We start from the raw sequence: 57,671 nt of genomic DNA on the forward strand, positions 1-57,671 counted from the left end.
CAGCGGGTACGTTTAGGGTCGCTGGAACCGGAGCTGCTCAGCGAGGAAGATATCCAGCGTATGGCTGCCCAGCCCAAGGTTTGCCCTCAGTTCCATCTTTCCCTGCAAAGCGGCTGTGATGAAACCCTCAAGCGAATGAACCGTCATTATACCACACGGGAATATGAATCTATTGTACGAAGCCTGCGCAAAAATTTTAAAAACTGCGCGATCACTACGGATATTATGGTTGGGTTTCCCAAGGAAACCGAAGAGGAATTCCAACAGTCCATGGCCTTCGCCAGCAAGATCGCTTTTCCCAAGGTCCATGTATTCGCCTATTCCCCCCGGGAGGGCACCCGGGCGGCGGCAATGCCCGGACAGATATCCAAGGGAGAAAAAGAGGAGCGCAGTGCCCGGATGATTGCCCTGACGCAGGAAGTACGAAAGAATTTTTTACAGTCCCAGGTGGGACAAACTGTCTCCGTGCTGTTTGAAAGGGAGCTGGCTCCCCATGTTTTTGAGGGATATTCGGAAAATTATACCCCTGTTCATCTTTCTTCCCCAGAAGATCTTCACGGCAAAATTTTGCCGGTAAAGATTATATCCGCCCAATCGGATTGGTGTACAGGTCAGTTGATGTGAAAATAAAAGAAAGAGGTAATGAGCGTGAGCGTGTATCGAATTTATGTGGAGAAAAAGCCCCCTTATGCGGTAGAGGCAGCTGGGGTGCTCAGCGATCTGAGAACTGCTTTAATGTTGGAGTGCGTCACCGGCGTGCGGGTGATCAATCGGTATGATGTGGAAAATATCGCCCGGGAGGATTTTGACAACGCCCGGGGGACGATTTTTTCTGAACCACAGGTGGATCTCACCTACGATGAGCTGCCTTCTATTCCCCATGGCCAGCGGATTTTCGCTGTAGAATACCTGCCGGGACAGTTTGACCAGCGGGCGGACAGCTGCGCCCAATGTATTTCTCTTTCTACTGCCAAAGACCAGCCTACTGTGCGTACAGCGAAAATTTTTATTTTGGATGGACAAATCAGCGATGAAACTCTGGAGCAGATTAAACATTATCTCATCAACCCGGTGGAAAGCCGGGAGGCTTCGCTGGAGATGCTCTCTACCCTGCAGACCAATTATACCATTCCCACCACTGTAGAAATCTTGGAAGGGTTTATCCAGTTGGACGATGCCGCTTTGGAAAAATTTGTGTCCGACTATGGCCTTGCCATGGATAAAGACGATATTAAATTCTGTCAAAATTATTTTAAAAAGGAAGAAAAGCGGGATCCTACCATTACAGAAATTCGAATGATTGATACCTATTGGTCGGATCATTGCCGCCATACCACCTTTCTGACCAACATAAAAAATGTAGAGATTGAACCGCCTTACATAAAAGAAAGTTTTCATCATTATCTTTCCCTGCGGGAAAAGCTGTATGCGGGCAAGGACAAGCCCATGACCCTGATGGACCTGGCGGTAATTGGTGCGAAGGCCCTGAAAGCGGAAGGATATTTGCACGATCTGGACGAATCCGAAGAGATCAACGCCTGCTCGGTGAAAATCCCAGTGGATGTCGACGGCCGGGAAGAGCAGTGGCTTTTGATGTTTAAAAATGAAACCCACAATCATCCTACGGAAATTGAACCGTTCGGTGGAGCAGCCACCTGTCTGGGAGGCGCTATCCGCGATCCTCTATCCGGAAGAAGCTATGTCTACCAAGCCATGCGGGTCACTGGCGCGGCAGACCCTACCCTTCCCATCGAGCAAACCATAAAAGGCAAGCTTCCTCAGCGCAAAATCGTCACTACCGCCGCCAACGGCTATTCCTCGTACGGAAACCAAATCGGGCTGGCTACGGGACATGTTGCGGAGGTGTACCATCCTGGTTATGTGGCCAAACGCTTGGAGATTGGCGCGGTATTGGGGGCGGCTCCGGCAGAAAATGTTGTTCGGGAATGCCCGGATCCCGGGGATATTGTTATCCTTCTTGGGGGGCGTACCGGCCGGGATGGCTGCGGCGGCGCCACCGGTTCCTCCAAATCCCATACCCTGCAGAGTTTGGAAAGCTGCGGGGCGGAAGTGCAGAAGGGGAACGCCCCGGTAGAGCGCAAACTGCAAAGACTGTTCCGTAATCCCCAGGTCACCCGGCTGATCCGCCGCTGCAACGACTTCGGCGCGGGGGGGGTATCAGTAGCAATCGGTGAGCTGGCGGACGGCTTGCGGATCAATCTGGACGCGGTTCCCAAAAAATACGACGGACTGGACGGTACGGAACTTGCCATTAGTGAATCCCAGGAGAGGATGGCGGTGGTCGTTTCCCAAAAAAATGCGGAAAAGTTTATCAACTTTGCCCACGAGGAAAATCTGGAAGCTACGGTTGTTGCCCAGGTAACCCAGCAGCCCCGTCTGGTGATGGAATGGAATGGAAAGGAAATTGTCAACCTGTCCCGTACTTTCTTAAATTCCAACGGCGCCGCCAAATATACGGATATCAAAATCACTTCCCCTTCTCCGGCCGTGTCCTGCACGGTGGAGACTTCTTCTGGAGAGCAGCAAAAAATCTGGGAAGAAATGCTCAGCAATTTAAATGTTTGTTCCCAAAAGGGATTGGTAGAGCGTTTTGACGCTACTATCGGAGCAGGAAGCGTATTCATGCCTTACGGAGGAAAAACCCAGCTTTCCCCAGCTCAGGCTATGGCGGCAAAGATCCCGGTTCTGGGAGGCGAAACCACCACCTGTTCCCTGATGGGCTGGGGATTTAACCCGGATGTCTCCCAGCACAGCCCTTACCATGGCGCTATGCTGGCGGTGGTGGAATCCGTAGCAAAAATTGTGGCGGCCGGCGGCAGTTACAAAAAGTGTTGGCTTACCTTCCAGGAATATTTTAAACGCACCAAAAACGACCCGGCCCGCTGGGGTCAGCCTATGGCGGCGCTTTTGGGAGCGCTGGAAGCCCAGCTGCAGCTGAAAATCGCCTCTATCGGCGGGAAAGATTCCATGTCCGGCAGCTTTGAGGACATCGATGTGCCTCCTACTCTGGTATCCTTTGCGGTATCTGTCGCCAAGACGGACAAGGTGGTCTCCACCGAGTTTAAAAAAGCCGGCAGCAAAGTGTATCTTCTGGTCCCGGAATATGACGAAAATTATCTTCCTCGCTTTGACAGCGTTAAGAAAGTCTTTGACGAGATGGAGCGGCTGATTGCTTCCGGCAAGGTAACTGCCTGCTGGACCTTCGGCTACCATCAGATATACGAGGCTGTGGCCAAGATGTGCTTCGGCAACCGGTTAGGGTTTGTGTTTGACGATCTGCCGGCGGCTTTCGGCGTCTCCGGAGAAAAAATGTACGGCGGGTTCCTGTTTGAAACTGAGGAAGAAGTGAAAACTGCCGCCGCTTTGATCGGTCATACGATCCCGGAATATGTAGTAAAATTGGCGGGAGAAACTGTCGATTTAGATGCCGTTCAGTATAAATGGGAAGAAAAATTACAAAAAGTATTCCCATATCTGCTGGAGCCGGAGAAAAAAGAGGTTCCGGTATATTCCTATGAAGCAAAAGAGCGGGTATCGCCTGCCGTAAAATTTTCTAAGCCCCGGGTGCTTATTCCCGTATTCCCCGGGACAAACTGTGAATATGACACCGCCCGGGCGTTTACCCGGGCCGGCGCTGAGGCAAAGGTATTTGTCGTGCGCAATCTGTCTGCTTCGGACATTGCCCAGTCGGTGGATGCCTTTGCCGAACAAATCAAAAAATCTCAGATGATCGCTCTGCCGGGGGGCTTCTCCGGCGGGGACGAGCCGGATGGCTCCGGCAAATTTATCACCGCTTTCCTGCGCAATCCTAAGATTAAAGACGCGGTGCATGAACTGCTGAAAAACCGTGATGGACTGATGTGCGGTATCTGCAATGGTTTCCAGGCGCTGATTAAACTGGGGCTGGTGCCTTATGGCGAGATCCGGGATATGGATGAAACCTGCGCTACTTTGACTTATAATACCATCGGCCGTCACCAGTCCTGTCTGGTACGCACCCGGATTTCTTCCAACCAGTCTCCCTGGCTGATGAATATGCAGGTAGGGGATATCCATACTGTGCCCATTTCCCACGGAGAAGGCCGGTTTGTGGCTCCACAAGCTTTAATTCGCCAGTTGGCAGCCAACGGACAGATCGCTACTCAATATGTAGACTTAGAAGGGACGCCTTCCCTGGATATCCGTTATAATCCCAACAATTCTTTTGATGCAATCGAAGGCATCACCTCTCCGGACGGGCGGGTTTTCGGCAAGATGGCTCACTGCGAGCGCTACGGCGAAGATATCTATCGGAATGTGCAAGGGGCGAAGATCCAAGATATTTTCAAAGGCGCCGTAGATTATTTTACTAAGTAACAAAGCTGGCGGTTGGCATGGCAGAAAAGAAAAAAGGCGCGCCTATAATTCTAATCATCTTCATCGCACTTATTTTTATAGGCGCTTTTAGCTGGCTGGTCTGGCGGTATTATCCTGATATCGCCGGCCTGACCGAGCCGGAGAATATGGCGGCGTTTAAAGAAAAACTTCATTCTTTTGGAGTTTGGGGGATCTTTTTCTTGCTGGGAATACAAATTCTTCAGGTTATTTCCGGTATCATTCCCGCTTTGCCTATTCAGGTGGCGGCAGGCGTCATTTACGGTCCGGTGGGGGGAACCTTCTTATGTATCACCGGTATTTTTATAGGCAGCGCTCTGGTATTTCTAACCGTGAAGAAATTCGGGCAGCCGGTGGTGGACCGAATGTTTCCCAAGGAAAAACAGGAGAAGCTCAGCTTTTTGCATCACGCGGACCGGCTGAATATCATCGTGTTCCTCCTTTATCTGCTCCCGGCTATGCCCAAGGACGTGCTTACCTATCTGGCCGCCCTCACCCCGCTGAATTTGCAGCGGTTTTTGGGGATCACCATCATCGCCCGCATCCCGGTGCTGCTGGGCACCTGTTTTGCGGCCAGCGCAGTGATGCAGGGCAATTATCTAAGCGCGGCCGGGGTGTCTTGTATTTCCGGCGCACTGGGAATAGTGTGTATGGTAAACAGCAAGAAAATTTTAGAAAAACTCAAATCTTTGCGGAAAAAGAAATAAAAAAGACCGTCCGGAGAACCCGGACGGTCTTTTTTATGTATTATTTTAAATTAGCCTTTAAGGGTACAATCTGCTGATAAAGCGCGCGGTACAGGGGCGGTATCACCTTATCCTGATGGTATCTTCCGAAGAACCACTGTTTATATCGTACGCTCCCTGCCACCTCATCCAAGAAAGCGTTGAGATGATTGGTGTGGAAGCTTTCCATATCAAGAAAGCCGCAGATCGTAGCGGAAGCTTCGTGGGTGATAATATAATCCACCACATTCCCCTGTTTATTTAAATTTCCTCGGGCATAGGCCATCTCCTCCTGGGAGGGAAGCTCCTGGGCCCACCAAGTGATTCCCTGCGTGCGGTCATCCACATCCGCAGTTTCCCCGCCGCCGAATACAAATATCGTATCGGATTCGATGGTATAAATCTCTCCCCGCAGCAGCTGCATACATTTGCCGTCCACCTGCCGGGCCTTTCCGCCACAGAAATCTACAACCGGCCGTTGCGCCAGCAAATCCAGATTGTCATGGGTTCCTTCACAAAAAAGCACCTGGTATTTACGCTTTCCCAGCCAGCGTAATATCTTCTGTTCCTTTTTACTGCCGTCCCAAACAAACCCAAAGTCTCCGCACACAATCAATACATCGTTTTTCTTCAGCTTTTTAATCTCTTTGGATTTGAAACGTCCTATATCGCCATGAGTATCTCCGGTAACATAAATCATATTTTTCCCTCTGCAACGTTTTATTTCAGCTGTTTGTCGCCAGTTGGATGGCTCTTTCCAGATCAGCGATCAAATCCTTCGGATCCTCTAGCCCAATGGACAGCCGGACAGTTTCCGGGGTGATTCCCGAGGCGGCCAGCTGTTGGTCTGAAAGCTGGCTGTGAGTGGTAGAGGCCGGATGACTGATCAGAGAGCGCACATCCCCTACATTGGTTACGTGCAGGATCAGCTGCAGGGAATCGATCAGTTTTGCCCCGGTTTCCCTGCCTCCATGCAATCCGAAAGTAAACACGCTGCCCGCTCCTTTGGGACAATATTTTTTTACCCGATCATAGTATTTGCTGGATGGCAGTCCGGGATAATGGACAAACTTAACTTTAGGATTGCTTTCCAGATATTGGGCCACTTCCAATGCGTTATCGCAATGCTTTTGAATACGCAGGGACAGGGTTTCAATCCCCTGCAGAATCATAAACGCATTAAACGGGGAACAGCAGGCTCCCAAATCTCTGAGCATCATGGTACGCAGACGGGTGATGAACCCAGCGTTTCCACAGTCCCTGCCAAAGACTACCCCATGGTAGCTTACGTCCGGCTCGTTATAAAGAGGATACCTTGGATTCCCCAAAAAATTGAAGTTGCCGCTGTCGGTGACAATCCCACACATGGAAGTCCCATGGCCTCCCAAAAATTTCGTAGCGGAATGAATCACTAAATCTGCGCCGTATTCAATGGGTTTGATCAGATACGGGGTGGTAAAGGTGGAATCCGCAATCATTACAATCCCATGTTTATGAGCGATCTGAGCGATCTTTTCAATATCCGCCACATTGGCGTTGGGGTTCCCGATTACCTCTACAAAAAATGCCTTGGTTTTGTCGGTAACCGCCGCTTCCCAAGCATCCAAATCGTCCGGGTCTACAAATTTCACCTTGATTCCAATCCGCTCTAGGGTCACGCCCATCATATTGATCGCTCCGCCGTAAATGCAGATCGAGGAGACAATTTCATCCCCAGCCTGGGCCAGATTTAAAAAGGTATTAAACATCACTGCGTGTCCGGAAGCCATAGCCAGCGCGCCTATTCCTCCGTCCAGCGCGGCCACCCTGCGTTCCAGCGCGTCGACGGTAGGATTGGAAAGACGGGTATAAATATTCCCCGGCTCTTCCAGGCTGAACAGTTTTCTTGCGTGTTCCGCGCTGTTAAAAGTGTAAGCGGTGGTCTGATAGATCGGCAGATCCACAGAATTGGTCACCGGATCCGGTTGAGTACCCGCATGTACCTGCAGCGTATCAAATCCAAATCCTTTATCGACAAAATCCAACATAAATTTCCCTCCGATGATATAAAAAAACATTTGATTTTTGTGAACTTTTTTGTATGGCTCTTTTCTTTTTCGCAGATATTTGGTATACTATACCTAGATTATTTTTAAATTTTTCTAGATGTATTTTGTATATCATAGCACAAATTTTTTTCTACTGCAATGAAAGTTTTTGCTTTTATTCTATTGTCCAAATCCTGCCGCCGGACAATAGTTCGCTTCCCGTATCGGCAACGGAGAATGGCTCGGTTTATATGAAACGACTACTATCTGCGTTTTTAACGTTGATTATATTGTGCTCTTTTGTTTCTCTGCCGGTGTCGGCGATTAATCACGCTCCGCCGCCTTTTGCGGATACTTTGAACTCCAAAGCTATCTATATGGTCAATACTGATTCTGGAGAAGTGGTGTATGAAAAAGATTCCCAAGGCAAGATGTACCCCGCTTCCCTGACCAAGATTATGACCTGTATCCTGGCCTTGGAAATGGTGGATGATCTGGACAACGAAACCACCTCTTTAAAGACATATATCCAGGAGTACCTCTATAACCTGCGGGTCAACGGCGGGGTGGATGTGCAGACCGGCGGTATCTATCTTAATGAAACCTTATGTATTCGGGACCTGCTGTACGCTATGATGCTTCAGTCCGCCAATGAAGCGGCCATGATGGTAGCGGATTATATTGGCGACGGTTCTATTGAATACTTTTGTGAGCTGATGAACGCCAAGGCGAAGGAGATCGGCGCGAAAAACACCAATTTTTCCAACCCTTCCGGGCTGTACGACAGCAACAACTATTCCACCGCCTATGATATGGCTAAGATTGCAGAATACGCTATGCAGAATCCGGAATTTGTAGAAATCGTCACCACCCAGGTCTATACCTCCCAGCCAACAAACAAGCAGGAAAACGGAATCCAGTGGGTTTCTACCAACCGGATGCAGAACCCAGGGAATACGGAGTATTATTACGACGGGCTGCAGGGGATAAAAACTGGTACTCTGGAAGAATCCGGAAGCAACTTTATTTCTACCGCTACCCGGGACGGCTACACCTATCTGCTGGTGGTGATGGGCGCTCCCTTGGAGGATGATACCGGCGCCACTTATGCGAAAAATCTGGCCTTTGTGGATACTAAGTATCTATATGACTGGGCATTTGAAAATTTCCGGGTAAAGACGTTGATGGACGTAGGGGATCCTATCGCGGAGGTCCCGGTAAGGCTGAACTGGGACAAGGATCATGTGCAGCTTCTGGCGTCGGAAAAATACCAGGCCCTGGTGCATAACGAAGTTACCAGCGACAGCGTTCAAACCATTCCTGAGCTTCCAGACCATGTAGACGCTCCCATTGAAAAGGGGGAGGAAATTGGCTATGTGAAGCTGATGCTGGAAGGACAGGAGATCGGGCGGGTGGCTTTGGTCGCCGGAGAAAACATAGAGCAAAGCAAGGCTCTGTATTATATGGATAAGGTAAAATCTTTCTTTAATACCTTCTTATTTAAATTCGTATTTGTGTTTGTTCTGGTAATTATTGTCCTGTATATCGCCTTGATGGTGGTTCGAAACCACAACAAACGCAGATATCAGTCCCGGCGGCGTAAACCACCTACAAAATTATAATTATAAAAAGAGGAAGGTTCCATGGCTTGCCATGGAACCTTTTTGGTGCTTGGGGCACTTTATCAAATTGGAGTAATACGCAGATATTTAATCTTCCCGTTCTCATCTTCCTGTTCTAAGGTAGCGGTAACCGGGATCACTGTGCGGCCATAGTGGATAAAATACTCAACCGTATCTTTTCCCTTATATTCTACATTTCTGATTTTAAACGGGCCGCCGTTAAACCCAAATTTATGATGGAACATCATCTCAATCGCCATACGGCCTTCCAGATGCATAGTATCCATCTTGGCCTTTCCAAGGGAAGAATCGTGGAGTACGCCGTATTCGTCGAACAGTTCCGCCAATCCCACGTTGTCCCCGATTTCCATACAATGAATATATTTTTCCAACAGAGTCATTTTCTTTTCCTCCTTCCAGTTTAAAATCTCTCCGAGCGAAGCAGGGCGTCAATGCCCCCATCAATATATAAGACAACCCCGTTAATTCCGCTGGCCTGAGGGGAGGATAAAAATACAATTCCGTTGGCGATCTCCTGGGCGTCTAAAAATTCATTTCTCCCATACCTTGTCGGGATGGGAATCAAGAGGGCGGCTTCTTTTTGCTTTTCGGTCATATTCTGGGTCATAGGGGTAGAAGTATTCCCAGGGGCTACCACGTTAATACGCAGGCCGTCCGCCGCCCAGGAAGGGGAAATTCTTCTGACCCACCGGGCAAGGGCATGTTTGGAGGCCCGATAGCAGGCCGGCGCATACTCCTGGGGGATATCCTTGGCAACCTCCGTCGCTTTTGCCTCATCCATTACATCTGTCAGCATATCCACCAAATCCATCGGCAAATCTTCTTGGGTAATCGAGTTGGAGGAGGTTGCCACACAGCATCCGCCCTTTTTACGAAGCAATGCACGCACGCCTTCCGCCATCTCCACTCCGGCAAAAAAGTTCAAAGAAAAAATCAGGGATGGCGGCACTGTAGGCCCTACTCCAGCGTTGCAAAGGATACCGTCAATCCCTTCCGGATACCTATGGTATATCTGCGCAAGCGCCTGCAGCCTTCCCTCTTTTTGGGACAGATCGGCACAGAAGTCTCCTCCCCGGTAGTCAATATTAAACACTTCGTGCCCTTGGTTGAGTAGCGTGAGCCTGGTGGCGGCCCCAATGCCTGTCGTTCCTCCGGTTATTACGTAAACTCCCATGTCTTTCCTCCCGTTTTGTAATTTTAAAAATTAAATCTTGCAAATATTAAATTTCGGCCGATTTGTCGATACTCTATCACAGAAAATTTATTTTGTCAAATAATCTATTTTTTAACAATTAATTTGTGCATATTGATTATTTTTTGACAAATTTACGTAAATAGGCATAGCTTCTAGCGTTTAAGTCCTTTTTCACTCCAGAAATTTTTCTTGTACATTTTATCGATTTAATGATTTTATTCACAAAAATAAATGAATTTTAAAAAATCAAATCCTTCATTTTTACATTAAACCTCCCGATTTTGCAGCCGGAGTACGAAACCTTTCGTCAAATCCAACAAAAAAAGCCTTTCCCAAAAGGGAAAGGCTTTTTAAGGTAAAATCTTATTTCAGTTCTACGCTGGCGCCAGCATCTTCCAATTTCTTTTTGATGTCTTCCGCATCCGCTTTGGAGACGCCTTCTTTAATCGGTTTCGGAGCATTGTCAACCAGATCTTTCGCTTCTTTCAGGCCCAGACCAGTGATTTCTTTCACCAGTTTGATTACGCCCATTTTGGAAGCGCCAGCGCTGGTCAAAACAACGTCAAATTCAGATTTTTCTTCCGCGGCAGGAGCAGCAGCACCCGCAGCAGCAGCAACCATTACAGGAGCAGCGGCAGAAACACCGAATTCCTCCTCGATCGCTTTTACAAGCTCATTGAGTTCAAGCACAGTCAGAGCTTTGATATCTTCTACAAATTTTAAGATTTTCTCAGAAGCCATTATAAATTACCTCCTATGTTTTAATTCAATATGGGGCTGTTATTCTTCAGCCGCAGGTGCAGCCTCTTCAGCCGCGGGAGCAGCCTCTTCGGCTGCAGGTGCAGCTTCCTCAGCCGCGGGAGCGGTTTCCTCACCAGAACCTTCTTTTTCAGCAATTGCGTTAAGAGCAATAGCAAGGCCTTTGACATTGCCCAAAAGTACGCTGAGCAGCTGTGCGAGCAGTTGATCTCTGCTTGGCAGTTTCCCCAGCTCGGTCACTTTGGCAGCATCGATAACGCCGCCGTCAACAAACCCTGCTTTTACAACAAATTTTCCTTTGGATGCATCCGCATACTTGGTAAGAACTTTTGCCGCTGCAACCGGATCTTCCGCGCTGACCGCCAGAGCAGTCGTCCCTTCCAAGGAAGGAATCAGCTCATCATATCCCAGTTCTTTCGCAGCGAACCGGAGCATAGTATTTTTTACAACCGCGTACTCTACGCCCGCTTCTCTCAGTTCTTTTCTCAGCTTGGTATCATCCGCAACGCTAATGCCCTTGTAGTCAACCAGAACACCAGCAACAGCGCCTCTGAGCTTTTCAGTCAGTTCTCGCACCGCCTGTTTTTTCTGCAATAAAATCTTTTCGCTTGGCAACAAATTCACCTCCCGATTTTAAACAAATATACTAAAAAAGCCCTTCCTGCTTCTACCGCAGAAAGAGCATACAAAACCGCTGGAAACCTTCCAGCCATCTTCTATGGAGTCTTTCCTCGGCAGGCAGGGTAACCCTTTTACGTCTAATAAGACACCTGCTGTCTTAGGATGACAGCTTTATTATAATACCATAACCTCTAAGCCTTGTCAATGGCAAAATGGCGGTTTTCCCTCCGCCAGACAGGCGGAGGGAAAATTATTTCCATTACATAAATTTGCTTGGATTAATCTTAATTCCAGGTCCCATGGTGGTTGCAACAACACAAGACTTTACGTACTGGCCTTTTGCCGCAGCAGGTTTCGCTTTTACAATAGCGCTCATCAGGGTTTCAAAATTCTGCTGGAGCTTCTCTGCGCCAAAGGATACTTTTCCAATGGGGCAGTGAATGATATTGGTTTTATCCAGACGATATTCAATCTTACCGGCCTTCGCCTCGGTAACCGCTTTGGCCACGTCAGGAGTAACCGTACCGGCTTTGGGGTTTGGCATCAAGCCACGGGGTCCCAAAATTTTACCCAAACGACCAACAACGCCCATCATGTCAGGGGAAGCGATTACAACGTCAAAATCCATAAAGTTTTCTTTCTGGATTTTCTCCATCAAATCTTCCGCGCCTACATAATCCGCGCCGGCATCCTGGGCAGCCTGTACATTATCGCCTTTCGCAAATACAGCTACGCGAACTTTTTTACCGGTTCCGTTGGGAAGTACCACCGCGCCGCGCACCTGCTGGTCCGCATGACGGGAGTCAACGCCCAAACGGACATGAACCTCTACCGTCTCGTCAAATTTTGCTTTGCCGGTTTTGGTGCAAAGCTCCATTGCTTCTGTTGTATCATACAGCTTCAAAGCTTCCAGGAGCTTTGCGCTGTCAGAATATTTTTTACCGTGTTTCATCTAATCTTCTCCTCCTTAGAGTGGTAATTAACGGATTTTTCCTCCCACCCGGGGAGCATCAGTCTACAACCTCTACGCCCATGCTTCTGCAGGTACCGGCAATCATGCTGATCGCGGTATCAATGTTAGCGGCGTTGAGGTCAGGCATTTTCTGCTCCGCAATTTTTTGAAGCTGTTCTCTGGTGATCTTTCCAACTTTGGTTTTGTTGGGCACACCAGAACCGCTCTGCAGTCCGATCGCTTTTTTGATCAGTACCGCGGCTGGTGGAGTCTTTGTGATAAAGCTGAAGGAACGGTCTGCATAAACTGTAATAACAACAGGGATAATCAGCCCCGCGTCATTTTTTGTACGCTCGTTGAAGTCCTTCGTAAACGCCATAATATTAACACCGTGCTGACCTAAGGCAGGTCCAACCGGTGGTGCAGGTGTTGCTTTGCCTGCAGGGATTTGCAGCTTAATATAGCCTACAACCTTTTGAGCCATGTTTAAAGCACCTCCAAAATTAGTGGTAAATTTCGAAACAGCAGAGCTGTTTCTCCCACAAGCTGGCCGGTCTGCCAGCTCATATATGCCGGAATCTCACCGGCGCCTCAAAAAAAGATTAATCCAAAGGTTCTATCTGGTCAAGCTCAAGCTCTACCGGGACATCCTTACCCATCATGGATACGGTAACGCGGACCACACTGTTTTGCAGGTCGATCTCGTCCACCACGCCGATGAAGCCTTCCAGATATCCGTCGTTGACCTTGACAGAATCGCCCACGGCGAAGTTAACTTCAATATTTTTGGTCTCCACGCCCAAGCGCTGCACTTCCTCTTCGGTCAGCGGCACCGGCTTGGAACCAGGCCCAACAAAACCAGTGACCCCGCGGATATTGCGCACAACATACCAGGAGTCGTCGGTCATAATCATCTTCACAAGCACATAGCCCGGGAAAATTTTACGTTCAACCTCGCATTTTTTGTTGTCCTTTATCTCCGTAACCGTTTGAGTGGGTACCTTTACCTCACCGAACAAATCGTGGAGTTTTCGGTTTTCAACCGCTTTTTCAATGTTTGTGGCAACTTTATTCTCATAACCGGAATAAGTGTGAACCACATACCATTTCATAGAGTCTGGCATGAATTATTCCTCCCACTCAAAAAGATAAGCCCATCGTGTTTTCATTTAAATAAGGTTAAATGAAGTTCACAAACAACCTTACCAAGGTGGAAGCAACAATGTCAAGACAGCCCACAACCACAGCGGCGATTACCATAACGACCAAAACGATAATGGTGTTGTTGATAATCTGGCTCCTGGTGGGCCAGACAATTTTCTTGGTCTCGCCCTTTATGTCGCGAAAGAAGCGTTTGACCCTTGCGATGAAACCGGGTTTCTTCTGAACCGCATCTGCCATTATTCGTACCCGCCTTTCACCTTACTTTGTTTCTTTGTGAAGAGTGTGTTTCCTGCAGAAACGACAATACTTGTTCATTTCGAGTCTGTCAGGATCATTCTTCTTATTTTTCTTTGTGTTGTAGTTACGCTGTTTGCACTCTGTACACGCTAGAGTAATTTTTACTCTCATAATATCGGCACCTCCTGATTTACCGGAATTTTTTGCCTCCCTCGTAAAGGAAACACTTGTTTTTGGACATAAAAAAATAACCCTTTTAGAGGTATCATTACTATATCACATGCAAGGCCCGTCCGTCAAGGGCTTTTTGGGAATTTTCTTTTAGATTTCCGCAGGGGGAGAGTTTACTTTTCGTTCACGATTTTTCTCTATTTCATAATTGCGTACTATTTTATATTGTGATAGAATATAGATTGAATTATTATGGACTATTATACGTATAAATAATAGGGTTTCCAAGGAAAATTTAAAATTGGATGCGAGGTTGTTTTCGTGAGCAAAAAAACCGTAGCCGTTCTCTTCGGCTCTATTTCCAGTGAACATGAGGTTTCCCTGCTTTCCGCCACGTCGGTAATCAATCATATTCCCCGAGATAAATACGATGTTCTTATGATCGGAATCACCAAAGACGGCCGCTGGCTTTATTATACCGGCGATGTCTCTCTTATAAAAGACGGCTCCTGGGAAACCAGCGGCTGTACGTCTCCGGCTATCCTCAGCCCTGACCGCGGGACCAAAGGCATCGCCCAAGTAACCCAGGCGGGTATTTGTCATATTCCGGTGGACGTGGTGTTCCCGGTGCTGCACGGAGAACACGGAGAGGACGGCACCATTCAGGGATTATTTGAGATGGCGGGCATCCCTTACGTTGGCTGCCATGTGCTGTCCAGCGCCGCCTGCATGGACAAGGAAGTAACCCATATCCTGCTGGAAAACGCCGGTATCCCTATGGCGCCTTACGCGGTATTTTGTCTGGGGGATCTGAAGCGATTTGAGGAGATTGAAAAACATCTGGCCCAAAAACTGGGGTATCCCATGTTCGTAAAACCGGCCAATACTGGCTCTTCTGTAGGGGTTAGCAAGGCAAAAGACAAGGCGGATCTTCTGAAAGCGGTGAAGCTGGGACTCCAATACGACCGGAAGCTTATAGTGGAAAGCACTATTGTAGGCGATGAGGTGGAGTGCGCGGTGCTGGGCAACGAACAGCCTATCGCCTCCAGCGTGCTGGGAGAGATTGTGCCCCACCATGAATTTTATGATTACGAAGGAAAATATTTGGACGACTCCACTGACTTATATATTCCGGCCCGTATCCCGGAGGAGACCACTCAAAAAATTCGTGAAACCGCGGTGAAAGCTTTCCAGGTGATGGGGTGCGGCGGTCTTGCCCGGATTGATTTTTTTGCCTGCAAGGACGGAAAGATTATTTTAAATGAACTGAATACGATTCCAGGCTTTACTTCTATCTCCATGTATCCCAAGCTGTTTGAAGCCTCTGGAATATCTTATCCTGATTTGATCGACCGGCTGATTACGCTGGCCCTCCATTATCCAGAAGATTAAGCGCATTATTATATTAAAAGGAAAGGGGTATCCCATGGACAACAGAGCAATCGGTGTTTTCGATTCCGGATTGGGCGGTCTTACCACAGTAAAAGAGCTGCGCCGTCTGCTCCCTTATGAAAACATTGTGTATCTAGGCGATACCGGCCGTGTGCCTTATGGCACCCGGGGACGGGAGACCATTCAGAAGTACGCCATGCAGGATATGGCCTTTCTGCAAAGCCATAATGTAAAAATGATCATTGCCGCCTGCGGTACCGCAAGCTCGGCGATTACCAGTGAGATGACTTCCCATCTCGGCGTCCCTTTCTCTGGTGTCGTTCTTCCCGCCGCCCAGGCCGCCTGCGCTTCTTCCATCAGCGGACGAATTGGCGTGATCGGCACCACCGCTACCGTGCGCTCCGGCGCTTACGGCAGAGCTGTTCGGGGAATCAATCCTGACGCCAGGGTATTTGGCAGCGCCTGCCCCTTGTTTGTCCCTTTGGTGGAAAACGGTTTTATCCAGCCGGACAACGAGATTACCATCAAGGTGGCCCGGATATATCTGGAACCAATTATTAAGTTTGAAACGGATACCCTGATTTTAGGCTGCACCCATTACCCTATTATTTACGATATTCTCAACCAGCTTTTGGACTATAAAGTAACTCTGATCGACCCCGGCAAGGAAGTTGCCCGCTGGGCCCACAGCTATCTGATCAGCGAAGATATGCTGTCCTCTTCCCAGCAGAAGGGCGGATGCGAGTTTTTTGTCACAGACGCACCAGACAGCTTTTCTTCCACGGCGGATATCTTCCTTGGGGAACATGTGGATTCCCAAGTGACACAGATTGATCTGGAAGCAATATAACAATAACCGCACCGCATGGTTTCGCGTCTGAACGCGGTTCGGGAGGGGTTTTGCTTTTTTGCGAAACCGCAAGGAGCTTTTATCGGCCCGCGTCCAAAAATGCAAAGCGTTTTCCCCGCCGTTGGCGGGCGCAAATCTGCGATTTGCGGGGCGCGGCTGTACGCTATAAAAAATGTCCGTCTGTGCCTGGGAATTTTGGCAGAGACGATAAAGGAGACCACAGTATGAAAAAGGACGTGCTTATTGAAATTAAAGGGATCTATACCCAGGATGATGAAACGGATGAAGTGGAGCTGTTGACCACTGGCTCTTATTATAAACGAGGCGGGGACTATTTTATCGCTTATGACGAATCCGAGGTCACCGGCTTTGAAGGTTCCCGTACGGTGCTTCGGGTGGAAGCAGACCGCAAAGTGACCTTGTCCCGCAGCGGCGCTGCCAAAGCCCAGTTAATTATCGAGCGGGGAGTTCGCCACCAGTGTCATTATGACACCGGCTACGGCCCCATGATGATCGGGGTTTCCGGAGACAAGGTGGTTTCCTCTTTAAACGACAATGGAGGAGATTTGGAATTTCGATATTCTTTGGACATCAACACTCTGCTCGCCAGCGAAAATCAGGTGTTTGTCAATGTAAAAGAACAGCCCCAATAAGATTGTTTGCAGAGAAATGAAAATAAAGGACGTGTATGTTTAAAATGACCAATCCTGTATTAGACGCGAAAAATGCGCTCAACACATTGATTTCTGACGCTTTGCACAAAGCCATGGAAAACGGGGCGCTGCCCAAGACTGATGATCTGCCCGCTTATGTGGTGGAAATTCCGGGGGATACTTCCCATGGGGATTACGCTTCCAATGTGGCCATGGCCTGCGCCCGGACGTTTAAATGCGCTCCCCGCATGGTCGCTCAAGCGATTATAGAAAATATTTCTTTGGATGGGACGTATTTCGATCGCATGGAGATCGCCGGTCCCGGATTTTTAAATTTCTTTGCAGGCAAGCGATGGTTTTCCCAGGTGGTGGACACGGTGCGAAAAGAAGGAGCGGATTACGGCCGCACTGACTTTGGCAAAAAAGAAAAAGTGATGGTGGAGTTTGTTTCCGCCAATCCCACCGGCCCTATGCATATGGGAAACGCCCGCGGCGGCGCCATCGGCGACTGTCTGGCGGCGGCGCTGGACTGGTCCGGCCATGACGTTACCCGGGAATTTTATGTAAACGATGCGGGCAACCAGGTGGCTAAATTCGGACTTTCTCTGGAAGCCCGTTATCTTCAGATTTATAAAGGTGAGGACGCGGTACCCTTCCCTGAGGACGGTTACCATGGGGATGATATTAAGGTACGCGCGCAGGAATATGCCGATCAGTACGGGGAAAAACTTCTTGAGGCAGACCCTCAGGTCCGCCGGCAGGAATTGACTGATTTTGCCCTGCCCAGGAATATCGACAAGCTGCGCACCGATCTGGAGCGGTATCGGATTACCTATGACGTATGGTTCAGGGAAAGCACCCTGCATCACGGAGCGATTGATGAAGCGATCCAAACGCTCACGCAGCGCGGGCTCACCTATGAGAAAGACGACGCTCTGTGGTACAAGGCCACTCAGTTCGGCGCGGAAAAAGACGAAGTTTTAGTTCGCGGAAACCATTATCCCACCTATTTCGCGGCGGATATCGCCTATCACTACAATAAATTTGCCGTCCGGCATTTTGACCGGGTGATCAATATCTGGGGCGCGGATCATCACGGCCATGTGGCCCGGCTCAAGGGCGCTATGGACGCCATCGGTCTGGACGGTGGGAAGCTGGATATTATTTTAATGCAGTTGGTGCGCCTAACCCGGGATGGACAGCTGGTAAAAATGTCAAAACGTACCGGAAAGGCCATCTCGTTAACCGATTTAATCGACGACGTGCCGGTAGATGCGGCCCGTTTCTTCTTTAATATGCGGGAACCAAATTCTACTCTGGATTTTGATTTGGACCTGGCGGTGGAACAGACCTCCCAAAATCCGGTATACTATGTTCAGTATGCCCATGCCCGGATCTGCAGCATCCTTCGTAATTTGGCTCAAGAAGGCGTCTCCCCCAGAGACTGCACTTTGGAGGAGTTGGATCGGATGGAGACGCTGGAGGAAAAAGAGATGATCCGCTGTCTTTCCCGGTTCCCTCAGGAGATTGTGGAGGCTGCGAAAAATTACGACCCCGCCCGGCTGACCCATTATGCTATCGACGTGGCCACTGTATTTCACAAGTTTTATAACGCCTGCCGGGTAAAAACAGAGGATGAGTCTTTAATGCAGGCAAGGTTAAATTTGTGCCTTGGGGTAAAGCAGGTAATTTGCAATGTGCTGTCCTTACTGAAGATCAGCGCTCCGGAATCTATGTAATAAAATATCCAAAAAGGAAAGAATGGTGATAAATAAATGAGCCTTACCGACTGCGACCGAAGTAGCTTTTCCCTTCCGCTTTTGCTGGACGGAGCCACCGGCACCCGATATATGGCCGCCGGGATGCCCAGCGGTATATGTGTGGAAAAATGGGCCTGCGAGCACCCGGAGGTAGTGCGCCGCGTAATCTCGTCCTATGTACAGGCAGGTTCGGATATTGTGTATGCCCCTACTTTCTTGGCCAACGCTGGAAATTTGAAAAACTATGGGCTAAGCGAGCAGGTAGTCCAGCTCAACACAGAGATTATTGGCTTCGCTAAACAGGCAGTAGGGAGCCATCCGGTAAAAATTGCCGGGGATATGTCCACCACCGGACTGATATGCGAACCTTTTGGAGACACGGAATTTCTCCATTTAATCGGAATTTATGCGGAGCAGGCCATGGCTTTGAAAGAGGCTGGAGCGGATCTGCTGGCGATTGAAACCATGTCCTCCCTTGCCGAATGCCGGGCGGCGGTCATCGCTTCCCGTCAGACGGGACTTCCCATCTTTGTAACTATCACCGTAGACAAGGCGGGGCGTACCTTATGGGGAGACGACGTATTGGTCTGTCTGGTGGTTTTGCAGGGGATGGGAATCAGCGCTTTCGGGCTTAACTGTTCCGAGGGGCCGCAGGATATGCTTCCTTTGTTTGAGCGGATTTCTCCTTATGCCAAAGTTCCTTTGATTGCTAAGCCCAACGCTGGCAATCCCCCCCTTACCCCGGTGCAGTTCAGCCAGAAATGCCGGGAACTGATGCAAAAAGGAGTTTCTATTATCGGGGGCTGCTGCGGTACGGACGAACAATATATCAAAGCGCTTCGCCACATGATCAATTCCTTTGATATTGAACAGATAAAAATCCAGCCGGCGGACGTTGATATTTTGGCCGCGGGCAGGGAACTCTATTATTTGGACGACGATTTGGAATATTCCCAGCCGGTCACTTGTTCTGTGGATATGGCAGACGCACTGCTGGACGCCTGCGAAGAAAGCTGCGATGCGGTGCTAGTTCATTTGGATACGCCGGACGACGGTTATCAGTTTTCACTGAACGCCCATATGGTGGATATGCCGGTGGCCTTCGAATCTGAATCTCTGGAGGCGTTGGACAACGCTTTGCTTCACTTTAACGGAAAGGCTCTGGTAACCAGTACCTATTGCCAGCTGGATCGGGAAGAAATCCAGCCGGTAGCAAAAAAATATGGGGCGGTCGTCCTGTAATTGAAATCAAAGGAGTGGCAATCGTATGGACTTAACTTCATTATTTAAACTATCTTACGGCTTGTATATTGTATCCTCCACAGATGGAGAGAAGCACGGGGGATGTATTGTAAATACGGTAACTCAGGTCACTGCAGAACCGGTAAAGCTCGTTGTAGCGGTGCATAAGGACAACGTAACTACCTCCATGATTGAAAAATCCGGAAAGTTCTGTGTTTGTGTCTTAAACGAAACCGCTCCTATGGAGCTGATCGGCCGGTTTGGTTTTAAAACTTCTAGGGATATAGATAAGTTTGATGGAATTGAATATAAAGTGGACAAAAACGGGCTGTATTATCCGGCCCAGGAGGTTGCCGCGGTAGTTTCCTGCAACGTGCTGGAAAAAGTGGATCTTGGCACCCATATACTGTTTGTGGCCCAAGCCTGCGACGCTTTCACAGTCAATGACCAACCTGTATTGACCTACGCTTATTATCACAGCGTTAAAAAGGGCCGCACTCCTCCTAAAGCATCTTCTTACCAGAAGCCTCAGAAAAAGTCCGGCTTTAAATGTACGGTCTGCGGATATATCTATGAAGGGGATACCCTTCCTGAAGATTATGTGTGCCCTGTTTGCGGGGTTGCTGCCAACATGTTCGAAAAGCTATAAATAATCAGCCCCGGAAGCCTTGGCTTCCGGGGCTGATTATTTATACTTTCAGTTTGTCGGCAGTATACCGCTTGATAGAGGCGTCGTTCCAGGTAATTTCCAGGCCCGCGGCATATTCATCCAGCTTAGCCTGAAACTCATCGGATTTCATAATGCTCAGCAGGGCGGTTTTTCTTGCTTCGAAATCTGCAGGGTCTTCATCGGTCTGATAGCGCATCACCAGATAAATATTATCCTGCGTCTCAATCTTGACCGGCTCGCCTATGGGAGCTGCGAATATCTGATCTACCACTTCCTTGGCATAGGTAGTGCTGCTCTTGGCAAGGAAGCTGAAAGAAGATCCTTTCTCCGGCTTTGTCACGCTGTCCGGGTCGGAAGAAGATTCCTTCTTCGCCTCATACAGCAGCTCTTCCATATCCCCGCCTTCTTTGGCCAGGTTATAGTATTTGTCCACCAAGTCCCTGGTTTTCTGCAGCGTCTCCTCAGGCAGAGGATTGCCTTCGCTGTCCTTTAAGTTGAGAGGCATGATAATAATCTTCGCATAGTCCTCTACAAACTTGGCCTTCAGTTCTGCTTCCGGAACCTCTTGTGTTCCGCCTTCGCCGTAGATAGCCTGGAAAATAACGGACTTTTTCTCGTCGTTGGCAATGCTCTTGGTATAGGAATCTTTGGAAATACCATTGTCAAGGTAGGCCGTTTCCAGCATGCTCCAGTAGTAGTCTACCACCTGCGACATATTCATCTGCTGTTCTTCTGTAAGGGACAGCCCCATTTCATCAAACATCTTTTCCACAGCCAGATACTGGCTTACGGATTTTTTCGCATCCTCCGTGATCTTATCCGCTACGGTAACGCCATCAATCTGCTCTTTTAAAGGGTCCTTCGCTTCCTGATCCACTTGGGAAACAGCTCCATAATAAGCAGTGATCATCCGTTCAATATAAAGCCCCGCCGGAACGGTCAATTCCCCGGATTTTGCCGCCCAGGTGGTATCCTGGCCCGCGCAGGCCGCCAAAGAAAGGGAGAGTATAAGAGCCAGCGCCAAAGCTAGGGTTTTTTTAACAATCTTCATTTTTATCGTCCTCCTGAAAAGGGTAGTTTACAATCATACCAAAGTATTTTACCACAGCTTATGGGAAAAGTCTATATGAAAATGTAAACAAACCGCCGCTTACTGCTGCGGTTTCATTGCCGCCAATGTTTCCCGAATGGTATCTATCGGTTGGGTTCCTTCTGGAATTTTTACAGAAATATACGGTTTTATTCCGACATTTACCATCACCCTGCCGCGAAGTTTGGCAGCGGCGGCGGCCGCTTTTTCCATATCCATAGTTTCTGGATAGAAAAGGATTTTATCCCCTCTTTGAGAGATTTCTTTCATTCCCATAAGGGCGGCGGTATTCCGCACCAGCGCCACATCCACCAGGCCTTTCACCGCTTCCGGCGGATCTCCAAACCGATCGATCAACTCGTCAATAATATCCATCGCGTCCTCATCATCAGCAATTCCAGCGATTTTTTTATAAATATCAATCCGTTGGGCAAGGTTTTCAATATACTCTTCCGGAATATGTGCCCCTACCCGGATATCTACCATACATTCCGCCGCAAGCTGAGGGGTTTCCCCTTTCTGCTGCGCCACCGCTTCCGATAGCATCCTTAGATACATATCGTAACCAACCGCTTCCATATGTCCATGCTGCTGTGCGCCCAAAATATTGCCTGCTCCGCGGATTTCTAAATCCCGCATCGCAATACGGAACCCAGAACCGAAAGAAGTAAACTCCCTGATCGCCGCCAATCGTTTGGAAGCAACATCCGAAAGCTGTTTGTCCCGGCGAAAGGTAAGGTACGCAAATGCCCGGCGGGTGCTTCTTCCTACCCTTCCCCGAATCTGATACAGCTGGGACAGGCCCATCCGATCCGCATCTTCAATAATCAGGGTGTTGCAGTTAGGCACATCCACCCCGGTTTCAATAATGGTGGTGCATACCAAAATATCGATCTCATGGTCCAACAGGCGCTGCCATACCCCGGAGAGCTGTTCCTCACTCATCTTGCCGTGGGCGGCGACAATCCGCGCCTGCGGCAAGAGCTGCTGCAGCTTGTACGCGCAGCCGTCAATGCTTTCCACTCGGTTGTGCAGATAAAACGCCTGTCCTCCCCGGCGAAGCTCTCTTTGAAGAGCCTGGGCGATCACTCCCCAGTCATGCTCGATCACATAGGTCTGTACCGGATGCCTGTCCTGAGGGGCCTCCTCAATAATAGACATGTCCCGAATACCGGACATGGCCATATTCAACGTCCTGGGGATAGGCGTCGCCGAGAGGGTCAGCACATCCACCGTACTGCGCAGTTCCTTAAATTTTTCTTTGTGGCGCACGCCAAACCTCTGTTCCTCATCGATAACGCACAGGCCCAAGTCTTTAAACTGCACGTCGTTTTGCACCAGCCGGTGGGTACCGATAATAATATCAATTCCTCCGCGGCGAAGCTCTTTGATAATCTCTTTTTGTTCTTTGGCGCTGCGGAACCGGGAAAGCAGCTCCACATTGATTGGGAATCCCTCCATACGGGCCTGGATGGTCTGAAAATGCTGCCAGGCCAAAATGGTGGTGGGTACTAGGATGGCGCATTGTTTGTTGTCCATCACACATTTGAAAGCCGCCCGCACCGCTACCTCTGTCTTGCCAAAACCTACGTCCCCGCACAAAAGCCGGTCCATGGGAACGGTGCTTTCCATATCCCCTTTGATCTCCTGGATGCACCGAAGCTGATCCTCCGTCTCCTCATAAGCAAACCGCCGCTCAAAGTCGTTCTGCCAATCGCTGTCCGGCGAAAAGGCAAATCCTTTCACCTGCATCCGTTTAGCGTACAGCTCAATCAGCTCCTTGGCCATATCCTGAACAGCCTTTTTTACCCGCTGGCGGGTTTTTTGCCATTCGATGGAGTTAAGCTTATTTAATTTGACGGCCGCATCCTCCCGGCCCCCGATATATTTACTCACCAAATCCAGCTGGGTTACCGGAACAAACAAGGTATCCGTCCCAGCGTAGCGAATTTTAATATAATCTTTGGTAATCCCCTGGATATCCCGTTTGACAATCCCTTCAAACACCCCGATCCCATGGGAAACATGAACCACATAATCCCCTGGAGTCAAATCGCTGATATCCTTGAGTTTTTTTCCTTCCTTTGAACGCCTTTTCTTCTGGGTAACGCCGGCGCCCGACTTGGCATGGGAGATCACCGCCAGCTTAATTCCCGGATACTCCACTCCGGCGCTGATGGAAGAACCGATCACATATACCGCGCCCGGCGTCAGTCCTCCCACGTCATCCACCCAGGAAGCAGGGATTTTTTCCCGGCGCAGATCCCCTGCCAGCGCGTCGGCTGAACGTTCGGTACCGGCGAACACTACCACGCAATACCCCTGCTCCAAGTAGTTCTGGACGTCCTCCTTAAGCAAGGAAAACTCACCGCCCCAGGAAGAAAGCTGGATCGCGTTTACATTGATCATTTCTTTAAGCGGAATATCCCCCACCGAACGGACAAAGGTATCCATAAGTACCGAATTGGAAGAAGCCGCATGCCTTTGCAGATCTACAAAATCCTCGCTGTATTTATCGCAGCCTTTAAACAAAACTCCCTCTTCCAGCAGGATTTTAATATCTTCGTTCTCCTGGACCTGAAGATTTTTCAGCACTTCCCGGCAGTTGGCCGTGTCGCAGAGATACAGCACATCCTCAGGCATATAATCATAGATAGTCGCCGGGCTGGGATAAATCAGCGGCAAAAACCGATCCAAGCTGTCGGGCATGAGACCGCTCTCAATCCGGGCAATCTCCTTTTGGATATTTTCCTTGGCCTTTTTCCCCTGCGTTCCCCGCAGGCCGCCGGCCGCTTTTTGCAGCAGCTTTATCAGCCGCTCTTCGCTTTCGCACACCACCTCCGCCGCCGGGGTGATGGTCACCTCCTGCACCGTCTCATGGCGGCGCTGGGTATCCACTTTAAAGGAGGCGATGGTATCAATCTCATCCCCCCAGAACTCAAGCCGGTAAGGATCGGCTACATGGGGTGGGAAAAAATCCAAAATACCGCCCCGCTGGGAGAATTGACACACCCCTTCCACCTGAGCGCTGTGGGTGTATCCAGCGGAAACCAAAAAACCGATCAGATCTTCCATCTGGCAGCTTTCCCCGGACTTTACCGTTTTTGTACGGGCCGCCAATGTCTGAGGCGGGATGGTATATTGGAGGGACGCCTTTGCGCAGGCCACTACCACTTGGCATTGGCCCGCCGCCAGTTTCCCCAATACTTTCAGCCGGGCATGTTCATACTCTCTGGAGACCCCCTGCACCTGCTGAAAGGTCAGCTCCCTGGAAGGGAACAGCAAAGCCAGCTCTCTTCCCGCCAGCATGTTGATATCCTCACACATACGCACGGCCGTGGCTTCGTCAGGCACGACAACCAGCCCGCTTTTGCAAAGCAGGCTGGTAAAAGAATAAATAAACCCAGATTTGTGGACATTGGAAAGTCCGGTAATCAGCACCGGAGTTTGTTTGTGTTCTATGGCAAAGCTTATTTTTTTAAACTCTTCCATGGAACCGATCAGGTTCGCAAAACCTTTCATGGCCACACCTTTCGTCAAATAAGATACCGATGTCAGCAGTTATATTTGTTCATCGCCATATCGATCTTTCCTTGGATGATCAACCGGGCCGCACAAGCGACATTCTCCAGTTCCTTATTCAGAACCGCCGCATCCTCTTTTGAGAATTTGCCCAAAACCCACGCGGCTAAATCATATCTGGGGTCGGGTTTTTGCCCCACCCCAATTTTAATTCTCGGGAAGGTATCCTTCCCAGTAAGGTATATGATGCTTTTAATACCGTTATGTCCTCCATCGCTGCCCTGGCGCCGGATACGAAGCCGCCCCACATCCAGGCTCACATCGTCAAAAATAACCAACACCCGCTCAATGGGGATTTTATAAAAGCTCATCGCTTCCTGCACCGCCTGACCAGAATTGTTCATAAAGGTGGACGGCTTCATCAGGAGCACTCGTTTTCCCTCGATCATAGCGTCGCCGCACAAGGATTTAAATTTCAGTTTCTTCAGATCAGTCCCGCAGTTTTCCGCTAAAAAATCCAAAGCGTGAAACCCAATATTGTGCCGGGTGCTTTCATATTCCTTCCCGGGATTTCCCAGCCCGACCACTAAAAATTCCACTGGACCGGATGCCGCCGCGCCGGAAAATCGGTTTTTGAGTTTTGAGAACATCCCCTGTTCCTCCTACCGCAGTGATATTAGATAGAAACAGGGCGGAAGACTTGGCTTCCGCCCCGCATAGTACTATGTAACGCCAAACTTTTATCAGCCAAACAGCGGAGAGACCGGTTTATCCTCATAAATTCTTTCAATCGCTTCGGCGAAAACCGGCGCTACGGAAAGCAGGGTGATCTTTTCGATCATCTTTTCTTCCGGAATGGAAATGGTGTCCAAAAATACCATTTCTTTAATCGCGCTGTCCTGAATCCTTTGAATGGCCGCCCCAGAAAGGATACCGTGGGTAGCACAGGCGTATACTTCCGCCGCGCCGCCTCTTTCTACAATCGCGTTGGCGCTGTTGCACAGGGTGCCGGCGGTATCGATCATATCGTCTAAAATAATAACTTTCTTTCCTTTCACGTCGCCAATCAGGTTCATAACCTCGGATTCATTTGCTTTCGGACGGCGCTTATCTACAATCGCCAAAGGCGCGTCAAACCGCTCGGCGAATTTTCTCGCTCTGGTAACCGAACCCAAGTCCGGGGAAACCACTACTACATCCTTCTTGCTTTCTCCTCTGAAACGGGAGCCGAAGTAGGATACAAACAGGGGCATTCCCAGCAGATGGTCTACCGGGATGTTAAAAAATCCCTGGATCTGCGCCGCGTGCAGATCCATCGTCAGCACTCTGTCTGCGCCGGCGGTGGTGATCAAGTCCGCGCAAAGCTTTGCGGAAATCGGGTCTCTTGCTTTTGCTTTTCTGTCCTGTCTGGCATATCCGAAATAAGGGATAACTGCCGTAATACGTCCTGCGGAAGCTCTTTTAAAAGCATCGATCATAATAAGAAGTTCCATCAGATTGTCATTGACCGGATGGCAGGTGGACTGCACTACAAACACGTCAGAGCCGCGTACCGACTCATTGATGGATACAGAAACCTCCCCGTCAGAGAAATGGGTCACTTCGCTTTTCCCAAGGGGCAGGCCAAGATTTTTGGCGATCTGCATCGCAACTTTTGGGTTGGCATTCGCCGTAAAAATTTTGATGTCTTTTCCGTGCAAGTTCATTTAATAGTTACTCCCTTTCCACAATTTCGCGCCCTGCATTTTAAACGTCTGGTACTAGATCTTTTTCTTAATCTTTCCCTTTGCCCAGTGTTTCTTTATCTCCTGACGCACTCTACCGATAGCCAGTGCGTCGTCAGGAACATCTTCATCCACCGTCGTACCGGCGGCAGTATAGGCCCCATCTCCCACTTTTACCGGGGCTATGAGGTTGGTATTACAGCCGATAAACGCGTGGTCGCCGATAGTGGTGCGGAACTTATTTTGGCCGTCGTAATTGACGGTAACCACTCCGCACCCAAAGTTGACCCCTGCGCCTACGTCGCTGTCGCCTATGTAAGTCAGATGGGCGATAGAAGTTTTTTCGCCGATGGTGGAATTTTTTACCTCGACAAAATCCCCTATCTTCACCCCGTCCATAATATGACTGCCCGGCCGCAGCTGACTAAACGGTCCGATGGTAGCCGCGCAGCCCACTGTGGAACTGGTCATATAAGAAGCGATAATACTGCTGCCGTCCCCCACCTGGCTGTCCATAAGGTAAGAATTCGGCCCGATTACGCAATTTTCGCCGATAGTAGTATTCCCTGCCAATATCGTTCCCGGCATTATTTTGGTCCCTGGAGCAATATGCACATCAGTTCCTATTATAACACCATCATCAAAGGGTATGTCAACTCCATTCGACAAATGCCTTTCTATTTCTCTGTTTCTGGCAATATCGTTTAGCATTTTCAACGCTTTTCGGTCATTTGCACCAAGGACCACGTCTGTGGAATGGCAGGCATACCCGTCTACCCGTTCCTGCAGTTTTCTAGCAATTTTCACTACGTCGGTCAGGTAATATTCCCCCTGGGCGTTGTCCGCAGTGAAATGAGAAAGGGCCTTTTGCAGAAAACTGGCTTTGAACCAATAGGTCCCGGAATTGATCTCATCGATCAATTTTTCCTGCTGAGTCGCGTCCGACTCCTCCACAATGGCGCTGACTTCCCCGCTCTCGGTACGCACAATACGGCCGTAGCCGAAAGGTTCCTGCAGCCGGGCGGTCACCAGCGTCACCGCATTGTGCTGGCGGATATGCTGGGCGTAAGCCGCCGCCAAAACCTCGGCGGAAATAAAAGGGGCGTCTCCATTGAGCACCGCCACATCCCCGCCCCCTTCCAGGGCCTGGGCAGCCGTCATCACCGCATGGCCGGTTCCCCGGCGCTGGGACTGTATAACTATATTACATTCCGGAGAAACCGCCTGTTTTACCTGTTCGGCGCCTGCTCCCGCGACTACATACACTTCCTCTATCCCCGCCTTGCGGCAGGCCTGTTCCACCCATGTGATCATGGGTTTCATTAATACTTCGCACAGCACTTTGGGCTGTTTGGATTTCATGCGTTTGCCGTCTCCCGCGGCAAGCAGTATGGCACATCTGCGCTGGCTGTCAAATGACAAAGAAAACTCCGCCTCTCTGTAATGAAATTGTTCGCCGAAGGGCCCGGTTGACGAGACTCCCTCGGCTCACACGTTTCCTTACTTTATATTATGTCAATTTTTTCGGCAGTTTGCAAGAGATATTCGCCTTATTTTGCTCACATAATGTGAATTATTTTTTGTTTAAAACTCTGGAAATAACCTACACTATTTGATATAATAAGTCTTAGCGTATTTTATGCCGGTAAATTTACCCAATTTTTCGGCTTAGAAAATTTATTTTTGTTTTCTAAAAAAGTTTATAAAATACAGGAGGTAGTTTAAAAGTGGGTAAAAAATTTGTTTACATGTTTTCTGAGGGCAACGGCTCCATGCGTGAGCTGCTCGGAGGCAAAGGTGCTAACCTTGCTGAAATGACAGGTCTTGGAATGCCTGTTCCTCAAGGGTTCACCGTTACTACGGAAGCTTGTACCCAGTATTATGCCGATGGTCAGCGTATCAACGATGACATTCAGGCGGAAATTTTCAAAAATCTTGAAAATTTGGAAAAAATCAGCGGAAAGAAATTCGGCGATCCTGAAAATCCTCTGCTGGTATCCGTACGTTCCGGCGCCCGGGCTTCTATGCCTGGTATGATGGATACAATCCTCAATTTGGGGCTCAATGACGAAGTGGTGGAGAGCTTTGCCAAAAAAACCAACAATCCCCGTTTCGCTTACGACTCCTACCGCCGTTTCATTCAGATGTATTCCGACGTTGTAATGGAAGTAGGTAAAGCGTACTTTGAAAAGCTCATCGACGAGATGAAGGAGAAAAAGGGCGTTACCATGGATACCGATCTGGATGCGGACGATCTCAAAGAATTGGCCAGACTGTTTAAGGCCGAGTATAAAGAGAAAAAGGGAGTAGACTTCCCTACTGATCCCAAAGAACAGCTCATGGGCGCTGTGATGGCGGTATTCCGTTCCTGGGATAACCCTAGAGCGATCTACTACAGAAGAATGAACGACATTCCTTCCTCCTGGGGAACCGCGGTTAATGTGCAGATGATGGTATTCGGCAATACCGGCGACACTTCCGGTACCGGCGTTGCTTTCACCCGCAATCCCGCCACTGGTGAAAAGAAGCTGTTCGGCGAATTTTTGATGAACGCCCAGGGCGAAGATGTGGTAGCCGGCGTAAGAACCCCTCAGACCATTGATCAGCTGGCGAAAATCATGCCGGACGCTTATAATCAGTTTGTCGAAATCTGCGGCCGCCTGGAAAAACATTACCGGGATATGCAGGACATGGAGTTTACCATCGAAAATAAAAAATTGTATATGCTTCAGACCAGAAACGGCAAGAGAACCGCCGCTGCTGCCCTGAAAATCGCCTGCGATCTGGTGGACGAGGGTATGATCTCTGAAAAAGAGGCCGTTTGCATGATCGATCCCAAACAGCTGGACGCTTTGCTGCATCCGCAGTTTGACGCCAAGGCCCTCAAAGCTGCCAAACCGATCGGAAGCGCTCTTCCTGCGTCTCCGGGCGCTGCTTGCGGCAAGGTGGTATTTACTGCTGAAAAAGCGGTAGAACGGGCTGCTGCTGGTGATAAAGTGGTTCTTGTCCGTCTGGAAACCTCTCCGGAAGATATTGAGGGAATGCACGTATCCCAGGGTATCCTCACCGTACGGGGCGGCATGACCTCCCATGCGGCGGTAGTTGCTCGTGGTATGGGTACCTGCTGTGTATCCGGCTGCGGTGAAATTAAAATGGATGAGGCAAACGGCTGCTTCACTTTGGGCGGCAACACCTATCATGAAGGGGACTATATCTCCCTGGACGGCACTACCGGCAACATCTATGGGGAAGCCATCCCAACGGTAGCCGCGGACATTTCCGGCGACTTCGGGCGGATTATGAACTGGGCTGACCAGTTCCGGACCCTGCAGGTAAGAACCAACGCGGACACCCCCCGGGACGCTAAACAGGCGGTTTCCTTCGGAGCGCAAGGCGTTGGCCTGTGCCGTACTGAGCATATGTTCTTTGAAGGCGAGCGTATCAAAGCGGTTCGTGAAATGATTGTTTCCAAAACTGAAGAGCAGAGACGCGCTGCTCTGGCCAAACTTCTGCCTATGCAGAGAGGCGACTTTGAAGCTATTTATGAGGCTCTGGAAGGCAAGCCGGTAACCATTCGTTATTTGGATCCGCCCCTCCATGAATTCCTGCCTACAGTGGAAGAAGATATTATCGAGCTGGCAAATGAAATGCGCATGGATCTGACCGATCTGAAGGCGGTTATCGCTTCCCTGCATGAATTTAACCCCATGATGGGTCATCGTGGCTGCCGCTTGGCGGTTTCTTATCCTGAAATCGCTGAAATGCAGACCCAGGCTGTAATTGAGGCCGCTCTTAATGTAAGCAAGAAACATCCTGACTGGAACCTGGTTCCTGAAATCATGATTCCTCTGGTCGGAGAAGTAAAAGAACTTGCTTATGTCAAGGGTATTGTAGTAAAAACTGCCGACAAGATTATCGCTGATGCAAAATCAGATATGAAATATAAAGTCGGTACTATGATTGAAATTCCACGTGCCGCCCTGACCGCGGACGAAATTGCCAAAGAAGCGGAATTTTTCAGCTTCGGTACCAACGATTTGACCCAGATGACCTTCGGCTTCAGCCGTGACGACGCGGGTAACTTCCTGTCCTACTATTATGACAAGAAGATCTATGAATCCGATCCGTTTGCCCGTCTGGACCAGACCGGCGTAGGCAAGTTGGTGGAAATGGCTGCGAAACTGGGCCGTCAGACCCGCCCGGATATCAAGCTTGGTATCTGCGGCGAACACGGCGGCGATCCGAGCACTGTTGAGTTCTGCCATAAAGTAGGCCTCAATTATGTGTCTTGTTCTCCGTTCCGTGTTCCCATCGCCCGTCTGGCTGCTGCACAGGCTGCGATCAAATTTCCGAAAAACTAACAAATAAAAAAGGTCCTCCCGCCGCGGTATCGCGGCGGGAGAACCTTTTTTATTCTATTGACTGAACAGGTTTTTATCCCCGTGCATATACACCGAAAGCACCAGCCCTATCCCCATATAGGACGCAAGCACCGACGTTCCCCCGGAAGAAAGAAACGGAAGAGTAATCCCAATCACCGGAAGCAGGCTCAGGCACATGCCGATGTTGATAATCGATTGGAACGCGATCATGGCAAACACACCCACACAGATCAGTTTTCCCTGCAGATCCTGGGTTTCTCCGGCGCAGAGAAGAAGTTTAATACATAAAAGAATAATCACAACAACCACAGCCAAACATCCCACAAATCCCAGAGATTCCCCGATAAAGGAAAAAATAAAGTCATTGTGCATCTCCGGGACATATTTGTGATCCGGCGTAAAAATCCCTTTTCCCCACACCTTGCCGGAACCGATGGCAAGCTTTGCGTTGTACTGCTGGTACATAATCCCCTGACGGTACTTGTCCGGCTGAAACAAGGCGAGAATACGCATCTTTTGATCGTTGCTCATCACTTGTGTCCACACCAGAGGAAGCGCCGCTCCCAGGGCAAGAAACGCCGGAACAATATATTTCCAGCTAAGCCCGGCGGCAAACATCATACATACAAAGATGATCGCGAACACCAGCGCCGTGCCGTCGTCCCCCTGCAAATGAACCAGCAATGTGGGAATCGCTCCGTGGATACAGAGTAAAAGCACATTCTGCGGCGCATTGAGGCGCTCCCGGCTCCGGAATAAGTGGTAGGCGAACGTAATGATAAAAGAAATCTTCAACAGTTCCGCCGGCTGAATGGACAAACCGAAAGGCAGCGACAGCCATGCCTTATCGTCCACGCCTTCCATTCTTTGGGTTCCAATAATAAACGTCAGCAAAACCAAGAAATAAACCGCCGGCACATGGATCTTCCAAAGCCGCCCCATGGTATGATAGTCAATTTTGGACATAAAAACGGCAGTCAAAGCCCCCAGGCCGCTGGCGGCGCATTGAACCAGCACTTTGCGCAGGCCTACCTCCGGCATTACGCCAGAATAAGCAATGCCCGAAATCAGCAGTAAGCTGAAAGCAGAAAGGCCCAGGCAGAGAAACCATAAATAAATATCCGTCTGCTTGATATATGTGAGAATTATTTTAAATAATTTTTTCATCTTTTTACTTCCGCTCATATAATTCAATTTAATCTGTGATTATTATACTGATAAACTGTGATTAATTCAAGGAGAAGGCAAATTTCTATCAAAACTGTCTTTTCTCCTATCGCTTTTTTTGATATACTAAGTAATAATAGTAGGGTTCATACAACAACATGCTTATTAAACGTAAAGGGGCGAATCGTTTGAAAACGGATATTGAAATCGCACAAGCTTCCCAGATGCTGCCTATCGCTGACATTGCTTCAAAGCTGGACATTCTTCCGGAAGAATTAGAACCTTATGGACGTTATAAAGCAAAAATTTCAGAAAAAATATATTCCCGTCTGGCCGACCGGCCTGACGGTAAATTAATTTTGGTGACGGCGATCAATCCAACCCCCGCCGGAGAGGGAAAGACCACCACTACCGTCGGTCTTGGACAGGCCATGGCCAAAATTGGAAAAAAGGCTGTGATTGCCCTGCGGGAGCCTTCCCTGGGACCGGTATTCGGTATTAAAGGCGGAGCGGCCGGCGGCGGCTATTCCCAGGTGGTGCCCATGGAGGACATCAATCTTCATTTTACCGGGGACATGCACGCGATCACCGCAGCCAACAACCTGCTCTGCGCGATTATTGACAACCACCTTCAACAGGGAAATACCTTAGGGATCGACCCCCGCCGGATTTTAATAAAGCGCTGCCTGGATATGAACGACCGCGCCCTGCGCAATGTGATTGTAGGCTTAGGCGGTAAAGTCAATGGAGTCCCGCGGGAGGACGGTTTTATGATCACTGTGGCCAGCGAGGTTATGGCTATTCTCTGTCTGGCGTCTGATCTCACCGATTTGAAAAAACGCCTGGGAGAAATTTTAGTGGCTTACACCTATGCCGGAAAACCTGTTTTTGCACGGGATCTGCAGGTGGATGGGGCTATGGCCGCTTTGTTAAAGGACGCCTTAAAGCCTAATCTGGTGCAGACTTTGGAAAATACTCCGGCCTTGATGCACGGCGGTCCGTTCGCCAATATCGCTCATGGCTGCAACTCGGTGCGGGCTACCCGGCTTGCGCTGAAGCTTGGGGATTACTGTATTACAGAAGCGGGATTCGGCTCCGATCTGGGGGCGGAGAAGTTTCTGGATATCAAGTGCCGCTATGCTGGGCTTTCTCCTTCCGCCATTGTGATTGTGGCTACTATGCGGGCGCTGAAGTACAATGGGGGCGTCGCGAAAACAGACGTTTCCGCCCCCAATGTGGAAGCTCTGCGCAAGGGACTTGTAAATTTGCAGGCCCATGTGGAAAACATGCAGAAATATGGCGTTCCGGTGGTGGTTGCCATCAATCGCTTTTATACGGATACGGAGGAAGAAATCGCTGTGCTGTCTGACTTCTGCGAAAAGAGCGGATGCCGTTTCGCCTTGTCCGAGGTGTTCGCTTTGGGAGGGGACGGCGGCGTGGACCTTGCCAAAAAAGTGGTAGAAGCTTGCCAGCAGCCTTCCCACTATAAACCCCTTTATGATACTGCTCTGCCCATCAAGGAAAAGATTGAAGCCATCGCCAAAAATATCTATGGCGCAGGCGAGGTGCTGTATGCTCCAGCGGCAGAAAAAATGATTGGGGAAATTGAGCGGCTGGAAAAAGCGGATCTTCCTATCTGTATCGCTAAAACACAGTATTCTCTGTCGGACGATCCTACAAAGCTGGGACGGCCTGCAGGGTTCACCATCACCGTGCGGGATATTCGCCTGAATGCCGGCGCCGGATTTATCGTAGCCCTTACCGGGGATATTATGACTATGCCAGGGCTTCCGAAGATGCCTGCGGCATATAAGATTGATGTGGACAGTCAGGGAAATATTTCCGGCTTATTCTAAGGAATAAATTTCCTTTATGTAGTGCGGAAAGAAAAGACAAATCCTGCGCTTATTTTAAAAATAGAAAGGAAGGACCCTTTCTTGATAGAATATATTAGCCATAGCACAAAAGAAACGGAGGCGTTCGCCGCTTCCCTTGCTCCCCGGCTTCATGCCGGGGATATTCTCGCCTGCCGGGGCGGCATGGGAATGGGGAAAACCGCCTTTGCCCGCGGCCTTGCCCAAGGGCTGGGCCTTCGGGACCAGGTGTCCAGCCCTACGTTTGCTTTGATACAAGAATATACTGATGGTAATATTCCTTTGTATCATTTTGATATGTATAGAATTTCCGGGTTGGAGGAGCTGTACTCCACAGGCTTTTTTGATTATTTGGATGGTGACGGGATTTTGTATATCGAATGGAGCGAGAACATTCAGGACGCTTTGCCTTGGGATCATCTGACATTGAACATCCAGCGGATTGACGAGGACTCCCGGTATATTACCCTAGAAGGAGGCGGCCGGTTTTGAAACTGCTTGCTGTAGACACCTCCTCCATCACCGCTAGCTGCGCTCTGCTGGAGGATAAAAAGTTGTTGGGAGAGTTTTTTTCCAATGTAAAACTTACCCATTCCCAGACGATTATGCCCATGGTGGAAAGCCTGCTGAAACAAACCCGTGTTTCTCTGGAGGAGATCGACGCTTTTGCCGTCACTGGGGGACCCGGTTCTTTTACCGGGCTTCGTATCGGGCTGGCTGCTGTCAAAGGGATGGCCTGGGCGCTGGAGCGGCCGTGTATTACAGTCTCTACCCTGGAAGCTCTGGCGTATAATCTGTATGGAATTGACTGTGTGGTCGCCCCGGTATTGGATGCTCGCTGCTCCCAGGTGTATACGGCCTTATTCCGTTGGGAGGGGGAACGTATCACCCGGTTAGAAGAAGATGACGCCATTTCTTTGCAGAATCTAAAAAATCGGTTAAAAAATGTAGAAAAGCCTGTTTTTCTGGTTGGAGACGGGGCGGAAATGTGTTATAATAATTTATGCCAAGAAATCCCCCATCTCCGTCTGCCTTCTCCTGCTCTTATCTGGTTAAGGAGTTCGGCCCTCGGAGCGGCGGCGCTGAGTTATGCCGCCGATGGAATTACAGTTTCTCCGGCCCAGCTCGCCCCCTGCTATCTGCGCCTTCCCCAGGCGCAAAGGGAGCTCCTGGCCAAAAAAAATAAAGGAGTTAAGGAAAAATGATTGCTTTAGCTGCGGACCACGGCGGCTTTGCTTTGAAGGAAGAAGTAAAAGCCTACTTAGAGGAAAAAAAGATTGCGTATAAAGATTTCGGCAGTTTTGACGGCGCGTCCTGCGATTACGCGGACATGGCCGCTCCTGCCTGCGATGCGGTCGTCGCCGGAGAGTGCGAGAAAGCTCTGCTGTTCTGCGGTACCGGCATTGGTATTTCTATGGCGGCTAATAAGATTAAAGGGATCCGCGCTGCCTGTTGTTCAGATTATTTCAGCGCCAAATATACCCGGCTGCATAATGACGCCAACGCCCTTTGTATGGGCGGGCGGGTAATCGGCCCGGGGCTTGCCATTGAATTGGTCGACGTGTTTTTAACCACTGATTTTGAAGGCGGACGTCATGCCCGCCGGATTGGAAAGATCGCAGAACTGGAAAACCGGTAAAAATAATGCTAGGCGGGATTTTCCGCCGACAGATAGAAATAATTGATTAAAGGAGTTACCGCCATGTCTAAACCGTTTATTATGGATCATCCCCTTATTCAGCACAAAGTCACTTTGCTCAGGGACAAAAATACTGGTTCCAAAGAATTTCGCGAACTGATCAATGAGGTAGCTATGCTGATGTGCTATGAGGCTACCCGTGATATGCCGGTAAAAGAAGTGGAGATTGAAACTCCCATCTGCATTACCAAATCCAAAGTAATTTCCGGAAGAAAAGTTGCTTTTATCCCTATCCTGCGGGCAGGCTTGGGAATGCTGGACGGCATGCTGAAATTGGTTCCGGCGGCTAAGGTAGGGCATATCGGTCTGTACCGCGATCCTCAAACCCATCTGCCAGTAGAATATTACTGTAAGCTTCCCAACGATATCAACGAACGGGATATTATCGTCCTTGATCCTATGCTGGCTACCGGCGGCTCCGCTATTGACGCCATCGACCGGCTGAAAGAATACGGCTGCGGCAATATCAAGTTTGTTTGTATCATTGCCGCCCCGGAAGGTCTGGAAGCGATGGCGCGCAAACATCCTGACGTACAGGTTTATTGCGGCGCTTTGGATGAGAAGCTCAACGACCATAAATATATTGTCCCTGGCCTGGGAGACGCTGGCGACCGGATTTACGGTACAAAATAAATTAAATTTAAGAATATCTAAAGGCGCTGTATGGAAACCTATTTCCATACAGCGCTTTTTTGCGCAATATAAATTTTATCAGAAAACGGTGACGTCCAATGAAAAGTTTAAAACTAATTATTATCGGGCTGGCTTCCGGCCTGCTCAATGGTTTTTTTGGAGCAGGCGGCGGAATTATGGCCGTCCCCCTGCTTCAGAAGGCGGGCGTTCCTACGGAGAAATCTCACGCCACCTCTATCGCCGTAATATTGCCTTTAACCCTGGTCAGTTCCTTGCTTTATTTAAAACTGGGGAGCGCCACATTAAACCAGGCGCTCCCTTATATTCCCCTGGGCCTTGCCGGAGCCATAGCTGGCAGTTTTTTACTCCCCCGTATAAAAACCAAATGGCTGCATAAAATCTTCGGTGTAATCGTCCTTTACTCCGCCGTCCGGCTGTTTTTCTCATGAATTGGTTTATCATTGGGCTGGCGTCCTTTCTAAGCGGGCTGCTAGGGTCCCTTGGGATGGGTGGGGGAAGCGTGTTACTGTTGTATCTGAGAATGGTGGAAAAGATAGACCAGCTTCCAGCTCAGGGGATCAACCTGGTCTTTTTTATTCCCATCGGACTGCTCTCTATCCTGCTTCACTGGAAAAACAAATTGGTTGAATGGAAATGTGTGCTATTGTGCGTCCTTTCTGGCATACCCGCCGTATTTTTAGGAGTATGGCTTTCCAATCTTGCTGGCAACAGTTTATTATCCAAGCTTTTCGCTGGTTTGCTTTTCTTGGTAGGCGTTCGGGAACTGATGCAAAAATAAGTGGTTTTGGATGGTATATTCTCTATTATTCAGGTTCAAAATAATACCGGAGGTGTAAAACATCAATGAACAATTCGTATAATCCTAAAAGTAAATTCAGCAAATTTATGGCTGGAAAGGGTTTTTATATTGCCCTTGCTGTATGTGTCATAGGCGCGGGAACCGCCGCATGGGTAGCGGTAGATAAAACCATCGCCCGGATTGATGACAGCAACAGTCAGATTATTGAACAAAATAATGTCACAACCCCACAGGAGCCAACCTATGGTTTCCCCGATTTAGAGGAAGCGGGAAAAGCCCAAAGCGGTGTAAACAAGCCGTCCGCTTCCTCTTCCTCGCAAGCGTCCTCTTCACAGCCATCCAAAGTGGATACCAAACCGCAAGAACAGTCCGTCGGTGTGCCGGGGCAGCAAAGTGTGCAGACATCCTCCTATATCTTGCCTCTGAGCGGTGAGATTTTTGGCCAGTACAGCAATGGGGAATTGGTAAAAAATGTGACTTTGAAAGAATGGCGTACCCACGACGGCATTGATATTAAAGCGGAAAAAGGCGCGGAGGTAAAAGCGGTTTGCGACGGCAAAGTTACCTCGGTAAAAAACGATCCTCTTATGGGAACTACAATAGAAATTCTGCATAGCGGTGATGTCACCTCCGTATATTGCGGTTTGGCGAAAGACGTTGCTGTAAAGGCGGATACGGTGGTAAAAGTGGGGCAGATCATCGGCACGGTGGATGAAATTCCTTGTGAAATTTCTTTAGACCCCCATCTGCATTTTGCCATGAAAATAGACGGCAAATGGGTTGACCCATTAAAAACCATGGGTAAAGTTTCAGAATAACTTCTTAATTGGATATAAGTAAATGAGCAAGTACCAAAAAAGCTGGCAGAAATTTCTGCCAGCTTTTTTGTTGTAGATTGGTGGAAAAAATGGTAGAATAATAGCAAATTTGGAAAGTGATGTGATTATTCTTGCTCAAAGATCTGCTGTTTTGCGTCCTTCGTCCTTTTCTCACTTGTTACGCTTTCGCCCGGTATAAAAACATCTGGGGGCTAAAGCGCCATTTAGAAACCTGCAGCCGCCCAGGGAAACTGATGCGGCTCACATATAGCCATTATTTTATGCGGCGGGGCAGTTTTATCGGCCTTGGCAGCCAAATGGAAACTACTCCCTGTTTTCCCCATGGCGTCCAGGGAATTTTTATTTCTGAAAAGGCGCGTATTGGCAAGGACGCTGTTATTTTTCAGCAAGTAACCATCGGTTCCAACAGTCTGAAAAACAGCGCTGGATATGGCGCTCCCGTATTGGGGAATAATGTTTATATCGGCGCGGGCGCTAAAATTATCGGCCGCGTCACCATCGGAAATAATTGCCGGATCGGTGCAAACGCGGTAGTTTATCAGGATATGCCGGACAACAGTGTGGCTGTATGCGCCCCTACCCGGATATTACAAAAAGAGAATTTGGACAATACCCATGTAACCGTCCTCGGCGGGATTGAATATTACTATGAGGATGGCCGGCTACATACGGCCGCTAAATAATTTTTATAAAAAATCCCAGCAAAACTTTGTTTTGTACCCGGACACCGTCCGGGCATGGTTTCGCCGTTTGCGAAACCATGGGATGCTCTTTGCAGCCTGCGCCCTAAAACGCAAAGCGTTTTCCCGCCAGAGGCGGGTACAAATCTTCGATTTGTCCGGCGCGGCTATAAAAAATCCCAGCAAAACTTTGTTTTGTACCCGGACACCGTCCGGGCATGGTTTCGCCGTTTGCGAAACCATGGGATGCTCTTTGCAGCCTGCGCCCTAAAACGCAAAGCGTTTTTCCGCCTAAGGCGGGTGCAAATCTTCGATTTGTCCGGCGCGGCTATAAAAAATCCCAGCAAAACCTTGTTTTGCTGGGATTTTTTATGATTACTGAATTTTCTTTGCCATTACTACAAAACGCTGGTTAGAACCAGGTCCCAACACACGGGTACAGGTAGACAGAGTAATTACCTGATCTGTAGCGGCGTTGACCGAGACTCCTAAGTCATGGATGCTTTTGGATTTTGCCGTATTATAGATAGACTGCATACTGGAAACGGACAAGTCCGCATAATTATAAGAGAAATCCAAAGTGGTGTAGAACACCGCAAACACCTGATAGAGATTATCTCCCGCCAGGGTAGTGAGGCGAATATATGGATTGGCCTTGGCAAAGTCCTCATGGTCGTAAGCTGCCAGCTGGGCAAACATTACATCTCCTCCGGCGCCAATTCGGGTAGGACGGTAAATATTGGTCCAGTTATGGCCGTACAGAACGGTATTCATAGAACTAATCTTTCCATCAGCACTTATCTTCGTATCAGAATCTGCCCAAATAACTCCGTTGGTACTATACTCTTTGTAATATCCTCTGCTTGTATAATAATCTGTATAAGGTCCTTTTACCACCGGATAGCTGATATTGGTATTGGAAATGGTAAGCCATCCAAACACATCGCTGTTAATTTTTTGCCAGCCTGCAATATCTCCCGCCGCCGGAGGAATAAAGACCGGGTTGTCGAAATAGTCCAGCGCCCGCTCGTCGATCACTTTGGAAAGCTGTTCCGCGGAAATAGGCACATGGCGGGTAGCGCTCGCCATTACGTCCACCTCCGGTTCGCTCTCTGCCGGTTCGCTCTGCGCTGATTCAGCGGAAGAAGGAGGCATCTCGTCTTTTGAGGAGGAGCTGTTGTTTTGGGAGTTTGTCTGCACAGGGACAGTGCGTTCTCCCGCTCCCTTGATCATAGCGTTTACCAGTGCCCAGGAGCCTCCAATTACAGCAACACACAATAAAACAAGTACAAGCCCATTTCGAAAAATCTTCGGGACATTTTCATTTCTAATATATGCCCGATAAGATTTTTTCATCCTAACTCCCATATAAAATAAACCGCGCAACAATTTTTTAATCAAATTCATGGAAAGCCCTCTTTCCCACTAAAATTCATATCAGTTTAAAATTATATCATAAATTGCGCCTCTTGTGGAGGGCTTTTAGAAAATTTCAAAGAATTTTTTCAGGAAAACTTTCCCAAACAAAAAGCGGCCGATACCATAAAAGTATCGGCCGCCGTTATTCCTTTTTATTTTACCCGGGTGCCAGGATAATAGTGTTCCAAAATATCCTCATAATCCCAGCCGTCCTTGGCATATTCGTTCGCGCCGGTTTGGCTCATCCCCACACCATGGCCGTAACCATAGGTGGTGAAGGTAAACTTGTCCGTATCATAGTCATAATCGATATCAAAACAAGCGCTGCGCAGACCCAGCATTTGTTCCCGTACTACCCGGCCGGTGGTTTTTTTGTTTCCAACCATAATTTTATCCACATAACCGCCTTCCGTATAGCTGAGAATTTCAAACCAATCTTCCGGATCGTCGCTTAAAGTAACTCCTAAAGCGGATTTGGCTTTCTTCTTTACCGCGCTGGCGGTCATTGTGGTTTTTACCCGGTAGTTTTTCACATTTTGATCTACCCAGCTTTCCACAGGAACAAGGTAACTATAGCTTCCTCCCCAAACATCCTCAGAAGAGTTGGTCATCCCGCAGCTGATGGCGTAAAAGGGGGTAAACGCAACTGAACGGCCATAATAAACCGCTTCTCCGGACACCGATTTCACCGCATTTTTTACTTTGGTGGATACCGACGACGCCATATTCAGCGAAGGAGTTAAGCCGCTGGCATTCTGATTTTTGATAAAAGAGTAAGCTGCCACCGCCTGCGCTTTGATCGCCTCTGTCTCAAAGGAAGAACCCACTTCTTTCTCCACGACTCCCGCCACAATGTTATAGGCGGTATCGGTTACCTTTTTTCCGCCGGAAACAATGGTCAGTTTTTCACTTTTATTAGAAGTGGTCATGGTAGATGTGGTAACAAACGTGGGTAAAATTTCTTCTTCCCCAATTTCCTCCCTTGGGTCCGTGGATGATTCTACAGGGGGAGCCTCAGAAGAGCTCTCCTCCTGTGAAGAGGAGGGTTCCTGAGAACTGGCCTGTTCCTGGCTGCTCGCCTGGGAACTGGAACTGGCCTCCTGACTGCTGGAGGAGGCCGCCTGACTGCTGGAGGAAGCTGCCTGACTGCTGGAGGAAGCCGCCTGGCTGCTGGAAGAAGCCGCCTGACTGCTGGAGGAGGCTGCCTGGCTGCTGGAAGAGGCCGCTTGACTGCTGGAGGAAGCCGCCTGGCTGCTGGAAGAAGCCGCCTGGCTGCTGGAAGCTCTCCGGCTGGAAGAATAGCTGCTGCTTTCTTCCCAATCTTCCGAGCTTTCCACCTCCTGATAGGAAGAGGTCGCCGACGAAGTCTCCTCTATCGATGTGGTGGTGGCACTGGAGGCCGCCGCCTGATTTTGAATTTGATAATAGACATCCGGCATCTTTGGATTTGGATTCCAAACAATATTGGCCGTATCCACTGCCGTATCCTCCCCTTCCCTTACCTGACGGGCTACGATCACCGTCCTGGCGTCCTGCCACTCATAAGAACAGGTGGAAAGGGTCAAAAACTTGTCTCCCGACTGAATATCCACCGGGAAATTATATAGGGAACGGGCTAACACTTCATTCACAAACGTTGAACGTTCCGTATCATCCTCAAAATCATTCATGGAGTTATAATAGAAAATTTCTCCATGTTCAATCCTGGTATTGGTAATAAAAATAGAGACGATCTTATATTCATGGTCCTTATATACGCTGGCAAAGGAAATTAGCGGATGGCTTTTTACGTAATCCAGCGCCTTATAATTCATCAGTTCCCCAAACATCTGGCCGTCGGTCATATTATGCCCGTAAATAACCAGATTGTCACTGGGCACAGATACGTCGCACCGATATTCTAAAAACGGAACGCCATATTTATTATCCTTGCGGTTAAAATCCCGGCGCAGATAATAATCATTGTCGTCGTACTGTACTACGGGGTAATTGATCTGCGTGTCCTCAATTTTCAACCAACCTCGGATATCCTCATTAAGGGCGTACAAATTGACGAATTTTTTCTGATACCCCTGAGGGTAATCATCCGGTACTTTCACATTGCTTTCATCCATGCCTTCCACATACATGCTTTCGATAGCGGCAGAAAGGTTGCTGTTGGCATAGGACTGGCCATAGAAGTGGATAATATATCCCGCAGAACAGCAGAATACCAGCACCGCGGTAATCAAAATCATTTTGCGGACGATCTCCCCTGCAGGATCTCCTTTCACAGGAAAGATAGCATAAGCCGCTTTTTTGTACCAGGGGGCGTTTTTATCCAGCTTCCTTTTGCCGGAAGGCGCGGTTTCCTCGTTGGAGGTAACATTATTTATCTTGCCTGCCAATGCCGCTTTCAAAGGCATTGCATTTTTATATGTCTGGGGCAGATGTTCCAAACACAGCCGCGTCATATTAAGAGCGTACAGGCAGGAAAGATACTGTACCATCTCCCTGGAATAGTTTTTCAGGTCCAGGCGTTTTACCCATACGTTTTCCCGATCGCATACCGCGATATAAACAAGGCCGAACTTCTTTGTATCGTCGCCCTTGTTCCCCATATTTCCAGTAATCGCCACACCAATCGTCCCGCCGCCCTGGGTCAACGCTCCATAGGCCATATGTACCGCGGTATGGGAACTTATCGGGCCATATTTTTTGAGAATTTTTTCCGGAACCTTCAAGGTTGCAGTCTTTAGGCGGCTGGACGCCGCGCTCACCCCATATACAAACGCCCTGTCGGCCCCTGATGTTTCGGTTAAAATCTGGGAGAGCATCCCGCCAGTGCCAGATTCCCCCACCGCAATGGCCTGCTGCTTTTCCAACAGCTGGGCTACCGCCACTTTGGGAAGACTGGGCGCGTCTACCCCGTAAACATTTTCACCCAGCGCCTTGGCCGCATCCTGCATCACAGGCACGCACAAATCAACAGCCGCATGTTTATTCGCCGCCCGAGCGGTAATTCTTACCTGCACTTCCCCCTGTTTTTCCAGCACCGCTACCGTTGGATTCTGACTTTTTACCAATTCTCCCAGCAGTTCGGTTGTTTTTTGTTCGGTGAGTCCAAACACATTAAGGGTTTTGGTAATGATGGAAGCGTCGGTAAACTTTCCAAGGTATGGCACAACGCTGTGGCGGAACATGGGGCCCAATTCCTTGGGCTCCTCCGGCAGCATTATAATAAACTGGTTTCCCGCAGAAAGAGCACAGCCGGGGGCTGTTCCACGCATATTGGGGAACACCACGCAGTTTTCCGGAACCATGGCCTGTTTTGCATATGCCTGCGGCATCTGCTGGCCGCTTTGCGCAAAAAACTCCCGAATTTTGCGCAGACTTCCCTCATGAAGGACCATCCTTTTCCCAAGGCCCTGGCACACTACTTCTTTGGTGATATCCTCCGGACCAACTCCCAAACCGCCTGTGATGATAACAATATCGCTGCGTCCAAGCGCCTGTGCAATGGCGCCCCTCAGTCGGGCAGGATTATCTCCTACTGCGGATTGATGCTGCAGACCAATCCCCAGCACTCCCAATTCTTTTCCAATAAACTGAGCGTTTGGTCCCGCCACTTCACCAGCCCGCAGGCCAACGCCAATTATCTCAGCTATCATTTGTTTCACCCCTTACAGGTCCTTACCCTATAATTTCAGTAGCAATCCCTTCAACGGCCTTATGAATAACCGCTTCTTCGTCCATGGCCTCTTCCGCCTTCAAAACCAGAGAAAGCTTCGGTTTTGTTTTCGGATGTTTTGGCGTAAAGACAGTGCAGCAATCCTCATAAGGCAGGATGGAAGTTTCAAAGGTATCGATCTTTCGGGAGATAGTTACAATTTCATCCTTGTCCATCCCGATCAGCGGGCGCAGTACCGGCATCTGACAGGCCACGTCTGTACAGGCGATCGCCGACAGTGTCTGGCTCGCCACCTGGCCTACGCTTTCTCCGGTAATTAAAGCGCCGCAGTCGCAGTCCTTTGCGATGCGCTCGGCAATTTTCATCATGTACCGGCGCATAATAATCGTAAAATATTCTTCCGGGCATTTCTCCCGGATCATTTCCTGTATTTCAGTAAAAGGCACTACCACAAACTTCATGCGCCCGCACCAAGGGGCCATTTTTTTACAAAGAGTGCGCACCTTTTCCAGCGCGTGTTCACTGGTATACGGCGGACTGACAAAATGCACCGCCACCAGTTTCAGCCCCCGTTTGGACATCATATATCCCGCTACCGGGCTGTCGATTCCCCCTGAGATAAGCAAAGCCGCGCTTCCGCTGGTGCCGATAGGAATCCCCCCGGCGCCGGGATGCTGGTCTGTATGGATATAAGCGGCAAAATCGCGGATCTCTACATATACTGTCACATCCGGATGATGCACGTCCACCTTTAAATGAGGAAAATGATCCAAAATCACTCCGCCCAGCTCCATGCAAATCTCTGGAGATTTCATGGGGAAGGTTTTATCCGAACGCTTGGCTTCCACTTTAAACGTGCGGGCGTCCTCCAATACCGGGGCTAAATAAACAACCGCTTTTTCTTTTATATCCTCAAAGTCTTTTTTCACAATTGCCGCCCGGCACAGCGCGGCGACACCAAACACCTTGTCCAGACGTTCCACAGCCTCGTCCAGGTCGATGCGCTCGTCAGCGGGCTCCACATAGATCGTGGACTGCGCCTTGTATATTTTAAATTTGCCCAGGCTCTCCAGCCGCCTGCGGCAGTTTTTCATAAGCGTATCTTCGAAAAAATTGCGGTTTAAACCTTTCAGGGCAATCTCCCCGCATTTAAGCAGTATTAATTCTTTCATTTAACTCCTACCAATCTTACCTATCAATCTCTTTAATGGGCCAGCTGCTCCATGCCTTCCTTTAATCCCTTAATCAGTTGGTCCAGTTGTTTTGTACGGGTATCATAAATCAGACTGATGCGCAAAGCGCTGTCTACCAGAGAAGGGGAAAGCCCCATGGAACGAAGCACATGGCTCAGCGCCCCTTTCGAACAGGCGGAACCGCTGGAGACATACACCCCTCGGCTTTCCAAAAAATGAAGCATAATCTCCGAACGGTAGCCCGGCACGGAAATATTCAATATATAAGGTGAGGAGTTTTTCGGGGAATTAATGCATACGCCCGGAATTTCCTCTAATTTTTCTACCAGATAATCGTGCAGCTTCTGGATTTTCTCGAAATTATCTGCTACTTTCAGTTCCCGGCAGGCCGCCGCAAACGCTGCAATCATCGGCAGACTCTCTGTCCCGGAACGGATGCCTTTTTCCTGAGATCCCCCATAAACCAATGGCAAAATCCGCACTCCCCGGCGGATATATAAAGCGCCCACCCCTTTGGGGCCGCAGATTTTATGCCCGCTGACGCTCATCAAATCAATTTCCATCTTGGATACCCGGAAAGGCAGTTTCCCAAACGCCTGTACCCCATCACAGTGGATCAAGGTCTCGGGATTTTTTGCCCGGATTAATTTCGCCGCCCGTTCAATGGGAAAAATTGCGCCGGTTTCATTATTTACATACATCATGCTCACCAGCGCGGTATGTTCATCCACCGCATCCGCCACTGCCTGGGCGTCCACCAGTCCGGTGCTGTCCGGGGAGATATAGGTTACTTCCCAGCCGGTTTCCTCCAGCCGTTTCGCAGCGCCTTCCACCGAAGAATGTTCCGCCGATGTGACTATCAGTTTTTTCCCCCGGCGGATTTTTGCCTGGGCGCCGCCGAAGATCGCCAAATTGTTGGATTCGGTTCCCCCGGAAGTAAAATAGACGCTTTCACTTTGGCATCCTAACGCCAGCGCCACTTCCTCCCGGGCCTTGGAAAGTTCCCGCGAAGAGACAACACCCATTGTATGCAGCGACGAAGGGTTTCCATAGCACTCCTTCATCAGCCGGGTTGCCGCCTGGATTGCCGCCGGACATACGCGGGTAGTCGCCGCATTGTCAAGATATGCCAATTTGTGTTCCATTCATTACATCCTTCCACCGTCTACAGCGCAGACATACCCTATTATCCGTTATATTATACATCATTTCCTATAGTTTTTCAAACGTTTTCACAAGTAAATTATAAATATTTTTAATATTTCTTCACAAAATAACTATGCGTATATATATTATTTCCTAAAACAGGAGGAGGACTTTTATGGATTTTCATATTTCCCGCCGAAACTTTGTACGAATACTTAGCTTTGCCATCGCTTTGATTATGGTGCTGGCAGGGCTGGTTTATCTTAATTATAAAAGCGCTATGGATTACCGCGGTCAGCTTCAGTCCACCTATGTCCGTTCTCTGGGGGAACTCTCCAGCTATCTTACCAATATCTCTACTGATTTGGATAAGGGGCAGTATATCGGAACCCCCGGACAGTTTTCCATTATGTCCGCCCGAATCTGGAAGGAGGCGGGCAGCGCTAAATCCGCCCTTTCCACCCTGCCGGTAAGCGAACTTCATATGGATAACACTTACCGTTTTCTTTCCCAGGTGGGAGATTACGCAATGAGCCTTTCTAAAAAAATAAACAGCGGCCTAACGCTTACAGAAGAAGAGCGTAAAAGCGCCCAGTCCCTTCAACAATATGGAAATAAGCTGAAAGAATATATCGATCAGCTTCAGCAAAAAATTCAGGACGGCCAGATTGATGTAACGGCGGTAAAATCCTCCTTCTATGAGAACGCCGGGGACGACGCCGAAGGGACAAAGGCCAAAAACGCCGGACTCGCCGGCGGATTTGAAGATCTGGAACAGACCATGACCGGATATCCTACCCTGATTTATGACGGACCGTTCTCCGATCATATCCTCACCAAACGCCCGGAACTTACCCGTGCGCAGCCTTCCATCACCCGGGAAGAAGGCAGGCGCAAGGCAGCCCTGGCCGCCGGACTGGTCGTATCTGATCTGGAAAATGGAGATGATGAAAACTCCAACATGCCTTCCTTTACCTATCAATGCGATGGGATCGCCGTAGGCGTCACCAAGTCCGGCGGCTTTGTCACCTATATGGTCAATTCCCGGGAAATTGGAGAGGAACGCCTTAGCTATTCTACCCTTTTAAAAAACGCTTCCGCTTATCTGGAAAAGCTGGGAATCGAAAATATGCGGGCCACTTATTATGAAACCTCCAACGGTATCTGCACCATCAATTATGCGGCGATGCAGGGGGAGGTTACTCTATATACCGACCTGATTAAAGTAGGGGTGGCGCTGGATGATGGGGCGATTGTCTTTTATGACGCCCGCGGCTATATCAATAATCACAAGGAACGTTCCCTGTCTGAACCTATGATCACGGTAGAACAGGCTCAGAAATCCTTAAGCGATCAGCTGGCGGTCCGCAGCACCCGCCTTGCTCTTATTCCTACTTCCGGACAAAATGAAGTTCTGACATACGAGTTTAAAACCACTACTCCCAAAGACGAAAATATTCTGGTGTATGTCAACGCTCAAACAGGGGCGGAGGAGCAAATTTTAATTTTAATTGAAACTCCCAGTGGAGTTCTTACAAAATAAAACGTCCGGCAGTGAAAATCGTTCACTGCCGGATTTTTTCAAACCGCTATATTTCTAAATTTAATCCTCAGTATAGGTGACCTTTGCCATTTTCTGTTCCACCTTGGGACGGTCTCCCCAACCGGTTTTAACCGATGCGATTTCATCCACCACATCCATGCCTTCCACTACTTTTCCGAAAGCCGCATATTGTCCGTCCAAATGGGGCGCGTCCGCATGCATAATAAAAAATTGGCTCCCTGCGGAATTAGGGTCCTGCGCCCTGGCCATAGAAAGGACGCCGCGGGTATGTTTCAAATTGTTTTCCACTCCGTTGGCTTTAAATTCCCCTTTGATATGATGTCCTGGGCCGCCCATGCCGGTACCTTCCGGACAGCCGCCCTGAATCATAAATCCTGGGATTACCCGGTGAAAGATCAGTCCGTCATAAAAGCCGTCTTTTACCAGGCTGATGAAATTTTCCACCGATATAGGAGCAATATCCGGATAAAGCTCAATCTTGATCTGTTTGCCGTTTTCCATTTCAATTGTTACCATAACGAAACTCCTTTGATCACTTAGTATTGGCACTGTACTCCTGTTCACAGTAGATACAGCGGTAGGTCGCTTTTGTCCCGTCTACCAGTTTAAAAATATGCGGCAGGCTGCGTTCGGCAGACGTAACACACCTTGGATTTTTACACTGAACCACATTGGTTACCATCTGAGGCAGGGTAAGATGCTTTTTTTCAATAATATTTCCCCCGGCGATAATATTTACCGTGATATTGGGATCGATAAATCCCAGCACATCCAAATCCAGGTCAATTTTGTCCTCGATTTTAATGATATCCTTTCTCCCGGATTTTTTGCTGCGCACATTTTTAATAATCGCTACGCTGCAATCCAGCTTGTCCAAACGCAGAAACTTATAAATTTCCATGCTTTTTCCAGCCGCAATATGGTCGATAACCACACCTTTTTCCAGGCTATCCACGTTAAGCATCCTATTCCACCTCCAGCAGTTTAAGGATCAGAGCCATTCGGGCGTATTTTCCAAACAGCACCTGTTTAAAATAACAGGCTCTGGGATCCTTGTCCACTTCCGTGTCAATCTCATTTACTCTGGGCAAGGGATGCAGGACGATCATATCCTTTTTTGCCAGCTCCATTTTTGGCATGTCCAAAATATAACTGTCCCGCAGGCGCACATAGTCCTCCTCGTTAAAAAAGCGTTCCCTCTGCACCCGGGTCATATACAAAACATCCAGCTGTTCAATCACTTCTTCCAGCCGTTCCGCCTCAACAAAGGGAATATCCTCTTTTTCCAATATCTCCCGGATATAGTCCGGCACCCTCAGTTCCTGAGGGGAGATCAGCACAAAACGGATATGGGGATATCGGGTCAGCGCCTTTATCAAAGAATGAACCGTGCGACCAAATTTCAAGTCGCCGCACAATCCTACGGTCAAGTCCTCTATCTTTCCTTTCAGCCGCCGGATCGTCAGCAGATCGGTGAGGGTTTGGGTTGGGTGCTGGTGTCCGCCGTCCCCGGCATTGATTACCGGGATATTGGAATAAAGAGACGCTACCTTGGCAGCGCCTTCTTTTGGGTGACGCATAGCGCAAATATCGGCATAGCACTGTACGACTCGGATAGTATCGGCGATGCTTTCCCCTTTGGTGGCGGAACTGGAATCCGCCGACGCAAACCCCAGCACGCTTCCCCCCAGTTCCAGCATGGCCGCTTCAAAACTAAGCCGTGTTCGGGTGCTTGGCTCAAAAAACAGCGTGGCGATTTTTTTGCCGTCGCATTTATGGGCATACGCCTGCGGCCGGGCAATGATATCGTCCGCCAAGTCCAACAGCCCGTCCACCTCTTCGCAGGACAAATCCATGGGTTCAATCAAATGTCTTACCAAAAAAACACCCCCGGTATATCGTAAAACGTTCCTTTGATTTCTTCTCCTAAGTGTACAACATTCCTTGTTGGGACGCAACCCCTTTTCCACAAGAAAAGCGTCCCGGACATTTGATCCGGGACGCTAATGTTATTTAAATTTTACCGCGGTGCCGTAAGCGATAACTTCCGCCGCCCCCTGCATGATTGCAGAGGAGGCATAACGGATATTGACCACCGCATCCGCGCCCATTTGTTCCGCTTCCTCCACCATACGCTTGGTGGCCAAAGCTCTAGCCTCGTTCATCATTTCATTGTATGCTTTCAGCTCTCCGCCTACTAAGGTTTTAAAACTCTGGGTAATATCCTTCCCAATATTTTTAGACTGGATCGTGCTTCCTTTTACCAGACTGAGCATTTCCAATTCTTTTCCGGAAATATAATCAGTATTTACTAAGATCATCTTCTTCACCACTCCTAATCTCTTTTATTCGTTCTATCAAAACAAAGACAGAAACACAAATCAGGGCAAGAGGGATTGCCGCCCCGATAAGTTTTCCCACCAGCGGGAAAGGAACTACCGCCCATATTGCCACATAACCCAAAAAGAGAAGCACCAAAATTGCCGTGATAATCAGCGGCGCCATCATCTTTTTCATCTTCATCCGGCTTTTCTCACTCCCCACAGGTTTATTATAACATTTATCCGCCGTTAAAACAATTTTTACTGCGTCCGTTCCCTGTATCTTCCAGCAGCTTTTTAATCCGCCGCCCCGGCCTTCTGTCCCTTTCCGGTTATTTTAAACTCCTAAAAGCCGCTATACACGGCCGGCTCTGTGTATCTTTTCCCTGCATTTTTTCTTTAATAAATTCCACGTTCAAATGCAGTCCAGGGATTAATAAACACATCGTTTACCGACATGCAGAAATGCAGGTGGGGTCCGGTAGAAAAGCCTGTGCTTCCCACTTTGCCTACAGGATTTCCCTGTTCTACCCAGTCGTCCGCCTTCACATCCAGGCTCTCCATATGATAATACCAGCTCTTCACCCCAAAGCCATGTTCAATAATCACCGTATTTCCCGTAAGCTGAAGAAAATCCGCAAACAGAACCCTTCCCACTCCGGCGGCGGACACCTGTGTCCCCGCTCCAGCGGCTATGTCAATCCCGCTGTGGCGGGTAGCCACTTGGGACCCATTGGTATAGCGTATCATTCCAAATTCTGTAGTAATAGGGCCTTCTACCGGCTGTAAAAACGGTCCGTCCCAATATTTGATCGGATCGCAGATTTTTTTCAGCGGTTCGATCTTCTCCGCCCATTCCAAATTCGCCGCTTCATTTTCTATGGTATTAGCCGTAGTTCCCGGATCTACCGTAAGGTACTGCACCTCAAATTCCCGATCTCCTACATTGATCTGGTACGGAAAGCTTTCCTCCCCGGCGGTGAGCGTCAGCTGATATATTCCTGGCTGCGTAGAGTACCTCACAGGCAAAATTCCCATTTTTCTGTTCTCCGTCTGGAAAAAAGCCGGCTGGAAATCCAAATCCGTATAAGCGGATACTTCCTCTGCATACTCCACATAGATTACCAGCGCTTCCCCCAAGGTCACCGTATTGCTTTCCATGGTAATTTTCGCAGGAAAATCACACCTTGCAATAAATTGGTAACTGTCCTGGCCGATTGTCACGCGATAGGTATAATCTCCGTCGTGGAGGGGAACAAATTCCTTCAACTGTTCCTGCGTACCCTCAAAAACCGTATTCTCCCCGTCCAAAATAGTAATTTTTTCATCCCCGGATAAAAAGGACGGGAGCTGGTCCAAAGAGGTTACCGGTATGATCTGTCCGGTTTCTTCATTTACAATTTCGAAGCTTTCTTCCCCTGCCGTCACGGTCAGCGTCTTGCTTTGGGGCCGGCTTTCTTCCTGGGAGGAAAGCTGCTCCTGGTAGGCTGACTGGGGTTGGGAAAGTGCGGCTTCCCGAGCCGGACGTTCCCCACAGGCGGAAAACAGCAGCACTGCCGCCGCCAGGACGCAGCAGCATCTAATCATATACACATGGCATACCTCCTTCGCTTCTCTTGTACTATATATGTATCAATATAACACAGTTTTCTTTCCATCGCATCTACAGAATATTGGAGAAAAAACCTGCCGGATTTTACCGCCAGGTTTTATCGTCTTTTCTTATGGCCGTCTCTACAGACAAAAGGAAACTCCCTCTTTTCCTGTAGCGCAAGCGCCGCTTCTGCCTTCAGCGTCAAAGGACCAAGCCAGCGTCTCTTTCCATCCTAAACTACAAGCCCTTTGATACCAAGGCAAGGGAATGCAAGGAGGCAAATAAACTTTCTCATTTCATAAAAACTCTTCTATTCATTGAGTATATCATGCCGCAAAGCGGGGAACAAGCCAAAAAAGCAAATTCAAGGGCGCCCGAATGGGGCGCCCCTGGAATTTTTTCAAGCTATGATCCATTTACTTCGTTTTTTTGAAAAATACAAGCTTACCTAGCGCCGCTGTCCTTATTTTTCTCCGCTTTGGACCATTGGATGCTGAAGTTCGTCCCAAATTTGATTGACATATTCTACACAATCAAAATAAATCTGGGTAGCGACAATGTTGGCATGGGTCTCGGAATAAGCGTTCGTAGAAAACGCCTGCAGCGCGTCGTTGATGCTCAATAAGCTGGCCCGCAGTCCGGTGTCGTTTTTCGGATTATATTCATTGAGAGCCGCCTGAATATCGTTCAGGATTGTGGAAGACTGCTCATAGTAACCCACGTCTCCGCTTTCATCCCGAAACCGTTTATCAAGAAACTGGTCGCGGGTTTGTCCAATCCCAGTAACATCCACACCCTGTCCGGCAAAGCCCACCTTGCTGGAAGAAAATCTGGAACGATAAGAATCAGGGGCCAGCGCCACCTGTGTCATTCGCTGGCGCGTATACCCGACAGAATCCCAGTTGGTCAGGTTCTGCCCGGCTATATCCAGCCCTTTTTGAGCGGCCGTCAAGCCGCGTTTGGCTGTTTCAAATCCTAAGAAAGTTGGCCTTAACAAGCGAATCCCTCCATCTATACCTTTGTCTCAAAAAGCGATGTGCCAGCCGCGTTTTCCGAGCGTTTTCCATCGGCGTCATACGGGGCGCAAGCAAGCGCATCCTCCGTGACGCCCAGCATCTGCAGCCCTCCCTGAACGAAAGACAGGCATTTTTCATTGTAGTATTTAACAGTATCTACCGCGCATTCAAACCGGCGGAACAATTGTTCAAAATCGGAACGCTCCTGCGCGTCCAAACGTTCGAGTATTTCATGGAAGGTAAGCCCTTCAAGTCCAACCCGTTTCTGTTCCGCTTCACGCTGCTCCTCCATTTTAGCAAGGCGCATATTCATCGCCTGCTGATTGGACGTGGCCCGGTCAATCCGTTTAGGATCGTAAGAGAGAACCGCGGTATATTTCTCTTTTTCGCCAGCGGCGGCCTCCTCCAAAAATGTCACATAATTTTCAAGGGATTTTTTAAAATTTTGCAAACGATCCATCTCCTCGTCTATGCAATGCACCAATGCTGCATAATAGCGTCTGCCAAATCGGTGGTCGGAACATGATAACTTTTATCCTGGATTGCTTTGCGCAGACTTTCCAGGCGTTCCGGCGATGCCGGTCTGCAAAGTTCCGCCGCAATTGCTCGGGAAAGCTGCTCGGCTTCCATTTTACGCGCCCCCTCCGGGCTGATTTGAATTTGATCGGAGTTTTCGGTCTTCGCCGCCATCTCCTCCTGGGTTTGCTCCATATGGCGGGACGCATGGGTATATCCGTTTATTTTTTTATATGCGTGAAATGCCGCAGGGTTAATTTTCATCTTGAACGCCTCCTGTTCTGTCTAATTTCTGTCCGACATGTGGCTAAATACCTGGGTAGTTAATCTTTTGCCATTCTATTTCTTTCCAAATTCAGAACATTTTCATTTGGTAATCTTATGTAATTGTATATTCGTCCGTCTTCCGAAAAACTAAAGTGCCGCCAGGGAAACACACAATTATATGAAAATTTTTCTTGTAAATACACAATAATAATTGTATAATAAAATGAATCCGTAAAGCAGGAGGTGAGATCACCGGTGGCAAAAATTCTTTGTGTGTCAAATCAAAAAGGCGGGGTTGGTAAAACCACCACCAATGTAATCGCGATGGCGTTAAAACGGCTCCAACGGCGTGTTCTTTGCGTAGATTTTGATCCCCAGGGCGATCTCTCTTTCAGTCTGCGCGCGGATAATCGTGTGGAAATGCAAAATTCCATATACCATGCCCTTAAAGGCGAGCTGTTGACGGTGCAGACTATTCAGCACACGCCTCTTTGCGACGTAATTCCTTCCAATATGCTGCTCAGCGGTATTGAGCTGGAGTTTACCGGGAAGGGCAGGGAGTTTTTGCTGCGCAACTGTCTGCGCCCTGTTCTGAATCTATATGATAATATCTTAATCGACTCTCCGCCTGCATTAGGTATTTTGACGATCAACGCCTTTACCGCAACGGACTATGTGCTCATGCCGGTGAAACCCGATATCTACAGCTTACAGGGACTGGTACAGCTCAATGGAACATTGCAGGAAGTTCGGAAAAAAAGCAATCCGGAGGTTCAGGCGGCCGGTATTTTGATTACTCACTTTGCTGAGAGAGAAAAGTCCAGTAAAGCGATCTATGAAACTTCGCAGGATGTCGCAAACTGTTTGGGTATTCCTCTGCTGAATACGACTATCCGGCGGGGGAACTCCGCTCTGACCAATTCTCAGATCCACCGCAAGGACGTGTTTGCTTACGCGCCCAGGGATAAAGTCGTAGCAGATTACCGCTCGCTGGTGGACGAGCTTATAAAGCGGGGGGTGCTATAATCTATGGCAGCCTCCAAAAAGGAATTTGACAAAGACTATATTTTTAGCTTAATCATGCCGAGCGCTCCCATCGCCTCAGAGAACATTCAGCCGCCGTCCGACGACAGCACTACAGGGGGGACGGACGAGACGCCTGCACACGACAGTCTTTCCATTCTTCAGGACAGAATCAGCCAGATAACCTCCCCTGCTGTAAAATTACGTCCGGCCGAGGAGTTTGTTCTGACAAATCTTATGGAACAGCTCGTCGCAGACCGTCTGGACGAGGTGTTTTTCAAATTTAATTGCTGCCGCTGCGATAAATGCAGAAGAGACGTGGCTGCGTTAGCTCTTAATTCCCTGCCTCCCCGTTATGTAGTTGTACAGCCGGATGAACTATCCAGCCTGCTTCAGGACTGTTCCACAAAGGACGTGTCCTCGGCACTGGTAAAAGCGATTTTATATGTGAAAAACCATCCAAATCATTAAAATCTATTCCCCTTTCAGCTAGACAGCGGCTGAAAGGGGAATACTATTAAACTGCTCCGATAGATGGAGCGCCAAGCGCGGCGTGATCTTTTCAGGAAAAAAGGAGCGGCGTATGCGCACTCCGCTTTTGAAGAAAAAATCGGGGCAAGCGATCCATCGCTTGCCCCGATTTGGCGCGCCGTGAGGGACTCGAACCCCCGACCTACTGGTTCGTAGCCAGTCACTCTATCCAGCTGAGCTAACGGCGCATATTTTAATCAGCCTTACTATATTAGCACATCTTCCCAGGTTAGTCAAGGATTTTTCAAAAACTGTGCCCGCCGGCAGATCTTGCTGCCAGCGGGCGTTTAAGGCGTTAAAAACGGTTATTCCAAAATATAAATATCTACAATTTTTCTGCCGTTTAACCGGCTTTCCTCATAGGTATCATAAAATAAATCCACATCTACAATATCCGCTAAAAGGCCTGTTCCTGTATCCGCCGCAATAGCGCATCCATAAACGAATTTGTTATCCGAAGATACGATATACAGTTTGGACCCATAGGGTATTTCTCTGGGATCTACTGCTACATGCCCGGTGATAGCAAACCTGCCGCTTGCGGTTTTCGCCCCGCTTCGAGCGCTGTAACCGGTGGCTACCTGGTTGGTCAGCAGGCTTTTATATTGCAGCGGCTTTCCGTTCTCATCCACATCCAAATCGAAATCCAAACCGGATACTGGGGCTACTGACCCGATAAGAATAATCTCTTTTGTGGGGTGTTTGGTTATTTTTTCTCCTAAGAGCTGCGTTTCTTCCTGTACACCGTCTACTGTGCGGCGCACATAGGTAAGCACCTTTGTTCCGTCGTCCCCTTCCTGTAAGACCCGTGTTGCTCCCACTCTGATAAGTGAACTGTTTTTGTGCACGGTTTCATAGGGGATCACCTGTTCCTGCTCATACCGTTCGTATTCTACCCGCTGCAGAACGATTTCATCCCCCTGCTCCAAAGGTTTTTCCGATTTCGGGGTAAGAAGGTCGTTGCCGTCATAAAAAACTCCTTTCTCATAAAGGAGTTCTCCCACAGTAGTGCCGTTTTCCACTTGATAGGCGGCGGTAGTTTCATCCACGGTGACAGTGACCTCCACTAAATTACTGATATCCACTTCACCGTAATGTCCGCTAATTCCTGAAAAGTTTATCTGTTCGGCGGAAAGGGTCCCTATTCCGAACTTATTGATTATATTCTGACTATTTTGCTCCATTGTAAAATTTATTGAACTGGTTTCACCATCGGTAACATAAATTGCATTGGTCATCGAAGTGATTTTAAATACAACAAATGCAAGAACTACGGACAGCATACCTACCGCGAAAACCCTGCTTTTTAAAAATTTTGCCAAAGCGCGGGCTTTCTGTAATAAGTTATCCATATCATACTCCCTTTTACTTTTTCCTCCTGAAGAGTTCTCTCCACATAAAGAACGTTTCAGGCATGAACATGTAATTTATTCTCCAATAGTATGGACATAAATTTTCCACAAATTACATATCACATGTTTAGTTTATCAGAGTACCTGCAATTATATTCAAATTGCACAATTTTGTCAAATTTCACTTGTGCAAATAGTTTGACATTTAGAAATATTTTCCTTAAATATTCCCATAATTTTCTGCATATTCGACGAAAACCAACCTGGTTTCTTTGGGGACAACCAGTGATATTTACCAAATTTTTTGTTAATTTCCATCAAAACTTCTCTCGGCCTTATTCTGTGCCGAATACAAACGCGCCCCGGATCGAAAAGATCCGGGGCGCGTTTGTACAGTTTGTCTCAGCCGCATTTTTCCAGGCCGGACGCCAATTCATATTCTTTTTCAAGCTTTGAAAGCCGGGGCTTTTCCTTAATAAACAACGCTGTGAAAAACATCCCTGCGCAAATAGGAAAATAAAAAGTAATCAGTCTCCACAGCGCAAGGGAAATACTGAGCAGCTGCTGGGGGAAAAACATAGCGAACATGGCGTGAAATCCAAGTTCCGCTCCACCCGCGGCGCCTGGCAGCGGTACAAACGAAGTCAGGTTCAGTACAAACGCCTGGGCGGAGATAATCGAAAATATCGAAGCATCCGATAGACCGAACGACCGATACAGCGCATAAGGTATCAAGAAAAAAGCAGTTAACTGTACTATAGATAATAGTCCCATTTTTAGTATTAGCCAAGCGTTTCCCTGCATGGCTAAGAAAGCTTCGTAAAATCCGTCCATCTCCTTTTTCGCCTTGTTTTGGAGGACTTGTTTCTCCTTCACCAGTCGCATTTTTGCCAGAAGATGGATCCCTGCGTTTACAACTTTTCGGGCGCCGGCACCAAAAAAGCATATGCACATCAGCCCGGCGATCACCAGTAGATTTACCCCAAAGCCTGCCAGGACTAAATAGCCCAGCCCGGATACGCTTTTGGAAAACATAGAAAAATGGAATATCAGCGTTACCAAAGAATAAATCGTCAATATAAACTGATAAACAATAAACTTTACAATCAGCGCACAGCTGGAAATTCCCAGCGGAACCCCCGTCTTTACCATATGATATGCCTGCATAGGCTG

The 57,671-nt window shown here is 48.7% G+C and carries 55 protein-coding genes, 1 tRNA gene and 1 other annotated feature (2 of these 57 running past the window's edge); of the genes, 23 read left to right on the plus strand and 33 right to left on the minus strand.

The features are described from left to right. The 3 genes in view from mtaB to H8705_RS09135 are tightly spaced (at most 24 nt apart) and all read left to right on the plus strand, a layout consistent with a single transcriptional unit that may run on beyond the window. Positions 1 to 624: the final stretch of a tRNA (N(6)-L-threonylcarbamoyladenosine(37)-C(2))-methylthiotransferase MtaB gene (gene mtaB / locus H8705_RS09125; protein ID WP_262395468.1), read on the plus strand. The gene continues 666 nt to the left of window position 1, outside the view; only the last 624 of its 1,290 coding nucleotides appear in the window; its start codon lies off the left edge, out of view; the stop codon is at positions 622 to 624. Between the two features lie 24 nt (positions 625 to 648). Beyond that, positions 649 to 4,377, plus strand: coding sequence for a phosphoribosylformylglycinamidine synthase (locus H8705_RS09130; RefSeq protein WP_262395469.1), 3,729 nt, complete (start codon positions 649 to 651; stop codon positions 4,375 to 4,377). 17 nt (positions 4,378 to 4,394) lie between these two features. Then, positions 4,395 to 5,102, plus strand: a complete 708-nt coding sequence (locus H8705_RS09135) for a TVP38/TMEM64 family protein (protein ID WP_262395470.1) — start codon at positions 4,395 to 4,397, stop codon at positions 5,100 to 5,102. Positions 5,103 to 5,142: 40 nt separating this feature from the next. Here H8705_RS09135 and H8705_RS09140 read toward each other — a convergent pair whose 3' ends face one another. Together H8705_RS09140 and H8705_RS09145 are read right to left on the minus strand one after the other, a co-directional pair. Further along, on the minus strand, positions 5,143 to 5,820 hold the full coding sequence (locus H8705_RS09140) for a metallophosphoesterase (protein ID WP_262395471.1): 678 nt from the start codon (positions 5,818 to 5,820) through the stop codon (positions 5,143 to 5,145). Between the two features lie 25 nt (positions 5,821 to 5,845). Further along, complete coding sequence (locus H8705_RS09145; protein ID WP_316248652.1) at positions 5,846 to 7,147, minus strand: O-acetylhomoserine aminocarboxypropyltransferase/cysteine synthase family protein; 1,302 nt, start codon at positions 7,145 to 7,147, stop codon at positions 5,846 to 5,848. 251 nt (positions 7,148 to 7,398) lie between these two features. Between H8705_RS09145 and H8705_RS09150 the strand changes: the two genes are divergently transcribed. Further along, entirely contained in the window at positions 7,399 to 8,769 is a 1,371-nt protein-coding gene (locus H8705_RS09150) for a D-alanyl-D-alanine carboxypeptidase family protein (protein ID WP_262395472.1), read from the plus strand. Between the two features lie 62 nt (positions 8,770 to 8,831). On the opposite strand, the gene H8705_RS09155 is transcribed toward H8705_RS09150, so the two are convergent. The 9 genes from H8705_RS09155 to rpmG form a co-directional block, all read right to left on the minus strand. Next, on the minus strand, positions 8,832 to 9,170 hold the full coding sequence (locus H8705_RS09155) for a hypothetical protein (protein ID WP_262395473.1): 339 nt from the start codon (positions 9,168 to 9,170) through the stop codon (positions 8,832 to 8,834). A gap of 20 nt (positions 9,171 to 9,190) precedes the next feature. Continuing rightward, the gene (locus tag H8705_RS09160; RefSeq protein ID WP_262395474.1) at positions 9,191 to 9,964 is read right to left on the minus strand and encodes an SDR family oxidoreductase; all 774 of its coding nucleotides are present in this window, start codon (positions 9,962 to 9,964) and stop codon (positions 9,191 to 9,193) included. Positions 9,965 to 10,348: 384 nt separating this feature from the next. Beyond that, positions 10,349 to 10,726: a 50S ribosomal protein L7/L12 gene (gene rplL / locus H8705_RS09165; RefSeq protein ID WP_262395475.1), complete on the minus strand. Its 378-nt coding sequence runs from the start codon at positions 10,724 to 10,726 to the stop codon at positions 10,349 to 10,351. A 39-nt stretch (positions 10,727 to 10,765) separates the two neighbouring features. After that, the gene (rplJ, locus tag H8705_RS09170; RefSeq protein ID WP_262395476.1) at positions 10,766 to 11,359 is read right to left on the minus strand and encodes a 50S ribosomal protein L10; all 594 of its coding nucleotides are present in this window, start codon (positions 11,357 to 11,359) and stop codon (positions 10,766 to 10,768) included. Positions 11,360 to 11,383: 24 nt separating this feature from the next. Beyond that, positions 11,384 to 11,545: a sequence feature (ribosomal protein L10 leader region), on the minus strand. Between the two features lie 79 nt (positions 11,546 to 11,624). Continuing rightward, the gene (rplA, locus tag H8705_RS09175) at positions 11,625 to 12,317 is read right to left on the minus strand and encodes a 50S ribosomal protein L1 (RefSeq protein WP_262395477.1); all 693 of its coding nucleotides are present in this window, start codon (positions 12,315 to 12,317) and stop codon (positions 11,625 to 11,627) included. A gap of 58 nt (positions 12,318 to 12,375) precedes the next feature. Further along, positions 12,376 to 12,801: a 50S ribosomal protein L11 gene (rplK, locus tag H8705_RS09180; RefSeq protein WP_262395478.1), complete on the minus strand. Its 426-nt coding sequence runs from the start codon at positions 12,799 to 12,801 to the stop codon at positions 12,376 to 12,378. 118 nt (positions 12,802 to 12,919) lie between these two features. After that, positions 12,920 to 13,441, minus strand: a complete 522-nt coding sequence (gene nusG / locus H8705_RS09185) for a transcription termination/antitermination protein NusG (RefSeq protein ID WP_262395479.1) — start codon at positions 13,439 to 13,441, stop codon at positions 12,920 to 12,922. Positions 13,442 to 13,496: 55 nt separating this feature from the next. Further along, on the minus strand, positions 13,497 to 13,718 hold the full coding sequence (gene secE, locus H8705_RS09190) for a preprotein translocase subunit SecE (RefSeq protein ID WP_262395480.1): 222 nt from the start codon (positions 13,716 to 13,718) through the stop codon (positions 13,497 to 13,499). 21 nt (positions 13,719 to 13,739) lie between these two features. Beyond that, on the minus strand, positions 13,740 to 13,889 hold the full coding sequence (gene rpmG / locus H8705_RS09195; protein WP_262395481.1) for a 50S ribosomal protein L33: 150 nt from the start codon (positions 13,887 to 13,889) through the stop codon (positions 13,740 to 13,742). Between the two features lie 321 nt (positions 13,890 to 14,210). Here rpmG and H8705_RS09200 point away from each other — a divergent pair, with 321 nt between their 5' ends. The 6 genes from H8705_RS09200 (at position 14,211) to H8705_RS09225 (ending at position 20,435) form a co-directional block, all read left to right on the plus strand. Beyond that, on the plus strand, positions 14,211 to 15,281 hold the full coding sequence (locus tag H8705_RS09200) for a D-alanine--D-alanine ligase family protein (RefSeq protein ID WP_262395482.1): 1,071 nt from the start codon (positions 14,211 to 14,213) through the stop codon (positions 15,279 to 15,281). Between the two features lie 34 nt (positions 15,282 to 15,315). Further along, on the plus strand, positions 15,316 to 16,131 hold the full coding sequence (gene murI, locus H8705_RS09205; protein ID WP_262395483.1) for a glutamate racemase: 816 nt from the start codon (positions 15,316 to 15,318) through the stop codon (positions 16,129 to 16,131). Positions 16,132 to 16,355: 224 nt separating this feature from the next. Beyond that, positions 16,356 to 16,784, plus strand: a complete 429-nt coding sequence (locus H8705_RS09210; protein ID WP_262395484.1) for a DUF1934 domain-containing protein — start codon at positions 16,356 to 16,358, stop codon at positions 16,782 to 16,784. 44 nt (positions 16,785 to 16,828) lie between these two features. Further along, positions 16,829 to 18,523: an arginine--tRNA ligase gene (argS, locus tag H8705_RS09215; RefSeq protein ID WP_262395593.1), complete on the plus strand. Its 1,695-nt coding sequence runs from the start codon at positions 16,829 to 16,831 to the stop codon at positions 18,521 to 18,523. 36 nt (positions 18,524 to 18,559) lie between these two features. Next, entirely contained in the window at positions 18,560 to 19,786 is a 1,227-nt protein-coding gene (locus H8705_RS09220; protein WP_262395485.1) for a homocysteine S-methyltransferase family protein, read from the plus strand. Between the two features lie 25 nt (positions 19,787 to 19,811). Next, on the plus strand, positions 19,812 to 20,435 hold the full coding sequence (locus H8705_RS09225) for a flavin reductase (protein WP_262395486.1): 624 nt from the start codon (positions 19,812 to 19,814) through the stop codon (positions 20,433 to 20,435). A 40-nt stretch (positions 20,436 to 20,475) separates the two neighbouring features. On the opposite strand, the gene H8705_RS09230 is transcribed toward H8705_RS09225, so the two are convergent. The 5 genes from H8705_RS09230 to glmU all read right to left on the minus strand — a co-directional run bounded on the left by H8705_RS09230 (position 20,476) and on the right by glmU (position 28,214). Further along, positions 20,476 to 21,507 (minus strand): peptidylprolyl isomerase, encoded by a 1,032-nt coding sequence (locus H8705_RS09230; RefSeq protein ID WP_262395487.1) that lies wholly within the window; start codon positions 21,505 to 21,507, stop codon positions 20,476 to 20,478. Between the two features lie 99 nt (positions 21,508 to 21,606). Beyond that, a complete protein-coding gene (gene mfd / locus H8705_RS09235; RefSeq protein ID WP_262395488.1) occupies positions 21,607 to 25,068 on the minus strand; it encodes a transcription-repair coupling factor in 3,462 nt (1,153 codons plus the stop codon). Positions 25,069 to 25,100: 32 nt separating this feature from the next. Further along, positions 25,101 to 25,718, minus strand: a complete 618-nt coding sequence (gene pth, locus H8705_RS09240; protein WP_262395489.1) for an aminoacyl-tRNA hydrolase — start codon at positions 25,716 to 25,718, stop codon at positions 25,101 to 25,103. A gap of 93 nt (positions 25,719 to 25,811) precedes the next feature. Further along, the gene (locus H8705_RS09245; protein ID WP_262395490.1) at positions 25,812 to 26,774 is read right to left on the minus strand and encodes a ribose-phosphate diphosphokinase; all 963 of its coding nucleotides are present in this window, start codon (positions 26,772 to 26,774) and stop codon (positions 25,812 to 25,814) included. A 54-nt stretch (positions 26,775 to 26,828) separates the two neighbouring features. Then, positions 26,829 to 28,214 carry a bifunctional UDP-N-acetylglucosamine diphosphorylase/glucosamine-1-phosphate N-acetyltransferase GlmU gene (gene glmU, locus H8705_RS09250; RefSeq protein WP_262395491.1) on the minus strand — a complete coding sequence of 462 codons (1,386 nt, stop codon included), beginning with the start codon at positions 28,212 to 28,214 and terminating at the stop codon, positions 26,829 to 26,831. 305 nt (positions 28,215 to 28,519) lie between these two features. On the opposite strand from glmU, the gene ppdK reads away from it, so the two are divergent. Beyond that, positions 28,520 to 31,153: a pyruvate, phosphate dikinase gene (gene ppdK, locus H8705_RS09255; protein WP_262395492.1), complete on the plus strand. Its 2,634-nt coding sequence runs from the start codon at positions 28,520 to 28,522 to the stop codon at positions 31,151 to 31,153. Positions 31,154 to 31,207: 54 nt separating this feature from the next. Here the strand turns inward: ppdK and H8705_RS09260 are convergent, their stop codons facing one another. After that, the gene (locus tag H8705_RS09260; protein WP_262395493.1) at positions 31,208 to 32,341 is read right to left on the minus strand and encodes an FtsW/RodA/SpoVE family cell cycle protein; all 1,134 of its coding nucleotides are present in this window, start codon (positions 32,339 to 32,341) and stop codon (positions 31,208 to 31,210) included. 188 nt (positions 32,342 to 32,529) lie between these two features. Here H8705_RS09260 and H8705_RS09265 point away from each other — a divergent pair, with 188 nt between their 5' ends. The 9 genes from H8705_RS09265 (at position 32,530) to H8705_RS09305 (ending at position 38,889) form a co-directional block, all read left to right on the plus strand. Beyond that, positions 32,530 to 34,197 (plus strand): formate--tetrahydrofolate ligase, encoded by a 1,668-nt coding sequence (locus tag H8705_RS09265; protein WP_262395494.1) that lies wholly within the window; start codon positions 32,530 to 32,532, stop codon positions 34,195 to 34,197. A gap of 81 nt (positions 34,198 to 34,278) precedes the next feature. Beyond that, entirely contained in the window at positions 34,279 to 34,707 is a 429-nt protein-coding gene (tsaE, locus tag H8705_RS09270) for a tRNA (adenosine(37)-N6)-threonylcarbamoyltransferase complex ATPase subunit type 1 TsaE (RefSeq protein ID WP_262395495.1), read from the plus strand. Continuing rightward, a complete protein-coding gene (gene tsaB / locus H8705_RS09275; protein ID WP_262395496.1) occupies positions 34,704 to 35,420 on the plus strand; it encodes a tRNA (adenosine(37)-N6)-threonylcarbamoyltransferase complex dimerization subunit type 1 TsaB in 717 nt (238 codons plus the stop codon). The genes tsaE and tsaB overlap by 4 nt, the downstream gene beginning before the upstream one ends. After that, on the plus strand, positions 35,417 to 35,854 hold the full coding sequence (gene rpiB / locus H8705_RS09280; protein WP_262395497.1) for a ribose 5-phosphate isomerase B: 438 nt from the start codon (positions 35,417 to 35,419) through the stop codon (positions 35,852 to 35,854). Before tsaB ends, rpiB begins: the two co-directional genes overlap by 4 nt. 63 nt (positions 35,855 to 35,917) lie before the next feature. Continuing rightward, complete coding sequence (gene upp, locus H8705_RS09285) at positions 35,918 to 36,547, plus strand: uracil phosphoribosyltransferase (protein ID WP_262395498.1); 630 nt, start codon at positions 35,918 to 35,920, stop codon at positions 36,545 to 36,547. Positions 36,548 to 36,645: 98 nt separating this feature from the next. Beyond that, a complete protein-coding gene (locus tag H8705_RS09290; protein ID WP_262395499.1) occupies positions 36,646 to 36,996 on the plus strand; it encodes a sulfite exporter TauE/SafE family protein in 351 nt (116 codons plus the stop codon). Then, positions 36,993 to 37,346 carry a sulfite exporter TauE/SafE family protein gene (locus H8705_RS09295; RefSeq protein WP_262395500.1) on the plus strand — a complete coding sequence of 118 codons (354 nt, stop codon included), beginning with the start codon at positions 36,993 to 36,995 and terminating at the stop codon, positions 37,344 to 37,346. Before H8705_RS09290 ends, H8705_RS09295 begins: the two co-directional genes overlap by 4 nt. A 65-nt stretch (positions 37,347 to 37,411) precedes the next feature. After that, complete coding sequence (locus tag H8705_RS09300) at positions 37,412 to 38,185, plus strand: M23 family metallopeptidase (protein WP_262395501.1); 774 nt, start codon at positions 37,412 to 37,414, stop codon at positions 38,183 to 38,185. 131 nt (positions 38,186 to 38,316) lie between these two features. After that, complete coding sequence (locus H8705_RS09305) at positions 38,317 to 38,889, plus strand: serine acetyltransferase (protein WP_262395502.1); 573 nt, start codon at positions 38,317 to 38,319, stop codon at positions 38,887 to 38,889. A 372-nt stretch (positions 38,890 to 39,261) separates the two neighbouring features. Here the strand turns inward: H8705_RS09305 and H8705_RS09310 are convergent, their stop codons facing one another. From H8705_RS09310 to H8705_RS09325, 4 genes are all read right to left on the minus strand, one after another. Further along, the gene (locus tag H8705_RS09310; protein ID WP_262395503.1) at positions 39,262 to 40,242 is read right to left on the minus strand and encodes a class B sortase; all 981 of its coding nucleotides are present in this window, start codon (positions 40,240 to 40,242) and stop codon (positions 39,262 to 39,264) included. Between the two features lie 215 nt (positions 40,243 to 40,457). Next, the gene (gene srtB / locus H8705_RS09315) at positions 40,458 to 43,955 is read right to left on the minus strand and encodes a class B sortase (RefSeq protein WP_262395504.1); all 3,498 of its coding nucleotides are present in this window, start codon (positions 43,953 to 43,955) and stop codon (positions 40,458 to 40,460) included. Positions 43,956 to 43,977: 22 nt separating this feature from the next. Beyond that, complete coding sequence (thiI, locus tag H8705_RS09320) at positions 43,978 to 45,147, minus strand: tRNA uracil 4-sulfurtransferase ThiI (RefSeq protein ID WP_262395505.1); 1,170 nt, start codon at positions 45,145 to 45,147, stop codon at positions 43,978 to 43,980. A gap of 32 nt (positions 45,148 to 45,179) precedes the next feature. Then, entirely contained in the window at positions 45,180 to 46,313 is a 1,134-nt protein-coding gene (locus H8705_RS09325; RefSeq protein ID WP_262395506.1) for a cysteine desulfurase family protein, read from the minus strand. A 176-nt stretch (positions 46,314 to 46,489) separates the two neighbouring features. Between H8705_RS09325 and ypeB the strand changes: the two genes are divergently transcribed. Next, positions 46,490 to 47,857: a germination protein YpeB gene (ypeB, locus tag H8705_RS09330; protein ID WP_262395507.1), complete on the plus strand. Its 1,368-nt coding sequence runs from the start codon at positions 46,490 to 46,492 to the stop codon at positions 47,855 to 47,857. 60 nt (positions 47,858 to 47,917) lie between these two features. Here the strand turns inward: ypeB and H8705_RS09335 are convergent, their stop codons facing one another. The 9 genes from H8705_RS09335 to H8705_RS09375 form a co-directional block, all read right to left on the minus strand. Then, positions 47,918 to 48,394 (minus strand): peptidylprolyl isomerase, encoded by a 477-nt coding sequence (locus H8705_RS09335; RefSeq protein WP_262395508.1) that lies wholly within the window; start codon positions 48,392 to 48,394, stop codon positions 47,918 to 47,920. 16 nt (positions 48,395 to 48,410) lie between these two features. Beyond that, the gene (locus H8705_RS09340; RefSeq protein WP_262395509.1) at positions 48,411 to 48,842 is read right to left on the minus strand and encodes an aspartate carbamoyltransferase regulatory subunit; all 432 of its coding nucleotides are present in this window, start codon (positions 48,840 to 48,842) and stop codon (positions 48,411 to 48,413) included. Between the two features lies 1 nt (position 48,843). Continuing rightward, the gene (pyrB, locus tag H8705_RS09345; protein WP_262395510.1) at positions 48,844 to 49,758 is read right to left on the minus strand and encodes an aspartate carbamoyltransferase; all 915 of its coding nucleotides are present in this window, start codon (positions 49,756 to 49,758) and stop codon (positions 48,844 to 48,846) included. 129 nt (positions 49,759 to 49,887) lie between these two features. After that, on the minus strand, positions 49,888 to 50,199 hold the full coding sequence (locus H8705_RS09350; RefSeq protein WP_262395511.1) for a YbjQ family protein: 312 nt from the start codon (positions 50,197 to 50,199) through the stop codon (positions 49,888 to 49,890). Continuing rightward, positions 50,180 to 50,401, minus strand: a complete 222-nt coding sequence (locus tag H8705_RS09355) for a hypothetical protein (RefSeq protein WP_262395512.1) — start codon at positions 50,399 to 50,401, stop codon at positions 50,180 to 50,182. The genes H8705_RS09350 and H8705_RS09355 overlap by 20 nt, the downstream gene beginning before the upstream one ends. Before the next feature lie 197 nt (positions 50,402 to 50,598). Then, positions 50,599 to 51,786 (minus strand): M23 family metallopeptidase, encoded by a 1,188-nt coding sequence (locus tag H8705_RS09360; RefSeq protein WP_262395595.1) that lies wholly within the window; start codon positions 51,784 to 51,786, stop codon positions 50,599 to 50,601. A 470-nt stretch (positions 51,787 to 52,256) separates the two neighbouring features. Continuing rightward, positions 52,257 to 52,790 (minus strand): hypothetical protein, encoded by a 534-nt coding sequence (locus H8705_RS09365; RefSeq protein WP_262395513.1) that lies wholly within the window; start codon positions 52,788 to 52,790, stop codon positions 52,257 to 52,259. A gap of 14 nt (positions 52,791 to 52,804) precedes the next feature. Beyond that, a complete protein-coding gene (locus H8705_RS09370) occupies positions 52,805 to 53,260 on the minus strand; it encodes a hypothetical protein (RefSeq protein ID WP_262395514.1) in 456 nt (151 codons plus the stop codon). A 17-nt stretch (positions 53,261 to 53,277) separates the two neighbouring features. Beyond that, on the minus strand, positions 53,278 to 53,589 hold the full coding sequence (locus tag H8705_RS09375) for a flagellar biosynthesis anti-sigma factor FlgM (RefSeq protein WP_262395515.1): 312 nt from the start codon (positions 53,587 to 53,589) through the stop codon (positions 53,278 to 53,280). Positions 53,590 to 53,847: 258 nt separating this feature from the next. Here H8705_RS09375 and H8705_RS09380 point away from each other — a divergent pair, with 258 nt between their 5' ends. Further along, positions 53,848 to 54,618: a ParA family protein gene (locus H8705_RS09380; RefSeq protein WP_262395516.1), complete on the plus strand. Its 771-nt coding sequence runs from the start codon at positions 53,848 to 53,850 to the stop codon at positions 54,616 to 54,618. A 3-nt stretch (positions 54,619 to 54,621) separates the two neighbouring features. Then, positions 54,622 to 55,086, plus strand: coding sequence for a late competence development ComFB family protein (locus H8705_RS09385; RefSeq protein ID WP_262395517.1), 465 nt, complete (start codon positions 54,622 to 54,624; stop codon positions 55,084 to 55,086). Between the two features lie 171 nt (positions 55,087 to 55,257). Here H8705_RS09385 and H8705_RS09390 read toward each other — a convergent pair. The 3 genes from H8705_RS09390 to H8705_RS09400 all read right to left on the minus strand — a co-directional run. Continuing rightward, positions 55,258 to 55,334, minus strand: a tRNA-Arg gene (locus H8705_RS09390). Between the two features lie 117 nt (positions 55,335 to 55,451). Next, positions 55,452 to 56,498, minus strand: coding sequence for a G5 domain-containing protein (locus tag H8705_RS09395; protein WP_262395518.1), 1,047 nt, complete (start codon positions 56,496 to 56,498; stop codon positions 55,452 to 55,454). A gap of 402 nt (positions 56,499 to 56,900) precedes the next feature. Continuing rightward, on the minus strand, positions 56,901 to 57,671 hold the 3' portion of the coding sequence (locus H8705_RS09400; RefSeq protein WP_262395519.1) for a lysylphosphatidylglycerol synthase transmembrane domain-containing protein. 291 nt of this gene lie beyond the right edge of the window; only the last 771 of its 1,062 coding nucleotides appear in the window; its start codon lies off the right edge, out of view — the gene reads right to left on this strand; its stop codon occupies positions 56,901 to 56,903.

This window comes from Youxingia wuxianensis (assembly GCF_014385085.1).
Taxonomy (GTDB): Bacteria; Bacillota; Clostridia; order Oscillospirales; family Ruminococcaceae; genus Youxingia; species Youxingia wuxianensis.

What these genes read in the sequence shown, in the direction of transcription:
- H8705_RS09135 (WP_262395470.1), top strand. Translation starts at nt 4,395, where the DNA reads ATGGCAGAAAAGAAAAAAGGCGCGCCTATAATTCTAATCATCTTCATC.
- H8705_RS09140 (WP_262395471.1), bottom strand. Translation starts at nt 5,820, where the DNA reads ATGATTTATGTTACCGGAGATACTCATGGCGATATAGGACGTTTCAAA.
- H8705_RS09145 (WP_316248652.1), bottom strand. Translation starts at nt 7,147, where the DNA reads ATGTTGGATTTTGTCGATAAAGGATTTGGATTTGATACGCTGCAGGTA.
- H8705_RS09150 (WP_262395472.1), top strand. Translation starts at nt 7,399, where the DNA reads ATGAAACGACTACTATCTGCGTTTTTAACGTTGATTATATTGTGCTCT.
- H8705_RS09155 (WP_262395473.1), bottom strand. Translation starts at nt 9,170, where the DNA reads ATGACTCTGTTGGAAAAATATATTCATTGTATGGAAATCGGGGACAAC.
- H8705_RS09160 (WP_262395474.1), bottom strand. Translation starts at nt 9,964, where the DNA reads ATGGGAGTTTACGTAATAACCGGAGGAACGACAGGCATTGGGGCCGCC.
- rplL (WP_262395475.1), bottom strand. Translation starts at nt 10,726, where the DNA reads ATGGCTTCTGAGAAAATCTTAAAATTTGTAGAAGATATCAAAGCTCTG.
- rplA (WP_262395477.1), bottom strand. Translation starts at nt 12,317, where the DNA reads ATGAAACACGGTAAAAAATATTCTGACAGCGCAAAGCTCCTGGAAGCT.
- rplK (WP_262395478.1), bottom strand. Translation starts at nt 12,801, where the DNA reads ATGGCTCAAAAGGTTGTAGGCTATATTAAGCTGCAAATCCCTGCAGGC.
- nusG (WP_262395479.1), bottom strand. Translation starts at nt 13,441, where the DNA reads ATGCCAGACTCTATGAAATGGTATGTGGTTCACACTTATTCCGGTTAT.
- secE (WP_262395480.1), bottom strand. Translation starts at nt 13,718, where the DNA reads ATGGCAGATGCGGTTCAGAAGAAACCCGGTTTCATCGCAAGGGTCAAA.
- rpmG (WP_262395481.1), bottom strand. Translation starts at nt 13,889, where the DNA reads ATGAGAGTAAAAATTACTCTAGCGTGTACAGAGTGCAAACAGCGTAAC.
- murI (WP_262395483.1), top strand. Translation starts at nt 15,316, where the DNA reads ATGGACAACAGAGCAATCGGTGTTTTCGATTCCGGATTGGGCGGTCTT.
- H8705_RS09210 (WP_262395484.1), top strand. Translation starts at nt 16,356, where the DNA reads ATGAAAAAGGACGTGCTTATTGAAATTAAAGGGATCTATACCCAGGAT.
- argS (WP_262395593.1), top strand. Translation starts at nt 16,829, where the DNA reads ATGACCAATCCTGTATTAGACGCGAAAAATGCGCTCAACACATTGATT.
- H8705_RS09220 (WP_262395485.1), top strand. Translation starts at nt 18,560, where the DNA reads ATGAGCCTTACCGACTGCGACCGAAGTAGCTTTTCCCTTCCGCTTTTG.
- H8705_RS09225 (WP_262395486.1), top strand. Translation starts at nt 19,812, where the DNA reads ATGGACTTAACTTCATTATTTAAACTATCTTACGGCTTGTATATTGTA.
- H8705_RS09230 (WP_262395487.1), bottom strand. Translation starts at nt 21,507, where the DNA reads ATGAAGATTGTTAAAAAAACCCTAGCTTTGGCGCTGGCTCTTATACTC.
- mfd (WP_262395488.1), bottom strand. Translation starts at nt 25,068, where the DNA reads ATGAAAGGTTTTGCGAACCTGATCGGTTCCATGGAAGAGTTTAAAAAA.
- pth (WP_262395489.1), bottom strand. Translation starts at nt 25,718, where the DNA reads ATGTTCTCAAAACTCAAAAACCGATTTTCCGGCGCGGCGGCATCCGGT.
- H8705_RS09245 (WP_262395490.1), bottom strand. Translation starts at nt 26,774, where the DNA reads ATGAACTTGCACGGAAAAGACATCAAAATTTTTACGGCGAATGCCAAC.
- H8705_RS09260 (WP_262395493.1), bottom strand. Translation starts at nt 32,341, where the DNA reads ATGAAAAAATTATTTAAAATAATTCTCACATATATCAAGCAGACGGAT.
- rpiB (WP_262395497.1), top strand. Translation starts at nt 35,417, where the DNA reads ATGATTGCTTTAGCTGCGGACCACGGCGGCTTTGCTTTGAAGGAAGAA.
- upp (WP_262395498.1), top strand. Translation starts at nt 35,918, where the DNA reads ATGTCTAAACCGTTTATTATGGATCATCCCCTTATTCAGCACAAAGTC.
- H8705_RS09290 (WP_262395499.1), top strand. Translation starts at nt 36,646, where the DNA reads ATGAAAAGTTTAAAACTAATTATTATCGGGCTGGCTTCCGGCCTGCTC.
- H8705_RS09295 (WP_262395500.1), top strand. Translation starts at nt 36,993, where the DNA reads ATGAATTGGTTTATCATTGGGCTGGCGTCCTTTCTAAGCGGGCTGCTA.
- H8705_RS09300 (WP_262395501.1), top strand. Translation starts at nt 37,412, where the DNA reads ATGAACAATTCGTATAATCCTAAAAGTAAATTCAGCAAATTTATGGCT.
- H8705_RS09310 (WP_262395503.1), bottom strand. Translation starts at nt 40,242, where the DNA reads ATGAAAAAATCTTATCGGGCATATATTAGAAATGAAAATGTCCCGAAG.
- srtB (WP_262395504.1), bottom strand. Translation starts at nt 43,955, where the DNA reads ATGATAGCTGAGATAATTGGCGTTGGCCTGCGGGCTGGTGAAGTGGCG.
- thiI (WP_262395505.1), bottom strand. Translation starts at nt 45,147, where the DNA reads ATGAAAGAATTAATACTGCTTAAATGCGGGGAGATTGCCCTGAAAGGT.
- H8705_RS09325 (WP_262395506.1), bottom strand. Translation starts at nt 46,313, where the DNA reads ATGGAACACAAATTGGCATATCTTGACAATGCGGCGACTACCCGCGTA.
- ypeB (WP_262395507.1), top strand. Translation starts at nt 46,490, where the DNA reads ATGGATTTTCATATTTCCCGCCGAAACTTTGTACGAATACTTAGCTTT.
- H8705_RS09335 (WP_262395508.1), bottom strand. Translation starts at nt 48,394, where the DNA reads ATGGTAACAATTGAAATGGAAAACGGCAAACAGATCAAGATTGAGCTT.
- H8705_RS09340 (WP_262395509.1), bottom strand. Translation starts at nt 48,842, where the DNA reads ATGCTTAACGTGGATAGCCTGGAAAAAGGTGTGGTTATCGACCATATT.
- H8705_RS09350 (WP_262395511.1), bottom strand. Translation starts at nt 50,199, where the DNA reads ATGATCTTAGTAAATACTGATTATATTTCCGGAAAAGAATTGGAAATG.
- H8705_RS09355 (WP_262395512.1), bottom strand. Translation starts at nt 50,401, where the DNA reads ATGAAGATGAAAAAGATGATGGCGCCGCTGATTATCACGGCAATTTTG.
- H8705_RS09360 (WP_262395595.1), bottom strand. Translation starts at nt 51,786, where the DNA reads ATGATTAGATGCTGCTGCGTCCTGGCGGCGGCAGTGCTGCTGTTTTCC.
- H8705_RS09375 (WP_262395515.1), bottom strand. Translation starts at nt 53,589, where the DNA reads ATGAAAATTAACCCTGCGGCATTTCACGCATATAAAAAAATAAACGGA.
- H8705_RS09385 (WP_262395517.1), top strand. Translation starts at nt 54,622, where the DNA reads ATGGCAGCCTCCAAAAAGGAATTTGACAAAGACTATATTTTTAGCTTA.
- H8705_RS09395 (WP_262395518.1), bottom strand. Translation starts at nt 56,498, where the DNA reads ATGGATAACTTATTACAGAAAGCCCGCGCTTTGGCAAAATTTTTAAAA.